Raw genomic sequence first — 57,671 nt, forward strand, 5'->3', positions numbered from 1 at the left:
CAAACAAGAAAACCAATCGCAACAGTGGCCACACCCATGCTCGACTTTACTGGTTTGGGTATTTTGCAAGAAGCTCAATAAAGAAGACATCGCAGAATTAGGGATGAAAGTCGGTGATTGGGTTGATCTGGAAAGCTTGTGTGACGACAAAATTCAGCGTCAGGCAAAACGTTTCATGCTCGTAGAATACAATATCCCACGTGGTTGCCTTGCCGCTTATTTCCCTGAAACTAATAATCTAATACCGTTATCCAGTTTTGCGGACTTCGCTCGGACACCGACTTCTAAATCGATCCCAGTGGTATTGACGCCGCATACAGCTAGTCAAAATTCATCTGAGAGCAAGGCAGTAAGCAAGCCGCAGATGGCATCGGATGCGGTAAGTCACGTTTGATGAGTAATGATTTAAATGATGCTTCGCTCGCTGTTTCTATTGATCTGATCGAAGCCTTATTACTAGAGTTAGCTGCACAGAGCGAGCCAGTGTCACTGGCTCGTTTGAGTAAGCGTCTACGTGTGCGCCAAAGTAGCTTATTGCGTTGTATCGCTTATTTAGGTGACCAGGTCATAGGTACGCAAGCTGGCCCAGGTTTAGTTCAGGTTCAGCAAATCGATGACCGTACTCTCTGCTCTTTGACCGAAAAAGGTCGTATGGCTTGTGCGCAGCAGGAATAAACTAGACATAAAAGTATGAGCCAAGAAATTGAGCATGCCTATCGCGAAATGTCGGTCTTGCGCCATAGCGCAAATCAGAACGATAGTCCTGTGTTACCTACGCCGGACCAGTTGGCAGAGGAAATTCCCATCGCCTTAGTCTTCAACGGCATCTCACATGCGGTGATGATGGCTACACCCTTGGACCTGGAAGACTTTGCTGTCGGTTTCAGCCTGGCCGAACAAATCATTGATCACGCCAGTCAAATTTACGATATCGAATGCATTAATAATGACGCGGTAGGTCAATCGGCAAATACTGTTGGCGTAGAAGTGCGAATTACCATCGCCAGTGAATGCTTTGTCCGTCTTAAAGATAAACGGCGCAGCCTGATTGGCAAGACTGGCTGTGGCGTATGTGGTTTAGAAAGTCTGAATGCGCTCGATCTTAATATACCGACCCTTATACCTGCCATTATGCTTGGCAATGCGTCTGCCAGCAACGGCGATATTCAACCGGAAACTCGTTTAGATAAGCAAGCTTTGCTGAAGGCTTTCGACTCACTAAAAAGTAAGCAACCCATCAATGCCATCACCGGTGCCATGCATGCTGCCGCCTGGGTAGACATGGCGGGGACCATACAAATGGTAAGAGAGGATGTCGGGCGCCACAATGCCTTAGACAAACTGGTTGGCGCATTAGCGATTGATTCCAAATCCAATCTCAGCACTAAAAGTAAGTCGATCCAGCTCCCTGGTTTTGCCATCATGAGTAGTCGTGCCAGTTATGAATTAGTGCAAAAATCTGCACGCGCCAATATCGCTATTCTCGCCACAATTTCTGCTCCAACAGCATTGGCAGTGCGGCTCGCTGAGCAGGCCGGGATGTGTCTTATAGGATTCGTCAGGCAGAAAAATTTTGTCGTGTATTCGCATCCCGAAAGATTGTTACTGATCGATAATGCCGAATAAATAGCAATCACATGGCAGTTTTGACCAAATTTGCGCAGGTTTTTGAGTGTTAAGAACGATATAATAGAGAGAATATTTGTCTAAGGGCATTCTAAAGGCGTTTCGCTGATTGCTCTTAGCACACGCTCTTGGTACATTTTCTGCGACATTCTCAGCTATCCATCAAATTACATTCAAATTCCTCCAACTTAGTCTCTTAAAATCAATTATTTATGCAATACGCCTCAACTCGCGGACATGCCGCAAGCCCCCATTTTTCTGAAATCCTGTTAGGCGGTCTGGCTCCTGATGGCGGTCTATATCTGCCTAAAAGCTATCCGCAAGTCACTAGCGATGAACTCAATGCTTGGCGCGAGTTGTCTTACGCTGATCTGGCATTTGCCGTACTCAAAAAATTTGCCACTGATATTCCAGAGGATGATCTCAAAGCGATTACCGACAAAACGTATACTGCCGATGTTTACCGCAATGTCCGCGACGGCGAAGACGCCAGCCAGATCACACCTTTGCGTGTGTTGGAAGACAAGGTCGGTCGCAAACTACTGTTACAAGCCTTATCAAATGGCCCGACTCTGGCTTTTAAGGACATGGCGATGCAATTGCTGGGCAATTTGTTTGAATACACGCTGACAAAAAAAGAGGCTGAGTTAAATATTTTTGGTGCGACCTCTGGTGACACTGGCAGTGCGGCGGAATACGCGATGCGTGGCAAAAAAGGCATACGGGTTTTTATGTTATCGCCGCATAAAAAAATGAGTGCTTTTCAGACTGCGCAAATGTTCAGCCTGCAAGATCCAAATATTTTTAACATCGCTGTCGAAGGTGTTTTTGATGATTGCCAGGACATGGTTAAGGCAGTTTCTAACGATCTTGAATACAAAGTCCGTCAAAAAATCGGTACCGTCAATTCCATCAATTGGGCGCGTGTTGTTGCCCAGGTGGTGTATTACTTCCGCGGTTATTTGAGCGCCACTAGCAGTAATGATCAAAAGGTGTCGTTCACAGTCCCGTCGGGTAATTTCGGCAATATCTGCGCCGGCCACATCGCCCGTATGATGGGCTTGCCAATTGCCAAATTAGTTGTGGCAACCAATGAAAACGATGTGCTTGATGAGTTCTTCCGCACAGGCATATACCGCGTGCGTAAATCGGCAGAAACCTGGCATACCACTAGCCCGTCAATGGACATTTCCAAAGCCTCCAATTTTGAACGCTTTATTCATGATCTGTTAGACGGCGATAGTGCGCGTTTAGCAGCCTTATTCCGTAAAGTAGAAACACAAGGCGGTTTCGATTTATCCGGCAATCCGGGCAGTGATGGTGATGAATTTAAAAAGATTGCGCGCTTTGGTTTCGAGTCAGGCAAATCCGTTCATGCTGATCGCCTGACTACCATACGTCAGGTAGAAAAAAATTACGGCATCACGGTAGATACACACACCGCAGATGGCATCAAGGTCGCTCTTGAACGTATAGAGCCAGGCATCCCGATGATCGTATTAGAAACCGCCTTGCCAGCGAAGTTTAACGAGACGATACAAGAAGCGTTAGGGCGCGATGCAGAGCGTCCAGCCGGGTTCGAAAATATCGAGGCTTTGCCGCAGCGATTTGAGGTAATGACAACCGATATTGAAAAAATGAAAGCCTATATCGCAGGTCATACAGGTTTGTAGAGCCTGTTGTTTTCATCCATAAAAAATCCAGAGATATTATTCAACATCTCTGGATTTTTTTATGGGTAATTTTTGCATCCTCCAGTATATATGCGGCCTCTGGCACGATATTGGCCTAAGAGCCGCAGAATCATTGGACGATCTAAATTTGGATTTTTATTGATAAATTCTGATTCAGCTCGCAAACAAAACGCGAGTACGCTCTAGCAAACGTGCACCAAATACATTGATCAGCAAGCCACACATCACGATCAGCGCCCCCACAATTTGCAAAGGCCGCAATGCCTCACCAAGCAAAATCCAGGCGGCAGTCAAACCAATAACAGGCACCATTAAGGTCAGCGGCGCCACCATATGCGTGGGCAGACTAGACAATAAGCGCCCCCATAAGGTGTAGCCAATCAGCGTTGCTGCCAGCGCCAGATACACGATCGTCAAAGCAGAAGACAGACTCATATTGCTTAGGCTATGCGCAATCACATCGGGACCTTCAAAAATGAGCGACAGCAAGGCGAAGGGAATAATCGGGATCAAAGCACTCCACGACACCAGACTTAATACCGCGGTCGGGCCAATTTTTTTATTGATCACATTGCCGCTGGCCCAAGAGAAGGCGGCGCAGATCGTCAGCACAAAACCCAACAAACTCACCTGACTGCCAGAACTTGCAATACTAGCGCTACCAAGAAGTATCAACCCCGCACTAGCGATCAACATACCAATCAAATTGCTCGCGCGCAGCTTGTCACCAAACACGATGGCAGACAGACCGACCGTAAAAAATGCCTGCGCCTGTAGCACCAGCGAGGCTAATCCAGCAGGCATGCCAACTGCCATGGCCGAGAACAAAAAAGCAAACTGACCAAGGCTAATGGTCAAAGCGTAAGCCACCAGCAATTTAAACGGCACCTTAGGTCGTGGCAAAAATAAAATCGCAGGAAAGGCCACCAGCATAAAACGCAGTGCGCCCATCAAAAATGGCGGAATCCCTTTCAAACCAATCTTAATCACGACAAAATTCATTCCCCATAAACAGACAACAATCAATGCTGTTATTAAATGACGAGTGGTGAGGACGTTTTTAGACATGAAAATAGATCTGCATGGAGTGAATAGGAAGTCGTCTTGACCAGAGCTTACAATAAAGCCATCGATCAGTTAACGGGTCTGTGTACACGTTCTTGTGAGGCTGGATATTTGGTCAATTTATTCGCTGGTCGGATTGGTCTGGCGACCAGATTACCTCCGCAATTGGGGCAGATATTCTGGTACACCTGATCAGCACAGTTTGCACAAAATGTGCATTCAAAAGTGCAGATACGAGCCTGCTGGGAATCGGGAGGTAAATCACAATCGCAATGCTCGCAGTTAGGACGAAGTTGTAGCATGTTTTTTCTGATGGATGTGTTTATGGTGAAAGTAGAATATCACGCATAGTTCAAAAAAACTGATCATAATACTTGTCCGATCAAGCCCCGTTCATTGAACAAATTACTGAAGACTATGCGCCAGCAAATCCGAGACGAAATTTTGTCTATTTCCCCTTTCGACGCTTTGGAGCGTGATGATATTTCTCGTTGCCTGACATGGATAGACTCCGGCGTTGAATTATGCAGAGCAATAAAACCGGCCACACCTCCAATGCACCTAGTGTCTTATTTTGTCGTAATAGATGATGGGTATGTCCTGCTGGTTGACCATCGGAACGCCAAGCTATGGCTACCGCCAGGCGGCCACGTAGAACAAGGTGAACACCCTCGCGTTACGGTTGGTCGAGAATTAGAGGAGGAGCTAGGTTTTGTCGCGTCGCATCCAATTGAGGCCCCTCTATTTGTGACTATAACTGCGACTGTTGGGCTTACGGCTGGACACATAGATGCCTCGTTATGGTACGTACTTCGTGCCAGCCGGCATCAAAGCATTAAGTTTGATGAACGGGAATTTGAGGACATTTGTTGGTTTCCGTTTAACGAAGTTCCGTTTGAGCGTGCAGACCCGCATATGAAACGATTCCTGGCCAAATTGGCGATTAGCGAGAAAGTTTAGTCAAGGGCTTTCGTGATATCTTCCAATGCCGCAGCTAACCAAAAAATCATCATAAGGTCGGAAAATATTATCAATCTTGTTTGTCCGGCTGGATTGTTTTTGCGTACGCGTGACGCTATGGCTGCTCGGCAAAATTGCCTCCATGTTCCGACTTAGATCGACTGTTTTGTATGCCCATCGTCTATACGTCGCTGTTGTTTGTATTGGTTGAATAGACCGACGGTATCAACCGATACCCTGGCTATGTTTCTTTTCGGTTCCCGGAACATTCTCTCGCTTGTAAAATATCAATAATTAAACCAGAATCTATTCCACATAACCGAAAAAACATAAACCATGTTTTCCCACATCTCCATCGGCATCGCCGACTTCCCAAAAGCATTGGCGTTTTATTCTGCGTTGATGGGTGTACTGGATTTGCAATTGAAATTCTGTGATCACGACAAACCTTGGGCTGGTTGGATGTCTCCGCTTGCTGCTCGTCCTTTGTTGGTAATCGGCCGACCTTTTAATGGTGAAGTTGCTACTCCGGGTAATGGGCAGATGACTGCTTTATTGGCTTCCGACCGTGCTACAGTTGATCGTGCTTATCAAGTCGCTTTGGCGTCTGGCGGTCGTTGTGAAGGTGCTCCTGGCTTGCGGCCTGAATATCATCCCAATTACTACGGTGCCTATTTCCGTGATCCTGACGGCAATAAGCTGTGTGTTTGTTGTCATGAGCCTTTGTAGGTAGTTATAAATTGGCACCGCTCAAACACAAGGCCAGTATTAAGTAATTTCCGACATTGTTGTAGTCCGCTATTGACAGCCACGCGCATCGTCGCCTACATTAGTGGCATGTATTCCGCAAAAACTCATTCTCTACTAGCTTTATCGCACGGCGCTGGCACTCTGCTAGCGCTGCTGCTACTAGCTGCGCTACTACTAAGCGCTGCTCAGTAATTCTCCCTAGCTGTTGTTGTATCCCTCGGTGCTGCTGCACCAAATCCAAACAAAATAGTCCGACGTTGTAGAAAGCTGGCATATGCACTTTAAGTCCATACTCGTAACGCTCATCTCTGGCGATGTCATCGCTGTGATGATCTTTGCGCGTGCGCTAGCTCTGCTACCACTACCGATCGGTTACCTGGCCTAGTGTTCCGTGGCCGTCAGGTAGCCTGGTGCCACAACAGAATTTCCCCCGATTCAAGATTTTTGCTTCACCCAAATTCACCCGCATTGACCAAAATAGGACTCATCATGATGTTGACTAATCCAGCAGCAAAGTACCGCGCTTTCCCACCTGTGCAATTGACTAACCGTACCTGGCCTGACAAGGTCATTACCCATCCGCCGATTTGGATGAGTACAGATTTGCGCGATGGTAATCAGGCTTTGATCGAGCCGATGAGTCCTGAGAAAAAATTGCGATTCTTCGAGATGCTGGTGCAGATCGGTTTGAAAGAAATTGAAGTCGGCTTTCCATCCGCATCACAAACGGATTTTGATTTTGTCCGCAAGCTGATTGATGAAAATCGTATTCCCGATGATGTCACGATCATCGTATTGACCCAGTCACGTGATGAGTTAATCCGTCGTACTGTGGAGTCAGTTATCGGCGCAAAGCAGGCGATTGTGCATTTGTATAATTCCATCGCACCAGCCTTCCGCCGTATCGTTTTTGGTATGTCGCGTGAAGAGATTAAAGCCATCGCCGTCAACGGCACCAAGCTCGTTAAAGAACTGGTCGCACAACATCCAGAGACCAAATGGGGTTTTGAATATTCGCCAGAATCCTTTAGCCTCACTGAACTCGATTTCTCAAAAAATGTGTGCGATGCCGTGTCGGAGGTCTGGCAACCAACACCGTATAACAAAATGATTTTTAACTTGCCATCCACTGTTGAGTCAAGTACGCCCAATGTGTATGCCGATCAGATCGAATGGATGCATCGCAAATTGGCGCGTCGCGATTCCATCATCATCAGTGTGCATCCACACAATGATCGCGGTACGGCAGTTGCCTCGGCCGAGCTGGCTGTGATGGCGGGTGCGGATCGCGTTGAAGGCTGTTTGTTTGGTAATGGCGAGCGTACCGGCAATGTTGATTTGGTGACTTTAGCATTGAACCTTTACACCCAGGGCGTGCATCCAGGTCTCGATTTTTCTGATATTGATATGGTGCGTCAATGCGTTGAAGACTGTAATCAATTGCCGGTGCATCCACGTCATCCTTATGTCGGTGATCTGGTATTTACTGCTTTCTCTGGCTCACATCAGGATGCGATCAAAAAAGGTTTTGCCCAACAAAAACCAGATGCGATTTGGGAAGTGCCGTATTTGCCGATTGACCCTGCGGATTTGGGTCGCAGCTACGATGCAGTGATCCGTGTTAATAGTCAGTCAGGTAAGGGCGGCGTTGCCTATTTGCTGGAGCAAGATTACGGATTGTCTTTGCCACGTCGTTTGCAAATTGAATTTAGCCGCGTCGTACAAGCAGTAACCGACACCAGCGGAAAAGAAATTGTTGCCAGTGATATCTATGCCGTGTTCAAAAAAGAATATCTGGATCAGTTGGCGCCGTATGCTTATGTTGGTCATCGCATGAGCGAAGACACCGCACAAGCCGAATCAGTGCAGATTGAAGTAGACATCACAGAACATGGTAAGAAAAAAACCTTGAAAGGTCATGGCAATGGCCCGATTGATGCCTTTGTAAATGCAATAGGTATCGACATCAAATTGATGGATTATCACGAGCACGCAATTACCTCGGGTGCTGACGCTCAAGCGGCCTGTTATGTGGAGTTACGGGTAGAGCAGGGTGCGACTCAGTTCGGTGTTGCGCTGGACGGCAATATCGTCAGAGCGTCTTTTAAAGCGGTGATTGGTGCGATCAATCGTAGTGTGAACATCAGCAACAAAGTGACAGAAATTGTCGCGGATAAAGATCAGCCCATCGCTATCAGTAAGGCAGCGTAGAGTTGCGTAGGCGTACACGGGATACATAACCGGCATGTAAGCGGTTTTGATCCTCACTGGTCACAGTTTGTGCGCTGCACATCGCTATGATGCAGCGCCAAATGGTGCGGAAGGCTACAATGTTGAGCAAATTACTCAACACTCTTTCGTACTATTCCGCGATGATCGACAAGGCTATGACTGAAAAAAAACCGATGCTCAGCGTCGCCCAAGCGCTTGATTTTTTATTGAGTGCAGCGCGACCTGTGACTGAGACTGAAATTGTCTCCACGCTAGAGGCCAATGGTCGCGTGCTGGCGCAGGCACAAAGTTCCTTACTGCATGTGCCGCCGATGGACAACACCCAAATGGACGGCTATGCCGTGCGCGCTGCCGATTGCGTCGGTGGCACTGCGCAACTGCGCGTGACCCAGCGAATTCCTGCAGGACATATCGGGCAACCGCTGGCTGCCGGGACTGCGGCCAGGATTTTTACAGGGGCGATGATACCTGACGGTGCTGATGCCGTTGTCATGCAAGAGCAATGCAGTCTGGATGGCGACATCGTGACAGTAGCCCATGCGCCTAAGCCAGGTGAATGGATACGTCGGCAAGGCGAGGACATTCAATCCGGCGCCACGATTTTGCCAGCAGGTACTCGCCTGCGCGCGCAAGAACTCGGTTTAGCGGCCTCAGTCGGTCTGGCAACCTTGCCTGTGGTGCGCAAACTCCGGGTAGCGATATTTTTTACTGGCGATGAACTGGCAATGCCAGGCGAAGTCTTAAAGCCCGGCGCGATCTACAATTCCAACCGCTTTACCTTAACGGGCTTACTGCAAAATATGGGCTGTAAGATCACCGATTACGGCATCGTGCCTGATAATTTGCAATCGACCCGCGACACCTTACGGCTGGCCGCACAAACGCATGATCTGATCATTACCTCTGGTGGTGTCTCGGTCGGCGAAGAAGATCATATTAAGCCCGCAGTAGAGGCAGAAGGTCGCCTCAATATGTGGCAGATCGCGGTCAAACCCGGTAAGCCATTGGCTTTTGGTGAAGTTCAATCAGCTTTCTTCTTAGGTTTGCCTGGCAATCCGGTCTCCAGCTTCGTCACGTTTTTATTATTTGTGCGTCCGTTTATTTTGGCGATGCAGGGCGTGACTGATATCGCAACAAATATTGCGCCGCAATCGTATAGGATGCGCGCCGATTTTGAGTGGCCCAAACCGGATCGCCGCAACGAATTTTTACGCGTTAAACTGAATCAGTCAGACGGGCTGGATCTGTTTACCAACCAAAGCTCAGGCGTACTTACCTCGACCGTTTGGGGCGACGGTTTGATCGACGTGGCGGCAGGGCAGGCGATTGCAACAGGCGATTTAGTGCGCTTTATTCCGTTTACCAGTTTGATGTCGTAATACGGTCGGTGGCGCAATTCATAATGCAATGGACGCCGTCGCTTTCAGCGTCAATTTTTTCTCTCGTTAGTCATCCCATAAGTTAAGCAGTTTTAGCTATTTTATGAAAATTCAATTACGTTTTTTTGCCAGCATCCGCGAAGCACTTAATACCTCGGAAGAGACGGTCAATTTACCCGCAGAAGTTAAAACCATCGGCGATGTCCGTCACTGGCTAATCGCTCGCGGTGATGTTTGGGCCGACGCTCTGGCTGAAGGACGTGCCTTGCGCATGGCCTACGACCAGCAGTTGACGGATGCCGATACCTTGATCGAAGACGGTGGCGAGGTCGCGTTTTTCCCCCCTGTGACTGGCGGTTGATCGCAATGCCTATCTTTGTACAAACCGACGATTTTGATGTCAGTACCGAACTGGCCAAACTCCGTTCAGGCAACCCTGCCATCGGTGCCATCGTCAACTTTGTTGGTCTGGTGCGCGATCTGAATGACGGCTTGGATATTCATGCCATGGAGTTGGAGCATTATCCCGGCATGACCGAAAAATCCTTGGAGCAAATTGTTCAGCAAGCCCACGCGCGCTGGCACTTGCTGGACGCTTTGGTGATCCACCGGGTCGGTTCGCTCAAGCCTTTGGATCAGATTGTGTTGGTGGCAGTAGCATCGGCACACCGAGGCGAAGCTTTTGCCGCCTGCGAATTTGTGATGGATTATCTGAAGACGCAGGCACCGTTTTGGAAGAAAGAGCAAACCCCGCAAGGCGTACGCTGGGTCGATGCGCGGGAGACGGATGATAAGGCGCTGGATAAGTGGAAGTAAGAGAGACTTAGCGCCATTAAATTAATACTGGTAATGAGTATATTTTAATCGTCCAGACAATCATTGGACGATAAGGCATATTTAGTAAAAATAATGGGGAGTATATGCTTTTCTCTCCTGCATTCATTCTCACTTACTTTTGTATTCACCTGCTTTAACTCTCACCAACCTTGATTGCTCATAATGATGAACGTCCTCAGTTTTCTCGCAGTCGGTCTGGGTGCTGCCCTTGGTGCCTGGCTGCGCTGGGGCTTGGGCATCTGGCTTAACGCCACGCATCCATCCTTCCCCATCGGCACCTTACTTGCCAATCTCGGCGGTAGTTACATCATCGGATTATCGGTCGCGTTTTTCTCCGCCAATCCCCATCTGTCGCCCGAATGGCGTTTGCTGGTGATTACCGGATTTTTGGGAGGACTGACGACGTTCTCCACTTTCTCGGCAGAGTCCATGGCGCTATTACAGCGAGGCGATTATGCGACTGCCTTATTGCACACCAGCCTGCATTTGTTTGGTTCTATTTTGTTGTGTTTCGCCGGATTTGCCAGCTGGCGTGGATTGACTCATTTATCCTGAAATATGGTATTTATAGGGGAGTATGTTCCAATTTATACCTTTATGTCCAGATAATGATTGGACGATTAAAAATACAACCCCCTAGTATTTATTTTCTATTTAACCTGATTGCACTCACTTATGACTAACTTATCACTGTTCCCACCAATAGAGCCCTACAAAACCGGCAGCTTGCAGGTCGATGAATTGCATACCCTGTATTGGGAAGAATGCGGCAATCCCGACGGGCAGCCAGTCCTGTTTTTGCATGGAGGACCGGGCGGTGGCACCTCGCCTACGCACCGGCGATTTTTTGATCCGGCGCATTACCGCATCGTCCTGTTCGATCAGCGCGGCGCTGGCAAATCGACTCCGTTAGGCGAATATCGCAACAACACGACACCGCTCCTGATCGACGATATTGAAAAAATTCGCGTCATGCTCGGCATCTCCGAATGGCTAGTCTTCGGCGGATCATGGGGCTCCACACTGGCACTGGCTTATGGCGAAGCGCATCCGGAACGCTGCCTCGGTTTCATCCTGCGCGGCATCTTCTTGTGCACCAAGGCGGAAGTCGATTGGTTCGTCAACGGCATGGGCAATTTCTATCCCGAAGTACATCAGCGCTTTTCCGACGCCATCCCCGCCGAAGAGCGCCACGACCTGCTGCAAGCCTATGTAAAGCGCCTGTTTTGCGACGACCCGGCAATCTATATGGAAGCCGCACGCAACTGGAGCCGCTACGAAGGATCATGCCTGTTCCTAGAGCCGCAGACACAAGCGATTGAAGACTTTGAATCCGACGTAGTCAGCCTCGGCATTGGCCGTTTAGAAGCGCACTACATGCTGCACGGCGCCTTCATGGAAGAAGTCCAGTTGATTCAGCAAATCAGCAAAATCCAGCACCTGCCAGCCGTCATCGTGCAAGGTCGCTACGACGTCATCTGCCCACCAATCTCAGCCTACCGCCTGCATCAGGCCTGGCCAGAAGCGGCTTACCACGTGATTGGCGATGCAGGGCATGCTGCGATGGAGCCGGGGATTGCGAGTGCGTTGGTGAAGGCGACGGAGGATTTTAAAACTGGTGGGCGGTTTTTTTAGGGAATTCAATTTTGTGAGCTAGATCGAATTTGCTCCATGGCAATGCGTAACTAGTTGAAGTAAAGCTAATCGGACTGCGTAGCTTCTTGCGCAGGTTCGATCGACCGTAGGGTTTGAAGATATTCCCAATGAATATCCAACCATTCAAATACCGCCGCCAAGCGCAATGAGAAAAGCGCTGAGTTATCGCGTTTCTTTTCTAAAATTATTCCCGCGGGATAAGCGATATCAAAACCATCCGTGGTTGGATTATAGTCGGTAACTTTCTGCAGCAAGCCGCCGCTAATCCCGTGAAGATCAGGAATGTCCGCGTGAGTACGCGCTCCTTGAATCTGGCCGGTTTTTGTTAAGCATGTTGCAATGTGGTATCGCTCGCAAAAATTCTTATATGGAAATGACCGCGCGCTAACGTCCGTGACGGTATAACGCATACCTTCGGATCGGAACTCTCCAAGAATTTTTGCTGTTTTATTAACCGCCTTTGTATTCCTTGAATGGGGGAAGCCAATTGCCTGAAACAATGGTGAGGGAACTGAATTGCCAGCCAGATACTTATCAATCGTTATGAATTTATCCAGAATGCAATCCTTAACAAGCCCTTCTGGGAGAGGGATAGCCGCCAAATCGAGAGGGTCATCATCCCTGCTCGGAAATATTGAGCAGTCTGAAAGAAATGCGGGAAGCCCTCCGACTTCGTAGAACGTTTTCTCGAAATATATGAATGTCTTTTCTCCTTTTAGGCTCTCCATGACGTGTGCAGCAGTTATGAAAAACATTTGGGTACGGTGCATTACAAGTACTGCGCTACCAACGGATTGGTATTTTTTTTTGTCGTTATTATATGAATAGAAAGGTATTACTGAATCGCTGTACATGGGTTTTTCTAATGTTTGAATTAACCGGTCTGCGCGGCTTTTCACGCATGTCCGGTTGAATGATGGGTTATACCTTTGTGTTATCCAGCGGAGGCGGCACAATATCTCTGAAGTATGAAAATTTCGGATTGTAGTTATATGCGTTTTTTACATCTAACGCCACACCATCAGCGCTATCGTAGAGGTTACCTCCCGTTATGTTCATCAATTCTAAACGGGTAAATACATCTGAAGTCGCTGCTTGGTTTATGAATATTTTCGTAAGTATGGGCTTGCCGGGTCTTGTTTCCACACCGTTAAAGAAGGAAGTCTCTACTTTCTTTTCTATGTAGTCTTCAAGGTCTACTAAGCCCATATTCCCATAACAAAGCGTGTCGTAAATAAAGCAACCTAGCTGCCGTTGCATTCGTTTGTTAGAACGTCCAGGGAATGGAATGAATTGTAGACAATTTGTGGGAAATCCGTTCTTGAAGTCTTCAGCCTTGGTATATTGAAATTCATGGATCGCTTTATAGTATTTATCGATGCTGTCCATCGAGTTGTGAATTTCTCTCGCCAATGCTTCTGCGAGTTGCTTAATGTTCAATGCGTAGACCACAGAATATGCCGCTTTTTCCCTTAGCACTCGTGTCCCATTGAACGCAAAAAACAATGCGACGTAAGGAGAGTAGGAAAAATCTAAGCAAGGAGTTGGGACGCCATGATGTCTCCCATGCTCCAGTGCTTCAAATCTGTTCGTGTGATCAAATGAATCGATGCCCAGTTTTTCTAAGCCAACTCTGTACGCTGTGAGCGCTTCATCAATATCAGACTTCCAATCTTCATGAGGGGTTGAACAGTGCCTTTGCCAAGTGTTTACGAGACGGTATGAACTATTTTCATGTCCCCGGAATACGAAAGTATCGTTTGGCTCATGAGCCAGTGCCTCAAGAAATGCAATTGCTCCTTTTGCATTTTGAAAACGTTTTGTGACTATACTTATAATTTTGTCATAAAGGCATAACGTGATTTAATTTTCTTTTTGCAATAATAACCGTCCGAGGAAAAATAGCAAACTTGCTCTAGATATCGTGAAACGCTGATGAACGCTAGATATATTTGGTTGTACTGATTAAATGCACAGTATAACCAAATACACAAAAACACAAAAACATCACACCTACAAAATCACGTTTATCAGTTCAACATCACATCTTTATAGGCAGAAGCCACGTGCATGATTATGTCTAAATACTGATCTGCAACTGAATATAGAGTAAGCAATGTCAGCTTTATACGATCAAAATGCACCCAAAAAAACAACAAACCTGAGCATCAATAGTGATTTTCTCAAACGTGCTGGCGACTTGGATATTAATTTTTTCAGCATCTTAGAAGTGGCGCTGATTAATCAAATGAAGTTGAAACAGGCTGAACTTTGGTTGGCGCAAAAACCGGAATGCTATTACTGCACAAAACGAATCCATAGACAAGGGCGGCGTGTTCAGCGATGGTCTTCGGAGTTTTTGATGTCTCAGTTCATCGTTGATGAAAATAAAAATCCGTAAATTGATTGGCGCTGCTGCCACGGCAATTAATTGATGCAGTGGCAGCGCAATGGCAACATATTGCGGTAAATTTTTAGCGGTTGTTCCGCGACATAAATACCAGACGTTCGAACAGATGTACGTCTTGCTCGTTCTTGAGCAAGGCTCCGTGCAGTGGCGGCACTGCTAGTTTGTTGTCTTTGCTGCGCAGTGCTTCTGCCGGGATGTCTTCTGCCAAAAGCAGTTTGAGCCAGTCGATCAGTTCTGATGTGGATGGTTTCTTTTTCAGACCACTGACTTCGCGGACTTCATAAAAAGTTTGTAGCGCGCTGGCGAGCAGATCGCTTTTTAATTTTGGGAAGTGGACATCGACGATTTTTTGCATCGTCTCTTTTTCCGGGAACTTGATGTAATGGAAAAAGCAACGACGCAGGAAGGCATCGGGCAATTCTTTTTCGTTATTTGATGTGATGATGACCAACGGGCGATGTACGGCGCGCACCATTTCGCGGGTTTCGTAGACATAGAATTCCATGCGGTCTAATTCGCGCAGCAAATCGTTCGGGAATTCAATATCTGCTTTATCGATTTCATCAATCAGCAAGACGACTGGCTGATCGGCGGTAAATGCTTGCCACAAGACGCCTTTGACGATGTAGTTGTGGATGTCTTTAACGCGCTCGTCACCTAATTGCGAATCGCGCAGACGCGATACGGCGTCGTATTCATACAAACCTTGTTGCGCTTTGGTGGTGGATTTAATGTGCCACTGCAGGAGCGGCATATTGAGTGCCGCCGCGACTTCTTCTGCTAGCATGGTTTTGCCGGTGCCGGGCTCACCTTTGATCAGCAATGGGCGTTGCAGGGTGAGGGCGGCATTGACTGCCAGTTTCAAATCATCGGTCGCGACATAATTTTGTGCGCCATCAAAGCGGGTAGGCTGTGTCATGGTCTGGTCGGATTCAGTGGTTTATAGGGAAGTGGTCTAGTTGGAGCAGATTGATCATTAGCTTGTTGTTGTGCAACAGCGATAATTGAGTATAAGCGAGAACGCCATTTGTTGTGAACGACTGTTCTATTTTTGCTGCTGTTGCCTAAGGCTAGATGGTCGCCTGAGCTGCTGTCTGTCGTTTTTATTACGTAAAAACGTTCAGAAATTGGTAGTTTATGTGTGGCAAGCGCGCTATTCATAGGCAAATTGCAAGGTAATCAGCTAAAATGCTGCTTTGGATTAACCCGCCCTTTAGATCATTCACTCCTCGATAATATGAAAAAATTGTTCACACAGTTGTTCGCAATTCTCACCCTGGTGAGTGTCGCCCAGGCTGCTTCTGCGGCAGATGTGGTTGGCAATGCCAAGGCCGCTGAAAATAAAGTCGCTATGTGTATTGGTTGCCACGCTATTGCTGGTTATAAGGCAACTTATCCTGAAGTTTTCCAAGTGCCGATGATTGGTGGTCAATCTGCCAAGTACATCGAAAGCGCTTTGCAAGCGTATCGCAAAGGTGACCGCAAGCATCCAACGATGCGCGGTATTGCTGGCAGCATGTCTGATCAAGATATTGCTGATTTGGCGGCTTATTACTCAATGCAAAAATAAGTATAAAAATAAGAATAGGAGCCATTATGAAAAAATTCACTTTATCGGTTTTGTTGTTGTCCGCTATCTCAGGAACGTCAGCCAGTGCTTTTGCGGGTGGCGATATTGCAGCGGGTAAAGCTGCTACTGAAAAAGCAGCGTGTTTTGCTTGCCACGGTAAGGATTACAATTCGCCAATCGATCCAACTTATCCAAAATTGGCTGGTCAGCATCAGGATTACATCGCTCATGCGTTAAAGGCGTATCAGCATGGTGTCAATGCACCGAATGGTCGTGGCAATGCGATCATGGGTGGACAGGCAAAAGCCTTGTCTAATACCGATATCGAAAACATCTCCGCATATCTGAGCAGCTTGCCCGGTAGCCTGGTGATGAAGAAATAAGTATCGTCTGTTTGCTTGATGCAAAAAAAAAGCCACGGTCGTCGTGGCTTTTTTTGTGTGAGATTGGATCAGCGTGCGCGTTGATTTAAAGCGTCGATATACGCCGCACCGTCGGGCGGCATGCCTGTGCGTTGCGAAGTCCAGATCATTTCGCCCAGACACTCCATGATCTGATGATGGGCGTCATGTTCGGAGTTGGTTTTTTGCGCCAGACGCTGAAATGCGAACCGCACGCCTGCAGGTTGATCTACCGAGATTTGTTCGCTGATCGTTAAGTGCATGGACAAATGCAAAAAGGGATTCGTCTCTCCTTGCATCACGCTGTAATCGGCGGCCAAGGCGGAATCCAGATCACTAAATACCTCGTGGTATTCAGGATGCTGATTGATCCAGTCGGCGGCAATACTTTCGAGCGGGGTTAAAATTTCTCTTGCATGAGATTTGCGGTGAGTCTCGCAAAAAAAGCGGCGTACATCGTCTTGGCTTGGGGTGAACATGGCAGGCAATAAAATCGAGAATGCCCTTATTGTACGATTATTTGAGTTTGTCGAATTGAGGTTTGGTCTGGAGTATCATTCGCCAGCCATAGGACGCTTCAGAAAGCGCTTCGATACCGCAGCCAACACTGGACTGCCCACGTGAGCTTTCGCTGTGCTTTTATCGATCAACAGGAGAAACACCATGCTGACTACCGAACATCTGGATACCTTATTTACCAAAGCCCGCACCCATAATGAATGGCTGGACAAGCCTGTAAGCGACGCTCAATTGCAGCAGATTTATGATTTGATGAAATGGGGCTCGACCTCGGCAAATTGTTCACCCGCACGTGTGATTTTTGTTAAAAGTACAGAAGAAAAAACCAAGCTACTCGCTTGCATGGCACCAGGCAATGTGGAGAAAACCAAGACTGCGCCAGTGTCCGCCATCATCGGTATGGATATGGCGTTTTATGAACAACTGCCAAAGTTATTTCCGCACGCGGATGCACGTTCTTGGTTTGTCGGCAATCAGGGTTTGATTGATGCGACGGCATTTCGCAACTCGTCATTACAAGGCGCTTATCTGATGCTGGCGGCACGGGCAATCGGTTTGGACTGCGGCCCGATGTCGGGTTTTGATCCGGATAAAGTCAATGCGACCTTCTTCGCTGGCACGGAGGTCAAGGCCAATTTCATTTGCAATCTTGGTTATGGCGATATCGCAAAAGTATTTCCACGTTCGCCACGTCTGGATTTTGAGGAAGCTTGCAAGATCGTTTAAAGCGTTATTGACGCGGTCAATATCTCGGCTGTTTTTTTGTGGCGAGAAAAGCGCAAGAAGCACATTTAACAATGTGGTTTCTGCGTTTTTTTGTGGGTTAAATAAAATACCCTTGGGTAGTATATTTATATTGTCCAATTAATCATTGGACAATCAAGGTATTTTTATGAAAATAATAGGGAGTATGTGGAAGCGTATAGCCTTGCGATGGCATCATTGATCGATGTCGTTTCTATCCGCGATCACTTCCTTCCCTGCGGCTTCCGCCTGGTTGAGCTTTAAGCGCCTTTGGGTAACGGTGTCTTATGTTTGTAGTCGCATAAATCAGCAATCATGCAATTCCAGCATTTGGGTGTGCGTGCCAGGCAGGTATAGCGCCCATGCAAAATAAGCCAGTGATGCGCATCGAGTTTGAATTCTGTCGGGACAAATTTGAGTAATTTTTCTTCGACAATATCGACGTTTTTGCCCGGCGCGATGCCAGTACGATTACTCACACGAAAGATGTGCGTATCCACCGCAATGGTTGGCTCACCAAAAGCGGTGTTCATCACGACATTCGCCGTTTTTCTACCGACGCCTGGCAATGCCTCTAATGCAGCACGTTCTTTGGGAACTTCACTGTGATGTTCTTCAATCAAAATGCGGCAGGTGGCGATAACATTTTTAGCTTTGGTGCGAAACAAACCGATGGTCTGAATATAAGGAATTAGACCATCGACATCCAGCGCCAATATTTTTTCTGGCGTATTAGCCACCGGATACAGCTTGCGCATGGCCTTGTTGACAGACACATCGGTGGATTGCGCCGATAGCAATACGGCAATCAAGAGCTCAAACGGACTGGTGTATTCCAGCTCAGTGGTTGGATGCGGATTTTGCTCTTTAAAACGGCTGAAAATAATCTGGCGTTTGGCTGCGTTCATGTCGGGTCTGGATTTGTATTTTGATCTGAGCTTAGGACTTAGTTTGACTCTAGCTTTTTAAGGCGTGCGCGTTCTATCGCAGCAGTGATGATGGCCTTTTTGCGATCACGATCAGCGATTTGTTCCGGAGTTAGCGTGGGTTCATCCATCAAGGCGTTTAACTTAGCCGTTGCTTTGGAGGCGAGTCTGTCGTCATTTTCTTGTTGTTCTTTTTTGAGTCTATCCTGACGGAAGTGATACGCCTTGCGCGACTGATTTGCCTGCTCTGGCGACCATGCGTCCCAGCCAGTCTTGCCCGGCGTAAGCTCGACCATGCTGATGCAGTCAACCGGGCAGGGCGCGACGCACAGATCACATCCAGTGCACAACATCGGCAATACCGTGTGCATCTGTTTGGCCGCGCCCATGATGGCGTCGACCGGGCAAGCCTGGATACAGAGTGTGCATCCAATGCAGTAGGCTTCATCAATTAAGGCAACAGGTCTTGGCCTTTCGTGTCCGTGGCTGACATCCAGGGCAATCACGGGCTTGCCGAGTAAGTTGGCTAAGCGCCGTATGCCTTCCTGGCCGCCGGGTGGGCATTGATTGTAATTGGCGCTGGCATTGGCGATCGCCTCGGCATAAGGGCGGCATGCTGGGTAACCGCACTTAGTACACTGAGTTTGCGGCAATAGATCTTCTATTTGATCGGCAAGATTGAGTATGGGAATCACAAGCTGGAAATGTTTGCATCAACGGAAGCACTCATTATCCGTCTAAATACGATGCACATAAAAAAATAATCAAATAATCAGAATCGATTTTGAAAAGACTAAAAAATCCGGCAAGTATTTGCAGGCTTTTTTCGCCTGCAAATACTTGCCGGATTGATGTTATTACACCTTGCTAATTGGATATAGGCAAATTAAGAGTGTTCTTTAATGAATTCTGCAATCTTCGGTGCGATGACTTCGCGCCAGCGTCGGCCAGCAAAAATACCATAGTGACCGCATCCTGGTGCCACAAAATCTTGTTTCATCTTGGCAGGAATTCCACTACACAAATCATGTGCAGCCTGAGTTTGACCAGCGCCGGAAATATCGTCCAATTCACCCTCAACTGTGAACAGTGCAACGGTTTTGATATCTTGTGGACGAACTAATTTACCTTCCACATCCCAGGTGCCTTTTGGTAAATCAAAATCTTGGAAAACAATTTTAATGGTTTCTAAGTAGTATTCAGCTGGCATGTCCAATACCGCATTGTATTCATCATAAAACTTACGGTGTTGCTCTGCAGACTCGTCATCACCTTTCATCAGATGTTGGAAGAAATCCCAGTGACTTTGTGCATGGCGATCAGGGTTCATTGCAACAAATCCAGCATGCTGCAAAAAGCCGGGGTAAACCTTGCGACCGTAACCAGGATGATTGGCGGGTACGCTATAAATTACGGTATTTTCAAACCAAGAGAATTTCTTTTCCGTTGCCAGATCATTGACTTGGGTCGGCGATTTGCGTGGATCTATCGGACCGCCCATCATGGTCATGGTTTTTGGTAATTTAGGATCTTTGGCTGTTGCCATCAGTGAGATAGCAGCCAGTACAGGCACGGTTGGCTGACACACAGAAACTACATGCACATCAGGTCCTAGCAGACGGATGAAATCTTGTACGTAATAAATATAGTCATGTAAATGGAAAGCACCATCGCTTAAAGGCACCATACGAGCATCAATCCAGTCGGTGATATACACATCATGCTGCGACAGCAGGCCACGCACGGTATCGCGTAGCAAAGTGGAATGATGTCCAGACAGTGGAGCCACCAACAAGACTTTAGGCTGCTTTAACTTTGCCAGTTCTTTTTCAGGTAAATTTTTCTTGAAATGTAATAATTTACAAAATGGTTTTTCTACTTCGGTTAACTGTACAACCTCTATCGTTTTATCTTCGATGATCGTTGAAGTGATATCAAACTGTGGTTTTTCGTAATCTTTACCAAGGCGATAAACCAGCTCATACGCAGCGGCAATACGTTGTGCGTATGGCGAATGTGCAAGAGGTGAAATTGGATTAGAAAAAAGCTTAGAGGACGCTTCTGCCCATTGTGTTATTGGGTTAAGAAACGCACGATTCAATTCATGAAATTGATAAAGCATGATGATCTCTTTCTGCTAGGTGTATCAACTTAGGATTAGAGAAATTACTCTACCTTATTGCAATGCATCATAAACCAGTTTGGAAAATTTGGGGCAAAGCCAAACATTTGACTGTTGTTGTCGTGTAAATTAGTGTTAAATGTTTAATTTAATAACAAGATGATGAGTTCTGCACGATAAATCAAGCACTTATTTCTGTTGAAGCGATTTATCTATTGAAATGCATCAGGTCTTGCGTTGTAAAATTTAATTGAAATATTGCATGTGCACTAGGTATTAAAATCAAAGCAGCCTGTCCATAGCGTATTTTTTTACCCTCATTTTTTGGGGGGAATTAACATGAGGCTACAGAATGAATGATCACACCTCTTCCGTCGAATTTGATTGGCATCAACGTTGTTACGACGCGCTAGATTTTATGCGTGATCGCGCTGATGATGGTCGCGATGTTGCCGCAGAAATTCTATTGCAAGCGGAAGAAAAAGATGACCAGGTCATGCGGCTAAGTGCAGAATTACTGTATGCCTTTGCCAATTTCTTTGATAAAAAAATTGACTTAGCAGAGCCTGAATTTGCTCGTCTGGCAAAGCAATTTGAGATCTTGCATGACTGCGACTGCATGCTGATGGCTTTATTCGGATCGGTCGCCGTTTTATATCGACGTGGCCTGACTCGTGAGGCTTACGACATTTGTCATCAGCGTATTTTGCCGCACCTAGATAGCAAGCCTAGTCGCATCGCTATTTTAGTTTTTAATATTCTTGGCATCCTATCCCAGGCACTGGTTTTTACCGAAGAAGCGATCCGTCATTTTTATACCGCTTTGCGCCACGCACGCGCATTTAATATTTCTAATCGGGTCGCACAAGTCACCGCCAATCTTGGTGAGATATTTTATGTTAGCGGCAATGCTGAGGATGCAGAGACCTTATTATTAGAAGCTCGGGATATTGCTAAAGCATCGTCGGAACGGTGGTTGGCACCTTTTATTTCAACCATGTTGGCATTATGCATGGTCTCGCTGAATAAGCACGAGGAAGCCTATCAGACAATTGCTGAATATATCGACGATATAGAAACAGATGAAAGTCTTGATAAAGCCAATCGCGCATTCTTCTTATCGGTAGCCGCTTATACCTTGGCAATGCGTGGACAACTGGCGGAGGCTGATAAGCTTAGCGACACAGCAGTTCAGATGCTTGATCAATTTGAAGATACGCATTTAAAACCCTATACCTGGTGGGTTTGTGGACATCTGCACCGTCGTCATGCACGTTACGGTGATGCCGTTATTCACTTACGTAAAGCGGTCGAAGATATGGGTGGCTATATCTACATGCCGTTGCGGGCGATGAAAGAACTATCAGAAATTTTTGCTGAAACAGGTGATTGGCAACAAGCATTTGATGAGCAAACCCGTTACCTCGATCTGTTTGCTAAAGCACAGGGACAAGCTAGCCGTGTGCATGTGCAAACACTACATATCCGAAATGAGCTGAGGGAGGCCGAGCTAGCCCGAACCATGGCAGAGGAGGCGATTACTGAACGTAAGCAACTGGACGACGAGCTGAAGCGTATGTTATCCGAGCGCGAAACTATCCTCGAAAATTCTATAGTCGGAATGGTGTTTTTGAATAATCAAGGTCGGGTGCAGTGGGTTAATTCACCTTTATGCCAGATTTTTGGTGTTGACCGTGAAACTGTTTTAGGGTCGTCGTTAGAACCTTTTTATCCTACACGTGAACTGTATTTAGAATCAGGCGCGCATGTAAGCGAGGCAGTTATGCGCGGCGCGGCGTATGAAAGTGAATTGCGCATGCGTCGCAGTGACGGCAGTTTATTTTGGGTACATTTCTCTGGTCGTGCTGTTGATAAAAATAATTTATCTCATGGTACGGTCTGGGTAGTAATGGATATTTCTGCCAGGCGACAGTTAGAGGAAGATTTATATAAATCAGAGCAGCATTACCGCCAATTAATCAATAACGTCACAGAAGGCATACTTGTGGTTCAGGGTGGCGGGATTGTATTTGCTAATCCAAGAGTTGAACGACTTACAGGCTATAACGCGGCGGAACTGAAACAAATTCCTTTTATGACAGCGATTTATCCCGATGACAGGGCGATGGTAATGGATCATCATACCCGACGGTTACGTGGGGAAGATGTTGAGCAGTATTACCAATTCAGAATAGAAAATAGTCAGACCAAAGCAATTCATTGGCTGGAGCTATCTGCCGTATTGATTGATTGGGAAGGTGCGCCAGCGACTTTATCTTTTGTGTCGGACGTTACACAAAGAAAAATATTGGAGGCAAAGCTCAAAGAGAGTATGGCAGAACAAATACGTTTGCAGACCTTGCAAATGCAGACCGAACTTAAAGAATCTGAATTGGCACGTTTGCATGCAGAAGAAACGACCGAAGCTAAATCCATGTTTCTTGCAAACATGAGTCATGAAATTCGCACTCCAATGAATGCCATTATCGGGATGGCGCATCTGGCATTAAGAACAGAACTTAGTCCCAAGCAAAAGGATTATGTTGAAAAAATTCATAAAGCGGGGATTTCTTTGCTGGGCATTATTAATGATATTTTAGATTTTTCTAAAATTGAAGCTGGCAAGCTCGATATTGAGCAAGTCGACTTTAATTTGGATGACGTCTTAAATAATATTTCTGCAGTGACCAGTGATAAGGCCTATGAGAAAGGTCTTGAATACTTATTCCGGGCACCGTCACGTATCCCACGTCATCTTGTAGGTGACCCTTTGCGGCTAGGTCAGGTATTGATCAACTTGATTAATAATGCAATCAAATTTACCGAGCACGGTGAAATCTGTGTCAACTGTGAGCAAGTCGAATCACAAGGTGACAGAATTAAATTAAAATTTATGGTGACCGATACCGGCATTGGGATGACTGAGGCACAATCTGCGAAACTGTTCCGTGCGTTTAGTCAGGCCGATGAATCTACCACTCGTAAATTTGGTGGTACCGGTCTTGGACTGTCAATTTCTAAAGGTATGGTTGAATTGATGGGCGGGGACATTGGATTGCGTAGTGAACCGGGTAAAGGCACGTCAGTATATTTCACGGCCTGGTTTGGCTTAGCAGCTCATGCGGAAGAGCGTTTGGTATTGCCAAATGCCATCAATGGCATGCGTTTGCTCGTTGTGGACGACAATCCTGCTGCGGCTGACATTCTCATAGAAATGCTCTCTGCTTTGCAAATCGAAGTTGATTAAGTGTATAGCGGAGCTGCAGCATTGGCTGCCGTGCGCGCAAATGATAGTCAACATCCGTATGACATTGTATTTGCTGATTTACATATGCCAGAAATGGATGGGCTAGAACTTACTACCTATCTAAAACGCGATGGATCATTGTCATTGGAACCCTTAGTTGTTTTGGTCAGCAATCACGGCTACGAGGAATTTAGTCATAGAGAAGATGTCGCTTCACCAGATGGTTTTTTAACAAAGCCAGTAAACGCATCAACTTTAATTGATTGTTTGATTGAGTTAGTTTCGTCTTGTAAAAAATCTGCACCGGCCAATCATGGTGTAGTGGTGCCGCATTTCTCAGATTTACGGGTACTCTTGGTTGAGGATAATGAAATTAATCAGCAGATCGCTGTTGAATTAATGGAGGCATCCGGGATTAAGGTTGATGTTGCAGGCAATGGACGACTCGCCATCAACGCTTTAATGGCGGTTAATGTCAACCACTACGATATCGTTTTCATGGATGTACAAATGCCGGAAATGGATGGGCATGAGGCAACCAATATCATTAGAAAAGATCCACGCTTTAATAATTTACCTGTCGTCGCCATGACTGCACACGCAATGGTAGAAGAAAAAGAGCGCTGCTTTGCATCAGGTATGGATGCGCATCTGGCAAAACCGATTAATCCTAAAGAGTTATATAACGCGATTTCTCATTGGTGCCCTGGAAAAATAATGTTGAGTCCTCCAGCTATCCAGGCTACTCGGGAAGATCGTGCTGAGAAATTTGACATTGAAGGACTAAATGTTGAGGAAGGTTTAAGCAGAACACTAGGAAACCGGGCTTTTTACTTTGAGTTGCTAACTCGCTTCTGTGATGACCAAAGAGGAGCAATACAAAAAATTCGTGACGTGGTTGCTACCGACGTTGTACACGCAGAGCGCCTGGCACACACCTTAAAAGGGGTTGCAGGTCTAATCGGTGCCAATGATATACAAGCGCTGGCTGAGTTGTTAGAGACGAGGCTTCATAAAAAAGTCGAAATTACAGAATTAGATACATTGCTGACTCAATCTGAGGATAAACTCAATATCGTCATCAATGCGATCCAAACCAAAATAGCTCAGGATGCTGAGCAACAAACGATCCATATAGTCGTGCAGGAAGTGCCGCAAATTGACCGTGAATCCGTACAAGCAATTTTGGAAAGATGTAGTCAGCTTTTACGCGACTATGATGGCGAAGCGGTTGACTTTATCCTTGATTCAAGTGGCGCTCTCAGTTCGGCTTTGGGTACGGATGCATATAAGTTAATCATGCGTTCAATAAGACAATTTGATTTTGATGCTGCCTTATTAGCCCTTGAGTCGGGAGCTACTTCAAACGCTTATAGTCTGACTTGAAACGATATGCTTAGTACCTGCAGAGCGAAATTAATTAGATGAAATTTAGTTTATATTGGGGACGAAAATGAGCGAGATAGCTGAGCAAAATATGAGGCCAGTAGTATTGATTGTCGATGACACCCCAGACAATATTTCTTTATTATCTGCTTTGCTGAAAGATCAATATAAGATCAAAATCGCCACCAATGGACTTAAGGCTCTACAAATAGCGAACGTATTACCGGCTCCCGATTTGATTTTGCTAGACGTGATGATGCCAGAGATGGATGGTTATGAAACCTGTCGCCGTTTAAAACTAGAGACGGTTACTCAGGACATCCCGATCATTTTTTTGACTGCAAAGAGTCAGGTTCAGGATGAGGAGATGGGCTTGCGTCTCGGCGCCGTTGACTACATCAGCAAACCGATCAGCCCGCCTATAGTCCTGGCTCGTGTCGCTACACAGATCAATCTGGTAAAAGCCAGACAGCAATTACAAAATCAAAATAAAAATCTGGAACATCTGGTAGAAGACCGGACTCGCAAGTTAGCTAAGATGCAGGACGCGATTATTATGGCCATGGCTTCTCTTGCTGAAACCCGTGATAACGAAACAGGAAATCACATTCGCCGTACCCAAAATTATGTTGCAGCGCTAGCCAGAAAATTGAAGAGTCATCCACGCTTCAGTGATTTGCTGACCAATGCCAATATTGAATTGCTTTATAAATCTGCTCCTTTGCATGACATCGGTAAAGTGGGGATACCAGATCATATTTTGCTTAAACCCGGAAAATTGACTTCTGATGAATTCGAGATCATGAAGTTACATACTACCTATGGTCGTGAAACAATTTTGTCCGTAGAGGCATATCTTGGTGAGAGCAATGAGTTCTTACGTTTTGCCAGAGAGATTACCTACTCGCATCAAGAAAAATGGGATGGCTCTGGTTATCCAGAAAATTTATCCGGAGACGCAATCCCGATATCAGCCCGATTAATGGCGGTGGCTGACGTTTATGATGCACTGATTTCTAAACGAGTCTATAAGCCCGCATTTACTCATGATGAAGCGATTGATATCATGCAAAAAGGTAATGGCACACATTTTGATCCTGACATACTCAATGCATTCTTGTTGATTACCGAAGAGATTAAAGAAATTGCAGAACAGTTCCGCGAGAGTGAGCATGAGGAGATGATTCTTTAGACGTAAAAAAACCGTAGCTCGCTACGGTTTTTTTATTTTAAGAACGAAGTTGAATCAATGATTAACTACAACAATTTTCAGTCAAAAACTGGTGTTTCAACACCCAGAATTTTGTGTAGTTTAGGCGAGGTTGTGGTGTATTGCATGTGAATTTTCTTGTCAGGGAAAATATATGGTGCTGCGCCAAATGCTGCCAGTGCTGCTTCGTGAAAGCCAGACAAAATCAGTTTCTTTTTGCCTGGATAAGTATTGATATCGCCGACGGCAAAAATACCCGGCACGTTGGTTTCAAATTTCTCTGTATTCACTACTTTGAGCTGTTTGCGTTCAATATCCAGACCCCATTCAGCAATAGGGCCAAGCTTTGGCGACAGTCCGAAGAACACCAGCAAATTATCCACTGGCATGCGACGCGTTACGCCATCTGCACCGGTGATTTTAATCTCTGATAGCAGATCGTCTTTAGTTTCGATACCGGTCACTTGGCCGATCACTAATTGCATCTCGTAGTTATCGCACAATTCTTTCATTTTGGCGACAGATGCGGGTGCTGCGCGGAAGTCGTCACGGCGATGTAACACCACGACAGATTCTGCTTTACCAACCAGATTCAATGCCCAATCTAAGGCAGAGTCACCGCCGCCGCAGATCACTAGATTTTTGCCGTGGAATTTGCTTGGGTCTTTTACGCGGTAAAACACCTGGCTATTCTCAAAAGCTTCAATACCCTCGACTTTTAAGGTGCGCGGCTGGAAAGAACCAACACCAGCTGCGATAAAAATAGTTTTTGTGATGAAGCGCGTGCCGACCGATGTTTCCAGATTGAAGCGACCATCTTCACGACGCTCGACCAGATTTACTTCTTGTCCAAGATGGAAGGTCGGCTCAAATGGTTCAATTTGTTTGAGTAAATTGTCAGTCAATTCTTGGCCTGTACAAACAGGCACAGCCGGAATATCGTAAATCGGTTTGTCTGGGTACAGTTCTACACATTGGCCGCCAACAACGGCGAGTGAATCGATGACATGTGCTTTGATCTCTAATAAGCCGAGTTCAAATACTTGGAACAGACCGACTGGACCAGCGCCGATAATGACGGCATCTGCTTCGATGACGCCGGTTGCTGGATTTGCTTTATTGTTTTCCATACGACTTGGTATTTCCTGATATTGATTGAGACAGTGCTTGCAGCGCTTACAGTATCCGCACTGATAGTCGGTACTGAAGCACGACGGCTAAGAATGCTAATTAGCGCGTCAAAAATTGCAATTTATCTTTGACATCTTTCCAGTCATCTGCATCTGGCAGAGGACTGGTTGTTTTGGTAATTGATGGCCAGGTGCGGATCAGATCTGCATTGATCTTGATGAACTGCTGTTGATCTGCCGGCACGTCTTCTTCTGCATATATCGCGTTAACTGGGCATTCTGCAACGCATACTGCGCAGTCTATGCATTCATCCGGATCAATCACCAGGAAGTTAGGGCCTGCACGGAAGCAGTCTACTGGGCAAACATCAACGCAATCGGTATAGCGGCAGCGGATGCAGGATTCGGTCACAACGTGGGTCATAACAGTCCTTCTTTTCTATTGTGAGGGTGTAAGGCGCAGCCAATAGAGGGCATAGGCTGCAAAGCCTTGCATTTTAAGGCAATTTGAGCTAACTCACAAATTAGGCTTAGATAAATTACGCATAAGCAAATTCGGTATGTGTGATTGGCGATGTGCTTTTTGTAGCCTTTTTTGTGTTTTTTAATTTCATAAAATGGGTAGAGCAACGCTTGCTACGCTGAATTCCAATAACTTTGTACCTCCATCAATTAAAGCACTGTTTTGAATGAAATTTTTTGATCCTACTCAAAAGCAGCATTTTTTGCCATATTCAGCGTTAAACTCATTTTGATATAAATAACCGTTAAGACCGTTAGCTGCTTGTAAGGCCTAAAAATCCGATCGGCCAAATAGCCAAATAGCCAAAAAATTATTAAATTATTCAGGATACGAATGAAACCTTCCATCTTAGTCTCACGAGCAATTTTTCCAGACGTGTTAGAGCAGTTATCTACGTATTTTGAGGTTGAATCAAATCAGGATGATCATATTTTTTCAGCACAGGAATTGGCTGAAAAGTTAAACGGAAAGCAGGGCTTGTTATGTACTGGTAGCGCCAAAATTAACGAAGCCTTATTGACCCAATTGCCTGACTTAAAAATGGTGGCGCAGATGGCAGTTGGTTACGACAATATTGATGTTGCTGCTTGCACGGCACATCGCGTCATGGTGAGTAATACGCCGGATGTATTAAACGAAACTACCGCCGATTTTGGCTGGGCATTGTTGATGGCGACAGCTCGTCGCGTGACAGAGGCAGAGCATTGGCTACGCGCTGGCAAATGGACTAAGTGGCGCTATGATGGCTTTTTGGGCGCTGATGTGCACGGCGCTACTCTGGGAATCATTGGCATGGGCAGAATAGGGCAGGCGATCGCTCGGCGCTCCATGGGGTTTGATATGAAGGTGATTTACCATAATCGTTCGCGTCTGAGCACAGAACAAGAGGCGCATGCAAACAACGCTAGCTATGTCAGTAAAGAGGATTTGTTGAGGACTGCAGATCATGTGATGCTGGTGTTACCTTACTCAGCTGCGTCACATCACACCATCGGTGCCGCCGAGATATCGATGATGAAGCCAACTGCAACGCTAGTCAACCTGGCGCGTGGCGGGATAGTGGATGATGCGGCCTTGATTGCAGCCTTGCGTAACAAGACGATTGCGGCGGCAGGTTTAGACGTGTTTGAGAATGAGCCGAAATTTAATCCCAACTTATTAAATCTGGAGAATGTAGTCCTCACACCGCATATCGCCAGTGCATCAGAGGCCACCAGGAGGGCGATGGCGAATTGTGCGGCGAGTAATTTGGTCGCTGCTTTGAGTAAGCAACGACCACCTAACTTACTGAATCCTGATGCGATTGCTGGAATGCTTGCCTAAATACTATACTGGTCGGGTGTATGATTGTTTTATGTCAGATTGTCCAGATAAAGTCTGGACAATTAAAAATACTCCCCTTATTTATAATATTATTATTTGTCCACTTGTTGGGTGAGATAGAGATTAGGGCGGTTGATTTCCATCAGAATCTCAGGTTTGGCGGGTGCCTGAAATCCAAACTTTTGATACAGCCCGCGCGCATCACTGCTCGCTAGCATAAATCGACGCAAACCTTGAAGCTCGCTATGTTCTATAACGGCTTGAATCAGCAGTTTGCTATACCCTTTGCTGCGCTGTTCTGGCACGACAAATACATCTACCAGGTAGGCAAAAGTAGCGTGGTCAGTCACGACGCGGGCAAAAGCGACTTGTTCACCTTCAAGATAGCCGCCAAAACAAAATGAATGTTGAATCGATCGCTGCACCGTGGCTAGAGGAATCCCCTTGGCCCACGCCGCATGCTGCGACAAAAAATCATGAATCAGGGGAATGTTCAGCGCGGATTTGTCGGTGGAAATATGCATTGTAATGTGGGATGAATGAAGGAGTTTGGTTCGCTTTAAATCGAAGTGACATTTAGAAACGAACTTTAAAACGAACCTTAAAGCGAACCTTAAATTCAGCTTCGGTTTAATCTTTCAGGCCATTGATCAGATCAATATATTGCTGCATCGCGTCTTCTTGTAAGGTGCCTGCCAGTGCTTGCCATGCATCAAATTTGGCACGGCCCACAAAGTCAGTCATACCAGGACGATCACCAGTTGCATCACCTGCGCTGCCTTGTTTGAACAGGCCATAAATTTTTAGCAGCGTCATGTTGTCAGGGCGCTCTGGCAAATTTTTTGAATCGGCTGACGCTTGGAGAAATTGTTCTTGCAGGCTCATTTAGTACTCCGTAATCTTGAATGGAAAGCATCAAAGTAGCATACTTGCCATTCAGTCCATAGTAGTTCACTAGAGTAAATATTCAATCAATTACCTCTTGAAAAATGGTCAAGCTAGCTAGGTCAATGTATCGTCGGTTCAGCGCCACAACAAGCTTTGAACTTTTTACCGCTGCCACAAGGGCAGGGATCATTGCGACCTACTTTCGGACTCTCACGCTTGACTGTCGCCACGCCTGATTTCCGTAATGGTGCCCAGAAGTGGCGGATTTCCGGGATAGCCGCCTCCAGTTCGATGGCGAGCAGGTGACATTTTTGCGGCGTATCCACCAGCTTCACTTCCTCTTCTTCGATCTCTTCTGCGCCGAGTAAATAGATAGGATTGAGCAAGGGCGCGATAGCGGATTCCCAGATTGGCTCCCACTCATCCTCGCGCAATTGCATGCCTTCCCAAAAGCCCCAGGCCCATGTTTCGCCATCAATCAACTCTTTGCCATCTTGCTCCATGACGCAAAACAGGGGTTCAAACTCTTGCGGCGCGACTTCAAATGTGATCTGGATTTCATTCATAAAACGGGCGATCAGCGTGGTGATGCGTTCCATTTCTTTTGGCGTTTTAAACTTTGGTTCTGCTTGGTCGGGCAAGCCCCAGACCAGCGGCAACCATTCGTTCATCGGGATCATTTCTGGTCCGATGGCAATGGCGGTCAGGTAGCCATGCAAGGCATCCATGGTCATGCCGTCGTCGCCTACACGGTCGGACATCAAAAATTTGTCCAGTTCGTTAAATTCTTTGTCGCTGAGGGGTTCGTCGAGGTGCATAAGAGTGCTCTTGATTGTTATTGGGTGAAATACCGGAAGTGTAGCGCTTTGTCTCTCGTTCGTGGAGAGTTTGAACGTACAATGCCAGCCATGAGCACATCAATTTCTCCCAATAATTCAATTACCCCCGATCTGGATGATGATGACGATCGCCAGCCTGATTTTTTGCTGGAAGAGGCATCAGATCACTCCTTATCCTCCGACGCCACCACTCATGCTTTCGCCGGACTCACGCCTGAATGTGCGCTGGACGCTTTACATGCGGCAGGTTTTCAATGCGACGGTCGCTTACTAGCGCTAAACAGCTATGAAAACCGTGTATATCAGTTAGGAATGGAGGACGGGCCGCCCTTGATCGCCAAGTTTTATCGCCCGCAACGCTGGACCGATGCTGCGATTTTGGAGGAGCATCAGTTTGTTCGTGAATTAGCTGCGCAAGAAATCCCGGTCGTACCTGCCTTGGTATCTGCGGATGGCCAAAGCCTGCATCAGTATCAAGAATTTCGGTTTTCGGTTTTCCCTAGGCAAGGAGGGCGAGCGCCGGAGTTGGATCAGCCGCAAACGCTGGAGTGGCTGGGGCGGTTTATCGGACGTATCCATGCGGTAGGTGCGCAGCAGACTTATCAGCACCGACCTGGCTTAAACCTCGATACTTTTGGTCATGTGTCAAGAGCCTATTTATTGGAATATGCCGGCATGCCGCGTGATTTATTGGCGGCCTATACCAGCGTCACGCAATTGGTGTTGGACGGCGTAGCGCAGGCATTTGAGCGGGCAGGGCATGTCAGCCAGATTCGTTTGCACGGCGATTGCCATATCGGTAATGTTTTGTGGACGGATACCGGTCCGCATTTTGTGGATTTTGACGATAGCCGCATGGGGCCGGCGATACAGGATTTGTGGTTATTATTATCAGGCACGCGAGCAGAGATGACGGCTCAGCTAAGTGACATCATATTTGGCTATGAAGATTTTTTTGAATTCCAGCCACGTCAGTTGCATCTGATTGAGGCGCTGCGGAGTTTGCGTATGTTGCACTACTCCGCCTGGCTGGCACAGCGTTGGGATGATCCGGCATTCAAGCAAGCCTTCCCTTGGTTCAATACCCAGCGTTATTGGCAAGACCGGATTTTAGAATTACGAGAGCAAGTTGCCTTGATGGATGAACCGCCGCTGGTAGTTTAATTGCTGCCAACTGATGTGGCAGCTTACTATGGCAACTTGAAATTCGTTGCCATAAGGGCGCGAGCAAATATCTAACGCAAAGCGCTAAGACCGAATTCTTGCAAACCGTCTGGAGCGTTTTTGCAGATGCCGTGTTGGCGATGCCGGGCTATCCGTTAAAATGCTGCCATTCCTTCACTTTTGAAATGCGCATCATGACTCAGGACGAACTTAAACAAGCCGTAGCCCAAGCCGCTATTCAGTACGTTGTAGAAGATAGTATTGTCGGTGTCGGTACTGGCTCTACTGCCAATTTTTTCATTGATGAATTGGCTAAGATCAAACATAAAATCAAGGGCGCAGTCGCCTCGTCAGAAGCAACCGCAGCCCGTTTACGCAGTCATGGGATTAGCGTATTTGATTTGAATAATGTCACCTCCATGCCGGTATATATTGATGGTGCGGATGAAATTACACCCCAAGGTGCAATGATCAAGGGTGGCGGTGCGGCTCTGACTCGCGAAAAAATTGTTGCTTCAGTTGCGGACAAATTTATCTGTATCGCCGATGGTTCTAAGCTGGTCGATTTGCTGGGTAAATTTCCACTACCAATCGAAGTGATCCCTATGGCGCAAGCCGTCGTTGTTCGCAAGCTTAATGCCCTCGGTGGCGAAGCGCGGCTACGCTTAAAAGATGGCGTGCCTTTGCTAACGGATAACGGCAATATCATCATCGACGTGCATGGCTTGCAAATTGCCGATCCGGTAGCGATGGAGGCGGCTATGAATAATATCGTCGGTGTGGTGACAGTCGGTTTGTTTGCGCAACAAGGCGCGAATGTCTGCTTGTTGGGTACGGCTGAAGGTGTTAAAACGCTGAATTTTTAATTTAGCGCAGGCTGTTTCCTCACATTGCAGGTGAGTTTTGCTAGTGTAAAGTTTTGCCGTTTTTATATACTCCCATTATGTATATTTAAGTTGTCCAGAAGTTTGTTGGGCAGTAGCTTAATTTTTTAAAAAATAATGGGGAGTATATTAATCTTAGGTAGACTGAACTTAGTAGATTGAAGAGTATAAGCAGCGAAAATACTGAGGACGATCAAACAAGATCCGCAGTTTTTTCGCTGTACTTATATCGTAATAGTATTTCCTGAGGTTATACCTTTGCTATTACTTCGCATTAATAGTGATAGGGATCGCTACTTTTGCAGTACGTCCGGCAGAATCAACAACGGACACGCTCAAACTATAACTGCCTGTTACCGGACTCGCCCAAGCGGCGATCACGTTCATTCCGCTCATAGAAAAACTCATTCCCATCGGTGCACCAGAGATCGTGATGGATAACGACGTCGCACCAGGATCTGTGATTCCTATCGTTCCGGAAAGCGCTTTACCCGCGACGCCTACCATGGTTGGCACTGTGATTACCGGACCGCTTACGCTAGTCGTGCTAATTGTTACGGTGAAAATACCTTGACCGCTCAATCCGGTTTTGCTGTCTTTTGCAATCACAGTCACAGCATAGTTGCCTGTTATCGGCGTTGCCCAGCTCACGATGCCAGCTACACTAATAGTCATCCCGGCGGGTGCGCCAGTCATTGTGTAAGTCACTGGATTGGACGCAGTGACCGACACGCTAAACGACAATGCCGTGCCCGCTTTGCCCAAAATAGTCGTTGCATTGACTACGGGCGCTTGAGTCGTTGTCGCGGCAGTGATTGTGATGGTATAGATCGCTTGGCCGCTTAGTCCAGTTTTAGAATCTTTTACTGTGACTAATACTGAGTAGGTACCAAGTACTGGCGTCGCCCACGTCACCGCACCGGTATTGCTGATCGTCATCCCGGATGGGGCACCACTTAAACTGTATGTCAATGGGTTGGCGGAAGTAGCAGATACCGTGAACGATAATGCCGTGCCGACTTTGCCAGCAATGCTCGCAGGCGTCACTACCGGCGCAGTCACTGGCATACTTGCGCCAGACAAACTAGTTAATAAGTTGCTGATATTCGGTGTGCCTAAACCAGACAATGAGTCATATCCGATTTTGGCACTACAAGTGGCGCAAGTACCGTCAGAACCTTTGGTGATATCCGCAAACGCACTGGCATAAGCGCCGGGTACAGTTGAGATTTGTCCATATAAAACTGCATGCGGCCCACCTAATGCAGATTTCGCAGTCAGAGCGCGTGAGGCGTTGGCGATCGCGATAATGCCAGCCCACTGCGGGGTAGATAAACTGGTACCACCAGCACTGACCCAACTCGCAGCAGAACTGCCTGAAGGAATAATCGCTACATATTGTCCGGTAGAGGGATCTGCATTGAACGACACATCGGCAACTGTACGACGTGCCACCGTTCCCATCCCTGGCACCGCGTTGGACTGATAAGCTGGTGTGGCTATATAAGCACTGGTGCCACCACCTGTGCCAGACCAACTCACCTCACTGCGCGTACCAGTGCCGGAAAAACTTAAGCTTGTACCGCCAACCGCCAACACATTTGGCGAAACGGAAGGCCATTCAACGGCAGCGCCAGAATCACCTGTCGCAGCAAGATATGTCATATTCGCGGCAGCAAATGCGGCATCAACAGAGCCGGTCCAATTACCTTCTGTCGCACCAAAGCTCATTGAGACCACGCCCGGCCCCATTGCATTGGCTAATTTCACGCCACCGATCAAACTGTTGAGTGAAGCATCAACAGCTTCGATCAAAATAATCCGTGCCAGCGGTGCTGTCGCATGCGCCCACTGCACGTCGAGAGCGATTTCTGTCGCCCAGCCAGAATCATAAGCAGGTGCTGTCGCCGTTAAGGTGCCGCTGGCCGTGTTGTAGACCACTGCAAATTCGCAGCTACTGGCCGATGCTGTCGCAAGCGGGAGTGCCGTTGTGGCAGAGATCGTTTTAGTCGTACAAGCGGGCAAGCCAAATTTTTGATTAAATGTTGTCAGTTCCGCGGCGACATTAGGGTCGTGCATTGCGTCAACGATATAAATGGTTTGTCCCGCACCGAGTTGGGCAGCTTGCGCCGGAGTCAGCGCATTTGTGGTCGCTGGTATGGCTGGCAAACCATAGGCTGCGCGAATTTGCGCTGGTGTATAGGTTGATACCGCAGTTGTCGCAGCAGCCGGGCTAACTGTGCTGCTATCCACTGTAGACTGAAGCTGTGATTGCGTTTGAGTTTCCATGTTCCGATTATGCAAATCTCTAACAATCTCCATTGCAGACACGGTCAAGCGACGTGTTGAAAGATTTTTAAATTCTGTTGGTATCGCTTGTGTATGAGGCGCTAACAATGCAGATACAGCACTGTCCTCAAACTCAGGCGTGTTAAGCAGCACTGGCGCCAGATGAAACGCTGGCTGCGCAATTTGCATTGCTGCTGCGTCAGGTAAATTGGGCACATCGACTTGTAAAGTTGTAGTGCCAGTAGCAACCAAAGGACCGATTTGTATAGAGCTTTGGGCACTGGTGGGCGCATTGGTCGATGCGCTGTCGTTCGCACCACCGCAAGCAGTGAGCAGGCTTGCTACGCACGTGACAAGCAAGCTCCCAATCGTCAGTAGCGAACTATTTTTTGTATTAGATTTTAGTTTAAAGGATGATCTTTTCATGGCTGCAACGCTCCGATATAAAAAATATAGGCGAGGGCCAAAAGTGACAACGATCAGTTTATTTACAGTAGATGTAATTTACGTCTCGTTGGCAACCCCGCTACCATGGCGCTTTCGCGCTGTAGGCCGGTGGCTTTGCGTCCTCGTTTTTCAACAAGTTTGCCCTCAGTGATTCATACTAATTTGTCGTGCTTTTAGTGTCATACAACTATTAGCACTATATAACTTGCTTAATATTATCTATTCCATGGGTAAACTGTACTAGAAAGTAGATCCTAAAAGTTAAATTTTGTTGCGCCACCTCAACTTTTTATAGATTGAGGCAATGAATATACGGTTTCTGATATGGAATAAATAATTAATTTCCAAAAAAATATGCAGTTATTGAAAAAAACGAATATTGTTTATAAAAATATTTCAGAATTAATGATCTGCTAACAGGTGTAACAGAATTGATCAGAATTATTCTAAAAAATTCTCAACAATTTCTTATTTCTCTCTGGCTATTCGCTGACGTTTGATAGGCAGCATATTAGCTGAGCTTATTGCGCACCATTCCATAATATGTTTCTCAAGAAAGTAGCACACCCATGTTTGCCGAATCACTTGGTGATTCATTCCCTGATTTTGTGCGCCTTAGCATTGCGCATCAAATCAACATTGTTGAAGACTTAGTCAAACAAGGCTGGTCACAACAAAACATTTTTTTGTCTGAAAATTTAACTCTGGCGTTGGCGGCGGAATGTCAAGCATTGGCAGATATTGGCGCGTTAAAATTAGCCAATGTCGGTCGTGGTGCTGCGCAAGTGATCAGGCCAGAGATTCGCGGTGATCAAATCCAATGGCTAAAAGCAGGTCAGTCGCTAGCGTGTGACCGCTATCTGCAAATTATGGAAACAGTGCGGCTTGCTTTAAACCAAGCATTGTATTTGGGGCTGGATGATTATGAGAGCCACTTTGCTTTTTATGCGCCAGGGGCGTCTTACCTCAAACATCTGGACCGGTTTCGTGACGATGATCGCCGGATTGTATCCGTGGTAATTTATCTGAACTATCGTTGGTTGCCGGAGCAGGGCGGTGCTTTACGACTGCATCCCATCGATAAGTGCACAGAGGACATTTCGCCACTCGGCAGCCGCATGGTGCTATTTTTATCGGCTGATATGCAACACGAAGTGCTACCCGCAACGCGTGACCGGCTATCTCTCGCGGGTTGGTTTAGACGACGCGCTTGATCTTTAACGTGATCTGAAAACTAAGGTATTTGGGACAAACTTGCCATAAAAAATGCGCAACACCATTTCTATCGCTTAAATGGGTATTATGCATCTTAAAAAAACCAAAAAATCTCGGTGTAAACAAAGCGCTACATCAAGCCTTGCTCAAAAATGAGCTGGAAAATTGCTCCAGCATATTTCCCAACTCACCAAAATCAGAGGTGGCTACTTCACCGTTGGGCGTAAGCTTATCTACCAGACCGGGCAACATTTCCGCCAAATGTACCGCTGCACCGTCGTGCGATAAACCTGCTGCTTCTGCCAATTGCGCTAGCTGGCCATTGCCGAGCGCACTTTTGATTTGGTCTGCAGAGATCGGCAAATTATGACCATTGCTTATCCATGAGCTGACGATATTGCCGAGGCCGGCGTTTTCAAATGCGCTAACTAAACCAGATAAGCCCGACGAGCCAGTTTGATCACTTTGACCATTTTGTCCGTTAGCAGATTGATTATTGGTAAGCATACCAAGCGCAGCTTGTAGCAACATCGCTTTGGGATCATTACCTTGATCCGAGTTGCCGCCCAACATGCCTAATGCTGAATCCAGAAGTCCCATACGATCCCTTTCTGAGGTGGTTGATGAATTACATTACAACGTAAACGACAATCATATTAATACTAAAAAGTTAATCTGATTGTGAACTTTGTATGAATAGTTTCCGGAGGTATTTGTCATCCAAGGTTATTGCTCGCCGAGAGACTATTTTGCAACGCTGTCAGTGGCGCTGCGATTGTGCGCTCTGCTATATTTGCCGCATGAAAAAAATAAAAACAATCGCTTCAAAAATAGGGTTTAGTTTGATTGCTGTGTTATTTGGGGTGAGCTTCACTGCTGCTGGTATTGGAGCAGGTGCGATCCCTTTGGCTAAGCAGATAATTGGTTTGTGGAAAGCACAAAATCTGGTGGCAGTACAGGCGCAGATTGAAAAACTATCCCTGGAAGAGCACGACGGTGAGACCAGAACTTACCAGGTAAAGGCTGAATTTAGTTACAGCTATCAAGCCTTAGGTCACCGCAGCAAGCGCATTAACATCGGCGGCGACAGCAACGATAATATTGGCGACTACCAACGTGATATTTATCGAGAATTGCAACGCGCCAAAGACCAGGAGCAGTCCGTCACGCTCTGGGTCGATCCCGACGATCCTGAGTTTGCCGTCTATGACCGCGCAATTCGCTGGATGCGGTTATTGTTTCTGTTGCCGTTTGCATCGCTGTTCCCTGCTGTGGGGATTGGCGCTTGCTGGGCACTCTGGAAAATCTGGCGGCCTTCGGCTGAACCTGTCATTCCTGTTGTTACAGTAGAATTCGCTCAACAACATCAAGTACCACTTTCTAGCCTGATCATTGCCCCAGAACAAAGCGGTGCGTTGCCAATGGGTGTCTTTGCCGTGTTCTGGAACTTGCTCTCCTGGCCAATCGCTGGGGTGGCATTGTTCTCATCTCATATTGGCAATAATCCACTGATCCTCATCGCCGCTATCTTCCCTCTGGTTGGTATTGGGATGATTCTTTTTGCAGTGAAATTATGGTTTGTCAGAAGCTGCATTGGTCAGCCAGTTTTAGTGACCACCAGAGCGCCGGAAATAGGGTTGAATGAATGGAAAGCGAGCATACGTTTTATACCACCGCTCGGTGAAAGTTTGGGTATGTTACGCACACCGCAAGCAAGTTATCCGGTCAGGATTGAATGCCAGTGTCTTTATGAAGACAGCAGTGGTGAAGATACCAGCACTAAAACCTTGTGGTCACTCGTCGTGGATGAGGTGCAGCTTGCGCATGGAACTTCGCAGACGAGTTTCATGGTCGATTTTCCAGCACAATTGCCAGCCTCAGGTGCTGCGGATGGTAAGAACAAAAAAATTATTTGGAAATTAGTAGTCAGAGTATTTGATGGTGATTTAGTTTTTCCTTTGTTGGTTGGTTTTGCATTGAACGAGTCTTCAAAGATCCACTGGCAATGCCTGCTGCACAAATCAAAACCGCTAGATCAGCTAGATTTGACAAAGCTAGCGGAGGCTGCGTCTTTGCGTAATGCCGCTGATCGCATGAATCCTTGGTTAGGGCGCATCTTTTTATTATTTTTTGTCGCGGTTGCTGGATGGAGTTTGATCAACTTTTTGTTATCGGTGTTTGGTCCTGCTCGTGACGAGGCGCATTCAGAAATGGCGCCTGTACAAACCGAGACATATACACAATTACAGGCAAAGCTTGCTGAGGGTGCTGATCCAAATCGGCGTGACAACGATGGACTAACCAGCTTGATGCAGGCTGCGCAAGAAAAAGATTTGGCCAAAGTGCAATTATTATTATCGAGTGGCGCACGTGTTGACAATGTGACGCCAGTTGTCATTAGCGCTGCAGGTTACCGAATGGGAAACCGCAGCGCCTTATTTGATGCGATTAGTAGCGACGCGGTTGAAGTGGTCGGTGTTTTACTTGACGCTGGTGCCGACATGCGATTAGCCAGCAATCAGGTCTGGACGCCCATGCATTACGCTGCCTATGTCGGTGCTGTGCGCAGTATGCGTGTATTGCGAGAATATGGCGCTGAGATTGATGTGCCGTTTAGCGAAGCGCGCGGTTCTACCCCATTAATGGTTGCTGCGCAATATGATCAGTTGCAGTCAATCCAATTTTTACTGGAATCTGGTGCCGATAAAACGAAATTAGATTTGTACGGAGAAAATGCATGCGGCTATGCGCGTTATTTTAAAAAAACAGCTGCTGCAAAAGCGCTTGACTGCGATTAACCTGAGAGATTAGTTCAAGAGAGTAAGTTCAAACAATCATTTCAAACAAAAAATAATCGCAGCACCGCAGTACTTTACATCCCTCCCCACGCCGCATTTAATGTCGCAATCGCCGCCAGACCTGCGGTTTCTGTACGTAAGATGCGTGGCCCCATACTCAGGGTCAAGACACCTTGTCTGATCGCCAGCATTTCTTCATCATCAGAAAATCCACCCTCAGGACCGATCATCAGGCTGACTGATTGCGCGGGGTGATGACGTGCCCAGTCGGCAAGCGATTGATCTGCTCTGGGCGATAACAAAATGCGTTTATGCATATCTTGCTGTGCCAGCCATTTAGGCAAATCCATAACTGGAGACAAATGAGCCAGGCGATTACGCCCACATTGCTCCGCCGCAGCGACGATAATGCCTTGCCAGTGAGCGAGCTTTTTTTCAGCACGCTCTGCCGATAATCTCACCACACAACGTTGGGATGACAATGGCTGTATGGTCGTCACGCCAAGTTCAATCGCTTTTTCAATAATCCAATCCATCTTGGATGCTTCCGGCAAAGCCTGCGCCAAAGTCAGGGCAAATGGTAGTTCGCATTCTTCCGGTAAAAATACTTTGACTTCTGCGGTGACACTTTTTTTTGTAACGGACACCAAGGTGGCGACATAACTGCCGCCTTCGCCATTAAACAGAGAAATGTTCTCGCCAGCAGAAAGTCGTAAAACAAATATATGGTGAGCGACATCTGTAGGCAGATCAATCGAGGCGCCGATGGTAAGCGGTAAAGGGCAAAAGAAGCGAGGCATGTTCTATTTGTATAAAAGAGTATTCGTGTGACGGTATCGAAAAACGCCATATCATGGAAAAAGATTATACGGCAGGCTTTACTAATTTCGATTTGTGCAAGGAGTGATACTGGGAAGCTGACGGTGCAAATTTCTTATAAAGGAAGATTTTGCGGATAGGCCGCTCCAAGGGTCGCGGCTAAGCACTATATGGATTGCTGCTAAATCATTGCTGTTCGCGCTTTGTTTGTTTTCTTATTGGATTTAAATTTATACTCCCAATTAGTATATTTAAGTGTCCATATATTCATTGGGTATTAAGGCATTTTTTATAAAATCATGGGGGAGTATATTTTTTTTAAACCATCTAAAGCTGGACTGATCGTTTGAAAAAGATCAAATTACCTTATCGCAACGAGTTAAAGATGCGCCTGTATATTCGTTCAACTTGGGCTGATGTTGATGATTTTATAAACTCATATCAAAACTCCCTGATAATAAAATTGCCTTAATGGCATCAACTGTAAAAATTGATAGGAATAAATTGCGAGAGGTGAATATGACAGTTCGCATAGTTCTCCACTCCCGCTCTGTTAAAATAACGGACTTCGCAGAATCTGTTGCATATTTCTAGCCTGTTCGTCGTAGTTTTTCGCTCAGTATTTTCTGCTGGTCGTGTTCAAAGCATGACTCAACAAAGCATTACCTAAGTATTTAAAGCTATAAAGATTTTCCCAGACACTCTTAGCCCAATCTAATCGCCATGACCACATCTATACAGCCAGCTATGCTTACTAAAATGGCCAACGCCATCCGCGCTTTGTCTATGGACGCCGTACAAAAGGCCAATTCTGGCCATCCTGGTATGCCTATGGGGATGGCAGATATTGCCGTGGCACTGTGGAGTGGTCACTATCGCCATAATCCATCCAATCCACAATGGATCAACCGTGATCGCTTTTTGCTGTCGAACGGCCATGGTTCTATGTTGCATTATTCTTTACTGCATTTGACTGGCTATGATCTCAGCATGGACGAGATCAAAAATTTTCGTCAATTGCATTCTAAAACTGCGGGGCATCCAGAAGTCCACATCACACCTGGTGTAGAGACAACCACCGGTCCGCTAGGACAAGGGATTACCAATGGCGTTGGTATGGCCTTGGCTGAGAAATTGCTGGCGGCGGAATTTAATGAGCCTGGCCTAAACATCGTCGATCACCACACGTATGTATTTATGGGAGATGGCTGTTTGATGGAAGGTATTTCTCACGAGGCCTGTTCCTTAGCGGGCACCTTGCGTCTGAACAAACTGATTGCTTTTTGGGATGACAACGGTATTTCTATCGATGGTCATGTCGAGGGCTGGTTCACCGATGACACGCCTAAACGGTTTGAAGCGTATGGCTGGAATGTTGTAAGAGCAGTCGATGGTCACAATCCCGCTGCCGTGTCTGCCGCAATTGTTGCTGCCAAGGCCTCTGATAAACCAACACTGATTTGCTGCAAAACGGTGATCGGTAAGGGCTCTCCGAACATGGAAGGCACGCATAACGTCCACGGTGCTGCCTTGGGCGATAAAGAAATCGCTGCAGTTCGCGCCAATATCGATTGGCCATATCCACCATTTGAGGTACCTGCTGACATCTACGCAGCCTGGGACGCAAAAGCCAGTGGTAATAAAATGGAAGGCGAGTGGAATGCGCAATTTGCTGCCTACACAGAGCAGTTTCCGCACAAAGCGGCTGAACTGACTCGCCGCATGAAGGGTGAATTGCCAGCCAATTTTGACGAAGTCGTCGCCAGTGCCATTAATTCTTGCGTAGAGAAAAAAGAAAACATCGCTACCCGTAAAGCCAGCCAAAACGCGATTCAGGCCTTTGCGCCTTCATTGCCAGAATTCCTTGGTGGTTCTGCTGATTTGACGGGTTCTAACCTGACAAACTGGAAAGAATGTGTTGCGGTACGCGGTAATCAAGCCGGTAATCACATTAACTACGGCGTGCGTGAATTTGGTATGAGCGCGATGATGAATGGTATCGCTTTGCACGGCGGTTACATTCCTTTTGGCGCCACCTTCCTGACTTTCTCTGATTACAGCCGTAATGCGATCCGCATGGCGGCGCTGATGAAAATCCGTACCTTATTTGTCTTTACACATGACTCTATCGGTTTGGGTGAAGATGGTCCTACGCATCAATCAGTTGAGCACATTTCTAGTATGCGTTTGATCCCTAATCTGGATAACTGGCGTCCATGCGACACAGTGGAATCTGCAGCGGCCTGGGCTTTTGCAGTGAAGCGCCACGATGGTCCATCGACGCTGATTTTCTCGCGCCAAAACTTACCCTACCAAGAACGTAGCGCACAGCAAATTGCCGATGTTTCTCGCGGTGGTTATGTATTACAAGATGTTGCCGATGCTAAAGCCGTGCTGATTGCCACTGGTTCAGAAATTGAACTCGCGGTGAAATCAGCCGCCGAGCTGGCAAAGCAAGGCATACCTGTACGCGTCGTGTCTATGCCATCAACCGATGTCTTTGATCGTCAGGACTCAGCGTATAAAGCGAGCGTTCTCGGCAAAGGTTTGCCACGGATTGCAATCGAAGCTGGTGTAACTGACTTCTGGTACAAATATGTCGGCTTGGAAGGTGCTGTTGTCGGCATCGATACTTTTGGTGAATCAGCGCCTGCCAGCGTCTTGTTTAAATACTTCGGTTTTACAGTAGAAAACGTAGTTGCTAAAGTGAAAGCGACTTTAGCGTGAGTAAGCAAAGTATGAGCGATGCCAGCATCATTAAAGAAATCAGCTTGCGTCGTGCGACAGTCGCCGATGCGCAAGCGATTGCCGCTGTACGTATAGAAAGCTGGCGTGCTACTTATCGCGGTGTCATGCCTGATGAATATCTCGATGAAATGAAGCTTGATGACAGTACCGCAATCTGGACTCGTATTCTTAACACATCGGCTGATGAGCTACGTTGCGTATTCGTTGCCATTGCGGATGACGAGATTATTGGGTTCGCCTCCGGGATTCTGTTGAAGGAAGAAAAGCAGGGAATGCATGCAGAGTTAGCTGCGATTTATCTGCGCCCGGCTTATCAAGGTTTAGGTATCGGTCAACGGATGCTGCAAAAAGTCTCGCGTACTTTGCAAGCCATGGGTGCAAAGAATATGTTGGTCTGGGTCTTGACTGGTAACAAGGCAGCACGCCAGTTCTATGAAACTTTTGGCGGTCAATTTTTGATCGAGCAAAACTTCATCTGGGATGAGCTGGAGCTGCAAGAGGTTGCCTATGGCTGGCCAGATTTGAACGAGTTAACTGAATTGCATTTGACCTCGGCAGAGGTTGCGCCGACTTTGCACTGATCGCCAATTTAAGGCCATAGAACCTTAAATTTAAGTAAAAAAGTGTTCTTGGTTTTTATGAAGGCTTCATACCAGTTTTGTAGTAAACCCCTGAAGTAAACCTTAAACTTATAAAAATTTACACAGATTTATAAAGATTTTTCACTGTTTTTATTGGAGATAAAACCATGACGATTCGCGTCGCAATCAACGGCTATGGCCGTATCGGTCGTAACATTCTGCGTGCCCACTACGAAGGTGGCAAATTCAAAAATGAGATTCAGATCGTAGCGATCAATGACCTCGGCAATGCAGAATCTAATGCTCACTTGACTCGTTACGACACTGCCCACGGCAAGTTCCCTGGCACAGTCACTGTCGAAGGCGATACCATGATCGTCAATGGCGACAAGATCAAGGTATTCGCTGAGCGTAATCCAGCGAATATCCCTTGGGGTGAGTTGAATGTCGATGTCGTGCTGGAATGCACCGGCTTCTTCACGACAAAAGAAAAAGCTTCTGCACATTTGGCCGGCGGCGCGAAAAAAGTCATCATCTCTGCACCTGGTGGCAAAGATGTTGACGCAACGATTGTGTATGGTGTGAACCACGGCGTATTGAAGGCAACCGATACCGTTATTTCTAACGCCTCTTGCACCACAAATTGCTTAGCACCTTTGGCGAAGCCTTTGAATGATGCGATCGGTATCGTCAACGGTTTGATGACGACCATCCATGCCTACACCAATGATCAGGTGTTGACTGATGTCATGCACGAAGACTTACGCCGCGCGCGCTCTGCCACGATGAGCATGATCCCGACTAAAACTGGCGCAGCAGCGGCAGTTGGACTGGTGTTGCCAGAGTTGAACGGCAAACTGGATGGTTACGCAATGCGCGTACCAACCATCAATGTATCTGTTGTCGATCTGACATTTGTTGCTGCCCGCGACACATCGGTAGAAGAAATCAATTCCGTATTAAAGGCAGCGTCCGAAGGTGCCTTAAAAGGTATTTTGGATTACAACACAGCGCCATTGGTTTCAGTCGATTTCAACCACAATCCAGCATCTAGTACTTATGACGAAACATTGACTAAAGTATCTGGTCGTTTAGTCAAAGTGTCTAGCTGGTATGACAACGAATGGGGTTTCTCTAACCGCATGTTGGATACAACGGTTGCCTTGATGAACGCGAAATAATTTCAGTTTTTACGATTAAAAAAAAAGCCCCGAACTTTCGGGGCTTTTTTTTGTCTATTGAGTTCAACTGTGTTCAACTATATTCCGCTGTGTTTTGCTATATGTAGCTGCCTTGATTGATCTAACTGGAGATGTCCGACGATGTTTAATCCCAAAAAACTAATGGCCGACAATAAAGGCTTCATCCTGTTCATGCTCGGCATGGTGCTGGTGCGCAGTGCGATGGCAGATTTCTATCTGGTGCCTTCCAGTTCTATGTACCCAACGCTGGTAGAGGGTGACCGAGTAATTTGCAATCGCCTGGCCTACGACGTTAAGTTGCCGTTTACCGATGTCGTACTCAAGCAAGTTGCCGATCCGCAGCGCGGTGATATCGTTACTTTTATCTCACCGCAAGATGGTGTGAGATTAGTCAAACGCCTGATCGCAGTGCCTGGAGATACAGTTGAAATGCATGATGAACAGTTAGTCATCAATGGGGTGCCAGCCAATTACAAAGAAGCATTCGATAGTGCTGAAAATCATCTGACACCAGCTCGTGAATATTCCGGTAAACAGCTGGTGTATCAGGAGACGGTAGGAGATAAACAGCACGGCATTATCATCATGCCAGAGCGCCAAGCTATGCGATCTTTTGGTCCTGTCAAAGTGCCTGAGGGTCAATATCTGATGTTGGGCGACAATCGCGATAATAGCAAAGATTCGCGTTATATCGGTTTTGTGAAGCGGGAATTGATCACTGGGCGTGTCAGTCGCTTATTGTTTTCACTCGACGGTGATAATTATTATTTGCCGAGATTAGAGCGGGTTGCAGCGAGGACTTAAGCTGTCATTGCGCGGATGTTATTTGATGTTTATTTCAGGCTATAGGGCAAAATTCAAAAGCTAATCCAATATTGAGACGTTGGATTAGCTTTTTGGTTTAATGATGGTTGTCAGTAAAATAATCGGCACTCGCACTCTGAATATCATCATATAAAGTTTCTTCTGAAGTAAAACTTGTTTTGCCAGGCAGATGCGGTTCTTGTACAAAATAATTACACAATATGGCTCCGGCTATTGGTATCAGCCAGACCAGTCCTAACTGAATGTATTTTTGTGTTAATTCTAAATTCTTACTCCGCCAAATGCGAATGCTTACAAAAATATTCAGACACAACAGTGCAGCTATCGCTAATGTAAAGATTATTTCCAGACTATTCATTGATTTTGACGTTCTTTTTTTACGAAGTCAGACTGATGTAGCAACATAACCCAGTGTCTCTGAAATCTGCTCTGCGGTAGAGATCAGATCGCCTAGCCATTCTTCTTGCAAGCGGTCTGCTGGTGCGGAAATCGAGAGACCCGCAATCATCTTGCCACTATCATCGCGTATGCCTGCTGCCATGCAGCGTACTCCTAGCTCTAGCTCTTCATTGTCGCGTGCATAGCCATTTTCGCGCACGTCACTAAGTTCTTTTTCTAGCTTGTGTAAATCAGTGATGGAGTTTTTGTTGTGTCCTGCGAGGCCTGTGCGGGTAGCGTAAGCGCGGATTGCTTTTGGCTCGTCCAGGGATAAAAATAATTTGCCCGTAGAGGTCAAATGCAGGGGTGCTCTGCCGCCGATTGCGCGTACCACCTGCATGCCGGAGCGCTCTGAAAAGGCGCGGTCGATGTACACAATCTGATCGCCTTGGCGCACAGATAAGTTGACTGTCTGGTGCGTCTGACGATGTAGTGTACGCATAAATTCCAGCGCTGCCTCACGCACGTTTAAACGACTTTTGACTATATTGCCTAGCTCTAACAGACGCATGCCCAGTCGATAAGAACCGGCTTCAGCTCGGTCTACAAAACGCGTCGTGACCAGATCATTCAAAATCCGGTGTGCGGTGGAGGGGTGCAGACCAGTGACAATGGCAAGTTCTTTTAAACTTACCGGGTCTTGGTAGCGAGACAAGGCATCTAGTAGTGAGACTAGACGTTCTATTACTTGAATGGCAGTTTTTTCTGAGCCGAGCGTATCGTTTTTCATATTATGGTTGGTGCATTGCAATAGCTCTTTATACCATAATGTGAAAAGCAAGTCAGCTAATTGGTGACCTAAGTCGAGGCAAATTGACAACGATTTTTGGAGTTCTCTGATCTGTTCGCAGGCGAATAATCACCAATTGCAACCAACATCAGTAACGGTACTCAAGGCAATTGGAATCACCGCAAGCAAACCCGCCCCTGCAAAGGCATTGCGACAATCTTTCCGCACGGTTTTTTTTACTTTTTCACCAAACTGTTTTTCTACACTTTGATCACGCGCAAAACCTAGCTGCATCTTTTCTATTTCGCTGTGCTTGCCACGGCGATATTCTTCTTTGGCAGTTTGTCTGATATTTTCTAAATCCAAATGTGTGTCATGCGTATCATTAGTTGACGTAGTTATTTTGTCCCCCGAAGTAAGCTCGGCTAGTGGTGTGATGGCTGCAGTAGTCTGTGGCTTGCGCATATCTTCTGTCGCCGGCTTTGGAGGATTGCTGGTATTTGCTAGTTTAGTGTTAGTGACTTTGCTCGCTATGACTGGCGACGTTGTTTTAGCTGGTGTCTTAGGTTTTATCTGAACGAAATTCAGATCGATATAAGTGACTGCGGCTTGCTCCATATCTCTTTGCAATGGCGCTCGCCCCAATTCAAATCGCATCAGCAGTATCAGGGCTGCATGCGCTGCCAGGATAAGGGCGATGGTGGTCAGGTGCTGCGGAATTTTATGTGCAATCGCCATGTTTTGGTTTGGGATGGTGAAGGATGCTTAGAGTTTATTTTAAGCTTTGCTGCTATTTGAGCATCTCATTTGAGATTGGTTCTCACAAGGCTAAAAGAATTTTCATTTTATCAAGTCTGCGCGGCAAACATTTACATCATGTACGAAATACTTGTCGCAATGTACTGTTAAAATCGGCGCGACTATTGTTTTCTGTGTAATCCATAAACTTTCACCCATAACGCCCCGTTGCCATTTCAGGAATTATTCATGAGCGATCAAGAACAAGCCGTTAGCGAATTTAAAAGTAAGAGCGGTCTTAAACGTATTTTCTCCGCATTTTTTTATTCGATTGATGGATTTAAATCGGCCTGGAAAAATGAGCATGCATTCCGACAGGAGCTGGTCTTGGTAGTCATCGGTATTGTCGTCGCACTGGCGCTGCCGGTGTCATCGTTTGAGAAACTGATGATGATTGCCAGCTTGCTGTTGATCTTGGTGGTGGAGTTGATTAATTCAGCCATCGAGGCAGTGGTGGACAGGGTATCGCTAGAGCGTCATACCTTGTCTAAAAACGCGAAAGACTTTGGCAGCGCTGCTGTGCTGCTGACTTTTTTAATCTCGGTGGGCACTTGGGGTGTGGTTTTATTTAACCGCTTTTACTATTGATTACTACTAGACCAACACGCTTATATTTAGCAGATATTTGGACTCAATAACTGTGTGTAGTGGTACAAATATCATATACTCCCCTCAATTTTATTAAAATTGTGCCTATCGTCCAAATATTATATGGACAATGAAAATATACTATATGGGAGTATATAATTTACTTATGAGAAAAAAGTCTAGTTTTTTCTATTTTTACTTATCTATTTAGTTGCTTAACTCGCCAATTAGCCAAATTTTCAGAACCTGAGTTCAACACGCCGGGTTGCTTCAGGCAGATTCAGAATCACCTATCTTTAACCAGCTTGCCTACTTATCGCGACTGTCTACCATGACCCATATTCCTCACATAACTTCAACTCACGATCTCGCTTTATCTGACGCATTGACTACTTGCATCAACAATAAAACCAAGCCTTTGGGCAGTCTTGGTATGTTGGAGCGGCTCGCCAGGCAAATCGGATTGATTCAGCAAACTACTCAACCTGTGCTGACTCAGGCGGCGATTATTGTATTTGCGGGTGATCATGGTGTGGTGGCGGAAGGTATCTCCGCGTTTCCGCAAGATGTCACCTGGCAGATGGTAGAAAACTTTTTGGCAGAGGGTGCGGCGATCAATGTGTTTGCCCGACAAAACGCGATTGCGCTGCATATTGTGGATGCCGGTGTCAAGCATGACTTTGGCGTGCGTACGGGTTTGCTGGATCGTAAAATCGCTGGCAGCACGCGTAATTTTGCCAAAGAAGCTGCGATGTCGGCAGAACAGTGTTTGGTGGCGCTGAAGAACGGCCAAGAGATCGTCGCTGCTTTGCCTGGTAACGTGCTTGGTTTTGGCGAAATGGGTATAGGCAACACCACGTCCGCCGCTGCTTTAATGCATCAACTGACGGGCATCCCTGTTGCTGATTGTGTAGGTGCTGGTACTGGGTTGGATGCAGCAGGTATCCGCCGCAAGCAACAAGTGATTGAAGATGCGGTTAAATTGCATGGCAAACAGAGTGATCCTTTGGCAGTATTGGCCTGCTTTGGTGGATTCGAAATTGCAACGATGGTCGGTGCCATGCTGGCTGCGGCAGAGCGTCGCATGGTGTTACTGATTGATGGTTTTATTGTGACCAGCGCATTATTGGTCGCGGCCAGATTGCAGCCAGCTATTCTCGATTATTGCGTCTTCGCCCATTGCTCGGACGAGAGCGGACATGCCAAGATGCTGGCCGCATTAGAGGCGCGTCCTTTGCTGCAATTGGATTTGCGTTTAGGTGAGGGTACGGGTGCCGCCTTGGTGTATCCGTTAGTGCAAGCGGCAGTTAATTTTATGAATCAGATGGCGACGTTTGAATCAGCCCAAGTCAGCGAAAAATCCTGATATTAGCCACGCTACTCTAAAACAATGATGCATCAAATTCGCCTCTTTTTTATTGCCTTGCAATTTTTTACGCGTATCCCGATTCCGTCTTGGGTCGGGTTTGAGGCGGCGTGGTTACATCAGGCATCGCGTTATTTTCCGGCAGTTGGGTGGGTGGTCGGCTTGGTCACTGCGACGGTGTTTGGTTTGGCATCTCTGGTATTGCCACAGACGGTGGCGGTTATTTTGTCGACCGTGGCGGGCATTATGTTGACAGGCGCTTTTCACGAAGATGGTTTTGCCGATGTTTGCGATGGTTTTGGGGGAGGCATGACACCAGAGCGCGTATTAGACATCATGAAGGACTCACGTGTTGGAGCATATGGCGCGATTGGTATTGGCATGCTGCTGCTAACCAAAGTGAGTGTACTTGCCAGCATGCCTGCGTCGTATGTGATCCCTGCATTATTGGTCGCCCATCCCTTATCACGGTTGGCATCTTGCAGCCTGATTTTTTTGATGGACTATGCGCGGCTGGAAGGGAAAGCAAAGCCCTTAGCGCAGCATATGTCGGGGTTGGAATTAGTAGTCGCTTGCGCCACCGTTTTTTTACCGGCCCTAGCTTTATTTTATGTGCAGTTGCTGCCGTTAAAAAATCTTATGCTAGGCGTCATTTTGTTGTGTCTGGCAAGTTGGTGGCTGGCACGTCTGTTCAAGCGCAGGATTGCGGGTTACACCGGTGATTGTCTGGGCGCGGTGCAGCAATTGTCCGAAGTCGCGTTTTATCTCGGTCTATGCAGCTTTATCTGATCCGTCACCCCAAGCCCGAGATCGTATCCGGTATTTGTTACGGGCGCTCTGACATCCTTAGTTCAGAGGTTGAATGTGAATTGGTATTGCCTGCATTAAGAGCCGCATTACCTGCGGATATTCCAGTCTATTCCAGCCCTTTACAACGATGCGCGCTGCTGGCAAATTATTTGCATCCTGCGCCTGTTTTCGACCCACGTTTGATGGAGATGGATTTTGGTGATTGGGAATTAAAGAGCTGGGATCAGATTCCGCGCGCAGAGATTGATGCCTGGGCTGCTGATGTCAGTAATTACCGGCCTGGTGGTGCAGAAAACGTAACAGAGATGGCAGCACGCGTGATACATTTTCTGCAAGATGCAAAAAACATAATGATGAATGCAGGACAACAGCATCTTGCAGTAGTATGTCACGCAGGTACGATGCGTTTAATGTTGGCATATCAGCCTGCAATCGATCTTATTGCTTTAGCAAAACGGGTAGAGAGCTATCCACAAACGATAGGTTTTGGTGAATGCAAACAATTGCAACTAGGCGAATGTAACATTTAGGTCCAATGTTAAAATTGGTGAAATCACACCAATTGAATTGTTAATGCTGAAGTATGCCAGCTCAGCAAGGAATGTATTAATGATAGAACTACGTAAAAGTCCCAGGGTGAATGTCACCTGGCGAGCCGTAATCAAGCTGGCAAACGGGCAATTGATGCCTGCAAAAATCGTGAATATTTCGACGGGTGGCGTATTGCTACAGTGCCCAGAAAAGTTGGAAGTCAATGCCGAATACCAAATCATGATGGAAGTACCTAGCATCGATTTCGCCAAGAAAGAACAATTTAAAGTTCCTTGCAAAGCCCACATACAACATATCATTTTGACTGGCGATTTTTATCGGGTCGGGGTGAAGTTTAGCGAACTGTCCGATTTGCATCAGCGCTTGCTCGATGCCTGGATTTCCAAATCCACTGTAAGCGATCAATCTAATTAGCCCACTGTAAAGTGGGTCGATTGCTGCGTCGATTCGCCGCGAAGCGATATTTTTCCGGTCCTTACGGCGGCTAGTTACCACGTCGAACCGAGTCTTTCGCTTGCCGCCAAACCGCTATCGCCTTAGAATGGCGAAGTTTTGGTGCTCGCAGACATATCCATGTCTGCGGTTAAACGGGAAACACAATGCAAAGTTTGATTTTTGCAAGCGTGTGCTGCCCCCGCAACGGTGAATAAGCGCTGTATCGAGATTGACTCAATCATGTCAATGAACAGATCAATGATCTGATCAATACAGCCAGCCTTTCGCATATACCACTATGTCGTCGTTCAGGCATGGGAAGGTCGGAAGGTGATGCTTGTCAGCCCGGATACCGGCCAGAATAAGTGAAGCGTCATCCGTAATCAAGTTCATTGATGTTGATGAGCGTTGGTGAATGCCGATGATGCTTTGTATTCATGCAGCCTGCGGGGACGTTGGCTGCTTGCCCCTTTTCAATTGTGATCATGACCTCTGCATTTAAACCGCTCGCCATCAGCTTTGCTGTGGCCGCTGCTTTTTCCTCTTCTTCTGTGTTTGCTCAATCGGCTGTTCAGCCCAATGCGAGTCAACAGAATTCCGATAACACTAACAACGCCGCAAATGTTGTTATCACTGCTGGCCGTCAGGTGCAGGCAGCTAAAGACGTATTGGCTGATAACGTAGTAATTACTGCTGCTGATATCGCCAAGTCGGGCGCGGCCTCTGTTGCCGAATTACTGCAACAACAACGTGGTGTAGAAATCACGACAAACGGCGGCGCAGGTACCAATGCTTCTGTGTATATCCGTGGTGCAGGCAATGCTCAAAACGTCGTGTTAGTAGACGGCATACGAATCGGTTCTTCCACTACTGGTGGCGCTACCTGGGCGACAATTCCTTTGGCGCAAATTGAGCGTATCGAAATTGTGTACGGCCCTTTAAGCAGTCTGTACGGCGCTGATGCAATGGGTGGCGTGATACAGATTTTCACTAAAAAAGGTGGCTCTGTTATTACCCCGACAGTGTCAGCAGGATTGGGTAGCTACGGTTTGAAGAAATTGGCCGCTGGTGTTTCTGGTGCGACCGACAATCATTTCAGTTTTGCCCTGAACGCTGCTCATGATGAGGCTGATGGTTTCTCGGCAACCAAGCCAGGCGCAGGTCCATACTCCTACAACGCAGACAAAGATGGCTACACCTTAGACAGCGTCAGTGGTCGTTTAGGTTATGAAGTGATGAAGGGGCATGAGTTGGGTCTGACTTTCTTGCAAAGTCGTTTGAGTGCCCAGTTTGATGCAGGTCCTGGCTACGATGACCGCAGCATCCAAAAGTTGGAAACCTTAGCAGTGTTTAGCAAAAACCGTATCGCGCCTAACTGGCTCAGCACTGTGCAACTGGCACAGACAGCAGATAAAAGTTTTACCGATGCCTCCTATGGTCAAAGCCAGATTGACACGACCCAGACTAGCTTTAACTGGCAAAATGACATCATGCTTGGCAAGGATGTTTTACAATTAGTTTATGAGCACCGCGAAGAAAAAGTGAACGGTACTACAGTAGAAGTCGAGGGCAAACGTAAGACCAATTCGGTAGCTGGTTCTTATGTGTTTAAGCAAGATGCTCATCTGGCCAGCGCCAGCGTACGTTACGATGACAGTTCACAGTACGGTTCTAAAGCGACTGGCAGTATCGCTTACGGCTATCGCTTAACCAATGCATTGCGTGTGAATGCAAGTTACGGTACCAGCTTCCGTGCACCGACGTTTAATGAACTGTATTACCCAAGTTATGGCATTGCGACTAACAAACCAGAACAGGCAAAAAATGCCGAGATCGGGATGTTCTACGAAGATGATATGACGCAGTTCAGCGCCGTGTATTACTCCAATAAAGTGACAGATTTACTGGCGTATGCCAATGTTTGTCCGGTCCAACAATCGACACATCAGTATGGTTGCGCCTATAACGTCAACAAGGCAACTTTGTCTGGTTTAACTTTAGGCGGCTCTACTCATCTGGGTGATCTGACATTGCGCGGATCATTGGATTTGCAAGATCCAAAAGATGATACAACTGGTTTGCGTCTGGCGCGCCGTGCTAAGCAACACGGTAGTCTGGCAGCTGAATACGCATTGGGTAAAACCAAATTGGGCGTAGAAACGCTATTCTCTGGCCAGCGTTTTGATGATGTAGCGAACAAAAAAGTGTTAGCCGGTTATAGCTTGCTAAACCTGTACGCCACTTATGATGTCGCTACCAACTGGTCTGTGATTGGTCGCTGGAACAACGCGCTGAACAAAGATTATGAACTCGCTAAAAATTATGCAACAGCCGGTTCTAATGTATTTGTTGGCGTGAATTACGGTTTTAAGTAAATCTACATTCAGCTCAAATTAAGTTAAATTTAAGCGTGGAATAAATTGATTTTCCCTTGCCCATTTTTTGCTAGCAGAAGATCGGCAAGGAGTTTAAATAGGGTGTGCAGCTTGATGTACAGCTCGATATGCAACTTATGCCAACACGGCAAATTGTGACAGATTTTTCCTGTCGATTTCTTCCATAAGGCTGACCGTGACTCTTGCTACTTCTTCCGGCTCCGGCATTGTTTCCTCAGCGATTACCAACAAACAGCCTAATTCCTGGCGCGCCTCACGCATCATTGGTATTTTAATTTTTTTGTCGCTCACCAGCATCGCTATAGCTTGTGTGACTGGCTCAGTCTCACTGTCTTTTTCAGAATTATTCCATGGCTTGCTAGAACTATTGAACCGCAAGCCTTCAACCCTTGCAGCGACTTTATTAGAGCTGCGTTTAAGCCGTGCGATGCTCGGGTTTGTTACCGGCGCGACCTTGGCTTTGGCCGGTGTATTGATGCAAGCCCTGCTGCGTAACCCTCTAGCTGATCCTTACGTACTGGGTATTTCTGGTGGCGCATCGGTTGGCGCATTGACTGTTATGTTGTTGATCGGTATGAGCTGGCTAGTCGATTTGGCCGCGTTTGGTGGTGCGATTGCTGTCGCGGCTTTGCTGTTTCTTTTAGCGTATCGTGATCTGCGCGGCAGTGGCAGTTCTGACGGTAGTGCGCCATTGTTATTACTGACGGGAGTGATCGTTCAGGCTGGTTGTGGTGCCGTGATTACCTTGATGCTGTCCATCGCGCCAGATAGCCGTTTGCGCGGTATGGTGTTTTGGATGATCGGCGATTTGTCCAATGCCGACGCACGCGTTTTCCCCTGGGTGATCTGGATTGTCGTCTTATTATTTGCCTTGCGTATGGCAAGGGCAATCAATGTCGCCGCCATGCATGCAGATAACGCCATGACCTTGGGTATCAATATCGGAAAATTACGCCAGGCCTTATTTTTCTGTGCGGCTTTGTTAACCGCCAGCGCAGTCAGCAGCGCCGGTAGTATTGGATTTGTCGGATTGATTATTCCGCATGCCTGCCGCTTTGCCTGGGGCGCAGATCATCGCTTATTGATTCCCGCTGCGAGTCTGGCGGGCGGTAGTTTTTTAGTCTTGGCTGATACCTTGGCACGTACAGTCGTCGCGCCCCAGCAATTACCAGTTGGCGTGATCACGGCCATGATTGGCGTGCCGCTATTTTTGCTGCAACTGCATCAGTTAAGAAAGCAGGTGCGCTGATGAATGCAGCTCTCCAAATAGTACAAACATTATTAAGTACAACCGATTTGCATCTGTCTGTCGGCAAACGCACGCTGGTAACGGAGTTGCAATGGCAAGTCAATACTGGTGAATGCTGGTGCATCATCGGACGTAACGGCGCCGGCAAAAGTACCTTGCTGCGTACCTTGGCAGGTATGCGTGCCATCGAGCAGGGTAATGTCGCAATTAAAAATAAAAAAATCCAGCAATGGTCGCTCACAGACTTAGCAAAAGAACGTTCCTTTCTGCCACAGGGCAGGATAGATGCCTTTGGTTATAGCGCTATCGAAACCGTATTGAGTGCCCGCCATCCATATCATGATGCGCATTATTGGGAGTCAACTAGCGATTTGGAATTGGCGCATCAAGCCTTACAGGCACTCGATGTTGCCGACATGGCAGAGCGCGATGTACGCAGCTTGTCCGGTGGCGAGCGGCAACGTGTGGCGATCGCTGCTTTACTGGCGCAAGATGCCAATTTAATGCTGTTAGATGAACCCGCTAATGCGCTGGATTTGGCGCATCAGGTCAGCGTGATGCAATTATTTTCTCGCTTATGTCAGGAGCAAAATAAGGCGGTCGTGATGGTCAGCCATGATCTTAATCTGGCACATCGGGTCGCCACTCACGCATTATTGTTGATGGGTGACGGACGCTGGCTGGCTGGTGCCGTCGATGATGTTATGACCGCCGACAAACTCAGTCTTTGTCTGGGTCATCCGCTGGAATTAGTACAGCATGGTGAGCAGACTATTTTTTTACCCGGACACTAAATCATGAATCAAGAAAATAACACGCCGGAAGACAATATCAACACCCGTCATCTGCGCCGCATGCAGCGTAAAAAAGAGTTGATGGATCAAAAGATCGACGCCGCACAGCGTAAGACTGGCGTCGTAGTGATTAATGCCGGGAATGGCAAGGGCAAAAGTTCTAGCGGTTTTGGCATGGTGATGCGGGCGATGGGGCATGGTATGCAAGTCGGCGTGGTGCAATTTATTAAAGGCGCGATGTCGACTGGCGAAGAGATTTTCTTACGCCGTTTTCCAGAGGAAGTCAGCTTCCATGCCATGGGAGAAGGCTATACCTGGGAGACCCAAAACCGCGAGCGTGATATTGAAAAAGCCCAGCTTGCCTGGAAAAAAGCCCAGGAGTTTTTGCGTGATCCCGCAATTGATATGGTCTTGTTAGATGAGTTGAATATTGCACTCAAATACCATTATCTAGACGTGCAACAAGTGATTGCCGACCTCGATGCTCGTCCAGAAATGCAGCACGTGATCATCACCGGGCGCGGTGCTTTGCCGGAGTTAATTGAAGTCGCCGATACCGTGACCGAGATGCAAGTCGTCAAGCATGCCTTTAAAGATGGCATCGTCGCGCAAGCCGGGATTGAGTGGTAAAAATCATATACTCCCCATCTATTTTGATATAAATGGCCAGATGTCCAGTAATTACTTGGACAATAAAATATACTGGATATGAGTATATTTATCTACGTTAATTCTGATCTACATAAATTCCATGACTAAACACACCACTTTCGCTCGCGTTGTCCTCATCTCCGCTATCGCTTCTGGTCAAGGCAAAACCACGGTAACAGCGGCATTGGCACGTAAGTTGGTGAAACTGGGGCAGCGGGTGAGAGTGTTTAAAACCGGTCCAGATTTTATCGATCCCATGATGTTGCAACGTGCCAGCGGTGCGCCAGTGTTATCGCTGGATTTATGGATGGTCGGCTTGGATGCGTCGCAAGCCATGCTGGCAAAAGCAGCGGCTGAGGTAGATGTGATTTTGATTGAAGGCGTGATGGGTTTATATGATGGCAATCCCTCTTCAACCGATTTGGCACGCGCATTTGGTGTGCCGGTACTGGCGG

56 protein-coding genes, 3 pseudogenes and 2 riboswitches (1 of these 61 running past the window's edge) are annotated in these 57,671 nt (G+C 46.8%); of the genes and pseudogenes, 39 read left to right on the forward strand and 20 right to left on the reverse strand.

The genetic code is table 11. From position 1 onward, the window contains the following. The 4 genes and pseudogenes from QN395_RS10465 to thrC all read left to right on the forward strand — a co-directional run. Positions 1-394, forward strand: a pseudogene (locus QN395_RS10465) (hypothetical protein); the annotation flags it as partial. Continuing rightward, the gene (locus tag QN395_RS10470) at positions 394-675 is read left to right on the forward strand and encodes a hypothetical protein (protein ID WP_323492010.1); all 282 of its coding nucleotides are present in this window, start codon (positions 394-396) and stop codon (positions 673-675) included. The pseudogene QN395_RS10465 and the gene QN395_RS10470, both read left to right, overlap by 1 nt. A gap of 15 nt (positions 676-690) precedes the next feature. Further along, entirely contained in the window at positions 691-1,626 is a 936-nt protein-coding gene (gene fdhD / locus QN395_RS10475) for a formate dehydrogenase accessory sulfurtransferase FdhD (RefSeq protein WP_323492009.1), read from the forward strand. 212 nt (positions 1,627-1,838) lie between these two features. Beyond that, positions 1,839-3,299 (forward strand): threonine synthase, encoded by a 1,461-nt coding sequence (thrC, locus tag QN395_RS10480; protein ID WP_323492008.1) that lies wholly within the window; start codon positions 1,839-1,841, stop codon positions 3,297-3,299. 174 nt (positions 3,300-3,473) lie between these two features. Here the strand turns inward: thrC and QN395_RS10485 are convergent, their stop codons facing one another. Beyond that, on the reverse strand, positions 3,474-4,388 hold the full coding sequence (locus QN395_RS10485; protein WP_322118800.1) for an EamA family transporter: 915 nt from the start codon (positions 4,386-4,388) through the stop codon (positions 3,474-3,476). A gap of 65 nt (positions 4,389-4,453) precedes the next feature. Beyond that, the gene (locus tag QN395_RS10490; protein ID WP_323492007.1) at positions 4,454-4,687 is read right to left on the reverse strand and encodes a DUF1272 domain-containing protein; all 234 of its coding nucleotides are present in this window, start codon (positions 4,685-4,687) and stop codon (positions 4,454-4,456) included. A gap of 115 nt (positions 4,688-4,802) precedes the next feature. Here QN395_RS10490 and QN395_RS10495 point away from each other — a divergent pair, with 115 nt between their 5' ends. From QN395_RS10495 to pip, 8 genes are all read left to right on the forward strand, one after another. Beyond that, a complete protein-coding gene (locus tag QN395_RS10495) occupies positions 4,803-5,345 on the forward strand; it encodes an NUDIX hydrolase (protein WP_323493104.1) in 543 nt (180 codons plus the stop codon). A 336-nt stretch (positions 5,346-5,681) separates the two neighbouring features. Continuing rightward, positions 5,682-6,074, forward strand: coding sequence for a VOC family protein (locus tag QN395_RS10500; RefSeq protein WP_323492005.1), 393 nt, complete (start codon positions 5,682-5,684; stop codon positions 6,072-6,074). 510 nt (positions 6,075-6,584) lie between these two features. Further along, positions 6,585-8,306 (forward strand): 2-isopropylmalate synthase, encoded by a 1,722-nt coding sequence (gene leuA, locus QN395_RS10505; RefSeq protein ID WP_323492004.1) that lies wholly within the window; start codon positions 6,585-6,587, stop codon positions 8,304-8,306. Between the two features lie 176 nt (positions 8,307-8,482). After that, complete coding sequence (glp, locus tag QN395_RS10510; RefSeq protein ID WP_323492003.1) at positions 8,483-9,706, forward strand: gephyrin-like molybdotransferase Glp; 1,224 nt, start codon at positions 8,483-8,485, stop codon at positions 9,704-9,706. Between the two features lie 103 nt (positions 9,707-9,809). Beyond that, positions 9,810-10,067, forward strand: coding sequence for a molybdopterin converting factor subunit 1 (moaD, locus tag QN395_RS10515; protein WP_323492002.1), 258 nt, complete (start codon positions 9,810-9,812; stop codon positions 10,065-10,067). A gap of 5 nt (positions 10,068-10,072) precedes the next feature. After that, positions 10,073-10,522 (forward strand): molybdopterin synthase catalytic subunit MoaE, encoded by a 450-nt coding sequence (gene moaE, locus QN395_RS10520; RefSeq protein WP_323492001.1) that lies wholly within the window; start codon positions 10,073-10,075, stop codon positions 10,520-10,522. A 183-nt stretch (positions 10,523-10,705) separates the two neighbouring features. After that, positions 10,706-11,098: a fluoride efflux transporter CrcB gene (gene crcB / locus QN395_RS10525; protein WP_323492000.1), complete on the forward strand. Its 393-nt coding sequence runs from the start codon at positions 10,706-10,708 to the stop codon at positions 11,096-11,098. A 120-nt stretch (positions 11,099-11,218) separates the two neighbouring features. Further along, positions 11,219-12,178 (forward strand): prolyl aminopeptidase, encoded by a 960-nt coding sequence (gene pip, locus QN395_RS10530; protein ID WP_323491999.1) that lies wholly within the window; start codon positions 11,219-11,221, stop codon positions 12,176-12,178. Between the two features lie 65 nt (positions 12,179-12,243). Here the strand turns inward: pip and QN395_RS10535 are convergent, their stop codons facing one another. The 3 genes and pseudogenes from QN395_RS10535 to QN395_RS21620 form a co-directional block, all read right to left on the reverse strand. Next, the gene (locus QN395_RS10535; protein ID WP_323491998.1) at positions 12,244-13,098 is read right to left on the reverse strand and encodes a hypothetical protein; all 855 of its coding nucleotides are present in this window, start codon (positions 13,096-13,098) and stop codon (positions 12,244-12,246) included. A 22-nt stretch (positions 13,099-13,120) separates the two neighbouring features. Continuing rightward, complete coding sequence (locus QN395_RS10540; protein WP_323491996.1) at positions 13,121-13,678, reverse strand: hypothetical protein; 558 nt, start codon at positions 13,676-13,678, stop codon at positions 13,121-13,123. 15 nt (positions 13,679-13,693) lie between these two features. Continuing rightward, positions 13,694-14,062, reverse strand: a pseudogene (locus tag QN395_RS21620) (FRG domain-containing protein); the annotation flags it as partial. 253 nt (positions 14,063-14,315) lie between these two features. On the opposite strand from QN395_RS21620, the pseudogene QN395_RS21625 reads away from it, so the two are divergent. Next, positions 14,316-14,465 (forward strand): annotated as a pseudogene (locus QN395_RS21625) (type II toxin-antitoxin system CcdA family antitoxin); the annotation flags it as partial. 31 nt (positions 14,466-14,496) lie between these two features. Further along, positions 14,497-14,562 carry a hypothetical protein gene (locus QN395_RS21630; RefSeq protein ID WP_369124344.1) on the forward strand — a complete coding sequence of 22 codons (66 nt, stop codon included), beginning with the start codon at positions 14,497-14,499 and terminating at the stop codon, positions 14,560-14,562. Positions 14,563-14,673: 111 nt separating this feature from the next. On the opposite strand, the gene QN395_RS10550 is transcribed toward QN395_RS21630, so the two are convergent. Further along, positions 14,674-15,528 (reverse strand): MoxR family ATPase, encoded by an 855-nt coding sequence (locus QN395_RS10550; RefSeq protein WP_322118813.1) that lies wholly within the window; start codon positions 15,526-15,528, stop codon positions 14,674-14,676. Positions 15,529-15,846: 318 nt separating this feature from the next. Between QN395_RS10550 and QN395_RS10555 the strand changes: the two genes are divergently transcribed. Continuing rightward, positions 15,847-16,179, forward strand: a complete 333-nt coding sequence (locus QN395_RS10555) for a c-type cytochrome (protein WP_322118814.1) — start codon at positions 15,847-15,849, stop codon at positions 16,177-16,179. Between the two features lie 26 nt (positions 16,180-16,205). After that, complete coding sequence (locus QN395_RS10560) at positions 16,206-16,562, forward strand: cytochrome c (protein ID WP_322118815.1); 357 nt, start codon at positions 16,206-16,208, stop codon at positions 16,560-16,562. A 68-nt stretch (positions 16,563-16,630) separates the two neighbouring features. Here QN395_RS10560 and QN395_RS10565 read toward each other — a convergent pair whose 3' ends face one another. Continuing rightward, positions 16,631-17,059, reverse strand: a complete 429-nt coding sequence (locus QN395_RS10565) for a DUF1841 family protein (protein ID WP_322118816.1) — start codon at positions 17,057-17,059, stop codon at positions 16,631-16,633. 184 nt (positions 17,060-17,243) lie between these two features. On the opposite strand from QN395_RS10565, the gene QN395_RS10570 reads away from it, so the two are divergent. Beyond that, complete coding sequence (locus QN395_RS10570) at positions 17,244-17,825, forward strand: malonic semialdehyde reductase (RefSeq protein ID WP_322118817.1); 582 nt, start codon at positions 17,244-17,246, stop codon at positions 17,823-17,825. Between the two features lie 278 nt (positions 17,826-18,103). Here QN395_RS10570 and nth read toward each other — a convergent pair whose 3' ends face one another. From nth to QN395_RS10585, 3 genes are all read right to left on the reverse strand, one after another. Further along, complete coding sequence (gene nth, locus QN395_RS10575) at positions 18,104-18,751, reverse strand: endonuclease III (RefSeq protein WP_322118818.1); 648 nt, start codon at positions 18,749-18,751, stop codon at positions 18,104-18,106. Positions 18,752-18,789: 38 nt separating this feature from the next. Continuing rightward, positions 18,790-19,464: an electron transport complex subunit RsxB gene (rsxB, locus tag QN395_RS10580; RefSeq protein WP_322118819.1), complete on the reverse strand. Its 675-nt coding sequence runs from the start codon at positions 19,462-19,464 to the stop codon at positions 18,790-18,792. A gap of 191 nt (positions 19,465-19,655) precedes the next feature. After that, positions 19,656-20,891 carry a polyhydroxyalkanoate depolymerase gene (locus tag QN395_RS10585; protein WP_322118820.1) on the reverse strand — a complete coding sequence of 412 codons (1,236 nt, stop codon included), beginning with the start codon at positions 20,889-20,891 and terminating at the stop codon, positions 19,656-19,658. A gap of 352 nt (positions 20,892-21,243) precedes the next feature. On the opposite strand from QN395_RS10585, the gene QN395_RS10590 reads away from it, so the two are divergent. From QN395_RS10590 to QN395_RS10600, 3 genes are all read left to right on the forward strand, one after another. After that, entirely contained in the window at positions 21,244-24,138 is a 2,895-nt protein-coding gene (locus tag QN395_RS10590; protein WP_323491995.1) for a PAS domain S-box protein, read from the forward strand. After that, positions 24,139-25,524 (forward strand): response regulator, encoded by a 1,386-nt coding sequence (locus tag QN395_RS10595; RefSeq protein WP_323491994.1) that lies wholly within the window; start codon positions 24,139-24,141, stop codon positions 25,522-25,524. It begins immediately after the preceding gene. 67 nt (positions 25,525-25,591) lie between these two features. Further along, positions 25,592-26,716, forward strand: a complete 1,125-nt coding sequence (locus QN395_RS10600; RefSeq protein WP_322118822.1) for a two-component system response regulator — start codon at positions 25,592-25,594, stop codon at positions 26,714-26,716. Between the two features lie 77 nt (positions 26,717-26,793). Here the strand turns inward: QN395_RS10600 and QN395_RS10605 are convergent, their stop codons facing one another. Together QN395_RS10605 and fdxA are read right to left on the reverse strand one after the other, a co-directional pair. Beyond that, entirely contained in the window at positions 26,794-27,864 is a 1,071-nt protein-coding gene (locus QN395_RS10605; RefSeq protein ID WP_322118823.1) for an NAD(P)/FAD-dependent oxidoreductase, read from the reverse strand. Between the two features lie 100 nt (positions 27,865-27,964). Beyond that, a complete protein-coding gene (fdxA, locus tag QN395_RS10610) occupies positions 27,965-28,288 on the reverse strand; it encodes a ferredoxin FdxA (protein ID WP_322118824.1) in 324 nt (107 codons plus the stop codon). Between the two features lie 432 nt (positions 28,289-28,720). Here fdxA and QN395_RS10615 point away from each other — a divergent pair, with 432 nt between their 5' ends. Continuing rightward, on the forward strand, positions 28,721-29,710 hold the full coding sequence (locus QN395_RS10615; protein WP_323491993.1) for a D-glycerate dehydrogenase: 990 nt from the start codon (positions 28,721-28,723) through the stop codon (positions 29,708-29,710). Between the two features lie 92 nt (positions 29,711-29,802). Here QN395_RS10615 and QN395_RS10620 read toward each other — a convergent pair whose 3' ends face one another. From QN395_RS10620 to QN395_RS10630, 3 genes are all read right to left on the reverse strand, one after another. Continuing rightward, positions 29,803-30,234: a GNAT family N-acetyltransferase gene (locus QN395_RS10620; RefSeq protein ID WP_322118826.1), complete on the reverse strand. Its 432-nt coding sequence runs from the start codon at positions 30,232-30,234 to the stop codon at positions 29,803-29,805. A 106-nt stretch (positions 30,235-30,340) separates the two neighbouring features. Further along, positions 30,341-30,595 carry an acyl-CoA-binding protein gene (locus tag QN395_RS10625; protein WP_322118827.1) on the reverse strand — a complete coding sequence of 85 codons (255 nt, stop codon included), beginning with the start codon at positions 30,593-30,595 and terminating at the stop codon, positions 30,341-30,343. A 122-nt stretch (positions 30,596-30,717) separates the two neighbouring features. Then, the gene (locus QN395_RS10630) at positions 30,718-31,416 is read right to left on the reverse strand and encodes a UPF0149 family protein (protein ID WP_323491992.1); all 699 of its coding nucleotides are present in this window, start codon (positions 31,414-31,416) and stop codon (positions 30,718-30,720) included. 90 nt (positions 31,417-31,506) lie between these two features. Between QN395_RS10630 and QN395_RS10635 the strand changes: the two genes are divergently transcribed. Together QN395_RS10635 and rpiA are read left to right on the forward strand one after the other, a co-directional pair. Beyond that, a complete protein-coding gene (locus tag QN395_RS10635) occupies positions 31,507-32,601 on the forward strand; it encodes a serine/threonine protein kinase (RefSeq protein WP_323491991.1) in 1,095 nt (364 codons plus the stop codon). Between the two features lie 194 nt (positions 32,602-32,795). Beyond that, positions 32,796-33,467: a ribose-5-phosphate isomerase RpiA gene (gene rpiA, locus QN395_RS10640; RefSeq protein ID WP_322121566.1), complete on the forward strand. Its 672-nt coding sequence runs from the start codon at positions 32,796-32,798 to the stop codon at positions 33,465-33,467. A 282-nt stretch (positions 33,468-33,749) separates the two neighbouring features. Here the strand turns inward: rpiA and QN395_RS10645 are convergent, their stop codons facing one another. After that, a complete protein-coding gene (locus tag QN395_RS10645) occupies positions 33,750-36,200 on the reverse strand; it encodes a S53 family peptidase (protein WP_323491990.1) in 2,451 nt (816 codons plus the stop codon). An 87-nt stretch (positions 36,201-36,287) separates the two neighbouring features. Further along, positions 36,288-36,374, reverse strand: a riboswitch (cyclic di-GMP riboswitch). A gap of 416 nt (positions 36,375-36,790) precedes the next feature. Between QN395_RS10645 and QN395_RS10650 the strand changes: the two genes are divergently transcribed. Next, positions 36,791-37,435 (forward strand): 2OG-Fe(II) oxygenase, encoded by a 645-nt coding sequence (locus QN395_RS10650; protein WP_322118831.1) that lies wholly within the window; start codon positions 36,791-36,793, stop codon positions 37,433-37,435. 136 nt (positions 37,436-37,571) lie between these two features. Here the strand turns inward: QN395_RS10650 and QN395_RS10655 are convergent, their stop codons facing one another. Then, a complete protein-coding gene (locus tag QN395_RS10655) occupies positions 37,572-38,036 on the reverse strand; it encodes a YidB family protein (RefSeq protein WP_323491989.1) in 465 nt (154 codons plus the stop codon). Between the two features lie 200 nt (positions 38,037-38,236). Here QN395_RS10655 and QN395_RS10660 point away from each other — a divergent pair, with 200 nt between their 5' ends. Continuing rightward, complete coding sequence (locus QN395_RS10660) at positions 38,237-40,234, forward strand: ankyrin repeat domain-containing protein (protein WP_323491988.1); 1,998 nt, start codon at positions 38,237-38,239, stop codon at positions 40,232-40,234. Between the two features lie 74 nt (positions 40,235-40,308). On the opposite strand, the gene QN395_RS10665 is transcribed toward QN395_RS10660, so the two are convergent. Next, positions 40,309-41,034, reverse strand: a complete 726-nt coding sequence (locus tag QN395_RS10665; protein WP_323491987.1) for a 16S rRNA (uracil(1498)-N(3))-methyltransferase — start codon at positions 41,032-41,034, stop codon at positions 40,309-40,311. Positions 41,035-41,776: 742 nt separating this feature from the next. On the opposite strand from QN395_RS10665, the gene tkt reads away from it, so the two are divergent. The 4 genes from tkt (at position 41,777) to lepB (ending at position 46,388) form a co-directional block, all read left to right on the forward strand. Further along, complete coding sequence (tkt, locus tag QN395_RS10670; RefSeq protein ID WP_322118835.1) at positions 41,777-43,780, forward strand: transketolase; 2,004 nt, start codon at positions 41,777-41,779, stop codon at positions 43,778-43,780. Beyond that, entirely contained in the window at positions 43,777-44,382 is a 606-nt protein-coding gene (locus QN395_RS10675) for a GNAT family N-acetyltransferase (protein ID WP_322118836.1), read from the forward strand. The genes tkt and QN395_RS10675 overlap by 4 nt, the downstream gene beginning before the upstream one ends. 167 nt (positions 44,383-44,549) lie before the next feature. Further along, the gene (gene gap, locus QN395_RS10680) at positions 44,550-45,563 is read left to right on the forward strand and encodes a type I glyceraldehyde-3-phosphate dehydrogenase (protein WP_322118837.1); all 1,014 of its coding nucleotides are present in this window, start codon (positions 44,550-44,552) and stop codon (positions 45,561-45,563) included. Positions 45,564-45,704: 141 nt separating this feature from the next. Beyond that, positions 45,705-46,388, forward strand: coding sequence for a signal peptidase I (lepB, locus tag QN395_RS10685; protein ID WP_322118838.1), 684 nt, complete (start codon positions 45,705-45,707; stop codon positions 46,386-46,388). Between the two features lie 406 nt (positions 46,389-46,794). Here the strand turns inward: lepB and QN395_RS10690 are convergent, their stop codons facing one another. Continuing rightward, complete coding sequence (locus QN395_RS10690; RefSeq protein ID WP_322118840.1) at positions 46,795-47,577, reverse strand: IclR family transcriptional regulator; 783 nt, start codon at positions 47,575-47,577, stop codon at positions 46,795-46,797. A 129-nt stretch (positions 47,578-47,706) separates the two neighbouring features. Continuing rightward, a complete protein-coding gene (locus tag QN395_RS10695; RefSeq protein WP_322118841.1) occupies positions 47,707-48,315 on the reverse strand; it encodes a hypothetical protein in 609 nt (202 codons plus the stop codon). Between the two features lie 249 nt (positions 48,316-48,564). Here QN395_RS10695 and QN395_RS10700 point away from each other — a divergent pair, with 249 nt between their 5' ends. From QN395_RS10700 to QN395_RS10745, 10 genes are all read left to right on the forward strand, one after another. Then, a complete protein-coding gene (locus QN395_RS10700; RefSeq protein WP_322118842.1) occupies positions 48,565-48,963 on the forward strand; it encodes a diacylglycerol kinase in 399 nt (132 codons plus the stop codon). A 331-nt stretch (positions 48,964-49,294) separates the two neighbouring features. Further along, positions 49,295-50,329, forward strand: a complete 1,035-nt coding sequence (gene cobT, locus QN395_RS10705) for a nicotinate-nucleotide--dimethylbenzimidazole phosphoribosyltransferase (RefSeq protein WP_322118843.1) — start codon at positions 49,295-49,297, stop codon at positions 50,327-50,329. Between the two features lie 27 nt (positions 50,330-50,356). Then, positions 50,357-51,118, forward strand: a complete 762-nt coding sequence (locus tag QN395_RS10710) for an adenosylcobinamide-GDP ribazoletransferase (protein ID WP_322118844.1) — start codon at positions 50,357-50,359, stop codon at positions 51,116-51,118. Beyond that, the gene (locus tag QN395_RS10715; protein ID WP_322118845.1) at positions 51,103-51,669 is read left to right on the forward strand and encodes a histidine phosphatase family protein; all 567 of its coding nucleotides are present in this window, start codon (positions 51,103-51,105) and stop codon (positions 51,667-51,669) included. The genes QN395_RS10710 and QN395_RS10715 overlap by 16 nt, the downstream gene beginning before the upstream one ends. Before the next feature lie 79 nt (positions 51,670-51,748). Further along, positions 51,749-52,105, forward strand: a complete 357-nt coding sequence (locus QN395_RS10720) for a PilZ domain-containing protein (RefSeq protein ID WP_322118846.1) — start codon at positions 51,749-51,751, stop codon at positions 52,103-52,105. Between the two features lie 122 nt (positions 52,106-52,227). Next, positions 52,228-52,502, forward strand: a riboswitch (cobalamin riboswitch). Between the two features lie 109 nt (positions 52,503-52,611). Next, entirely contained in the window at positions 52,612-54,501 is a 1,890-nt protein-coding gene (locus QN395_RS10725) for a TonB-dependent receptor domain-containing protein (RefSeq protein WP_323491986.1), read from the forward strand. A 241-nt stretch (positions 54,502-54,742) separates the two neighbouring features. Next, positions 54,743-55,771, forward strand: coding sequence for an iron ABC transporter permease (locus QN395_RS10730; RefSeq protein WP_323492012.1), 1,029 nt, complete (start codon positions 54,743-54,745; stop codon positions 55,769-55,771). Next, positions 55,771-56,565: an ABC transporter ATP-binding protein gene (locus QN395_RS10735; RefSeq protein WP_323491985.1), complete on the forward strand. Its 795-nt coding sequence runs from the start codon at positions 55,771-55,773 to the stop codon at positions 56,563-56,565. The genes QN395_RS10730 and QN395_RS10735 overlap by 1 nt, the downstream gene beginning before the upstream one ends. A gap of 3 nt (positions 56,566-56,568) precedes the next feature. Continuing rightward, positions 56,569-57,195, forward strand: a complete 627-nt coding sequence (gene cobO, locus QN395_RS10740; protein ID WP_323491984.1) for a cob(I)yrinic acid a,c-diamide adenosyltransferase — start codon at positions 56,569-56,571, stop codon at positions 57,193-57,195. Positions 57,196-57,316: 121 nt separating this feature from the next. Beyond that, positions 57,317-57,671, forward strand: the start of a protein-coding gene (locus QN395_RS10745; RefSeq protein WP_323491983.1) for a cobyrinate a,c-diamide synthase. It continues 1,016 nt past the right edge of the window; only the first 355 of its 1,371 coding nucleotides appear in the window; it begins with the start codon at positions 57,317-57,319; its stop codon lies off the right edge, out of view.

This window comes from Undibacterium sp. RTI2.2, from assembly GCF_035018705.1.
Taxonomy (GTDB): Bacteria; Pseudomonadota; Gammaproteobacteria; order Burkholderiales; family Burkholderiaceae_D; genus Undibacterium.

Bases quoted from the DNA above. Each gene is read 5' to 3' on its own strand.
- QN395_RS10470 (WP_323492010.1), top strand. From the start codon at position 394: ATGAGTAATGATTTAAATGATGCTTCGCTCGCTGTTTCTATTGATCTG.
- fdhD (WP_323492009.1), top strand. From the start codon at position 691: ATGAGCCAAGAAATTGAGCATGCCTATCGCGAAATGTCGGTCTTGCGC.
- thrC (WP_323492008.1), top strand. From the start codon at position 1,839: ATGCAATACGCCTCAACTCGCGGACATGCCGCAAGCCCCCATTTTTCT.
- QN395_RS10485 (WP_322118800.1), bottom strand. From the start codon at position 4,388: ATGTCTAAAAACGTCCTCACCACTCGTCATTTAATAACAGCATTGATT.
- QN395_RS10490 (WP_323492007.1), bottom strand. From the start codon at position 4,687: ATGCTACAACTTCGTCCTAACTGCGAGCATTGCGATTGTGATTTACCT.
- QN395_RS10495 (WP_323493104.1), top strand. From the start codon at position 4,803: ATGCGCCAGCAAATCCGAGACGAAATTTTGTCTATTTCCCCTTTCGAC.
- QN395_RS10500 (WP_323492005.1), top strand. From the start codon at position 5,682: ATGTTTTCCCACATCTCCATCGGCATCGCCGACTTCCCAAAAGCATTG.
- leuA (WP_323492004.1), top strand. From the start codon at position 6,585: ATGATGTTGACTAATCCAGCAGCAAAGTACCGCGCTTTCCCACCTGTG.
- glp (WP_323492003.1), top strand. From the start codon at position 8,483: ATGACTGAAAAAAAACCGATGCTCAGCGTCGCCCAAGCGCTTGATTTT.
- moaD (WP_323492002.1), top strand. From the start codon at position 9,810: ATGAAAATTCAATTACGTTTTTTTGCCAGCATCCGCGAAGCACTTAAT.
- moaE (WP_323492001.1), top strand. From the start codon at position 10,073: ATGCCTATCTTTGTACAAACCGACGATTTTGATGTCAGTACCGAACTG.
- crcB (WP_323492000.1), top strand. From the start codon at position 10,706: ATGATGAACGTCCTCAGTTTTCTCGCAGTCGGTCTGGGTGCTGCCCTT.
- pip (WP_323491999.1), top strand. From the start codon at position 11,219: ATGACTAACTTATCACTGTTCCCACCAATAGAGCCCTACAAAACCGGC.
- QN395_RS10550 (WP_322118813.1), bottom strand. From the start codon at position 15,528: ATGACACAGCCTACCCGCTTTGATGGCGCACAAAATTATGTCGCGACC.
- QN395_RS10555 (WP_322118814.1), top strand. From the start codon at position 15,847: ATGAAAAAATTGTTCACACAGTTGTTCGCAATTCTCACCCTGGTGAGT.
- QN395_RS10560 (WP_322118815.1), top strand. From the start codon at position 16,206: ATGAAAAAATTCACTTTATCGGTTTTGTTGTTGTCCGCTATCTCAGGA.
- QN395_RS10565 (WP_322118816.1), bottom strand. From the start codon at position 17,059: ATGTTCACCCCAAGCCAAGACGATGTACGCCGCTTTTTTTGCGAGACT.
- QN395_RS10570 (WP_322118817.1), top strand. From the start codon at position 17,244: ATGCTGACTACCGAACATCTGGATACCTTATTTACCAAAGCCCGCACC.
- nth (WP_322118818.1), bottom strand. From the start codon at position 18,751: ATGAACGCAGCCAAACGCCAGATTATTTTCAGCCGTTTTAAAGAGCAA.
- QN395_RS10585 (WP_322118820.1), bottom strand. From the start codon at position 20,891: ATGCTTTATCAATTTCATGAATTGAATCGTGCGTTTCTTAACCCAATA.
- QN395_RS10590 (WP_323491995.1), top strand. From the start codon at position 21,244: ATGAATGATCACACCTCTTCCGTCGAATTTGATTGGCATCAACGTTGT.
- QN395_RS10600 (WP_322118822.1), top strand. From the start codon at position 25,592: ATGAGCGAGATAGCTGAGCAAAATATGAGGCCAGTAGTATTGATTGTC.
- QN395_RS10605 (WP_322118823.1), bottom strand. From the start codon at position 27,864: ATGGAAAACAATAAAGCAAATCCAGCAACCGGCGTCATCGAAGCAGAT.
- fdxA (WP_322118824.1), bottom strand. From the start codon at position 28,288: ATGACCCACGTTGTGACCGAATCCTGCATCCGCTGCCGCTATACCGAT.
- QN395_RS10615 (WP_323491993.1), top strand. From the start codon at position 28,721: ATGAAACCTTCCATCTTAGTCTCACGAGCAATTTTTCCAGACGTGTTA.
- QN395_RS10620 (WP_322118826.1), bottom strand. From the start codon at position 30,234: ATGCATATTTCCACCGACAAATCCGCGCTGAACATTCCCCTGATTCAT.
- QN395_RS10625 (WP_322118827.1), bottom strand. From the start codon at position 30,595: ATGAGCCTGCAAGAACAATTTCTCCAAGCGTCAGCCGATTCAAAAAAT.
- QN395_RS10630 (WP_323491992.1), bottom strand. From the start codon at position 31,416: ATGCACCTCGACGAACCCCTCAGCGACAAAGAATTTAACGAACTGGAC.
- QN395_RS10635 (WP_323491991.1), top strand. From the start codon at position 31,507: ATGAGCACATCAATTTCTCCCAATAATTCAATTACCCCCGATCTGGAT.
- rpiA (WP_322121566.1), top strand. From the start codon at position 32,796: ATGACTCAGGACGAACTTAAACAAGCCGTAGCCCAAGCCGCTATTCAG.
- QN395_RS10645 (WP_323491990.1), bottom strand. From the start codon at position 36,200: ATGAAAAGATCATCCTTTAAACTAAAATCTAATACAAAAAATAGTTCG.
- QN395_RS10650 (WP_322118831.1), top strand. From the start codon at position 36,791: ATGTTTGCCGAATCACTTGGTGATTCATTCCCTGATTTTGTGCGCCTT.
- QN395_RS10655 (WP_323491989.1), bottom strand. From the start codon at position 38,036: ATGGGACTTCTGGATTCAGCATTAGGCATGTTGGGCGGCAACTCGGAT.
- QN395_RS10660 (WP_323491988.1), top strand. From the start codon at position 38,237: ATGAAAAAAATAAAAACAATCGCTTCAAAAATAGGGTTTAGTTTGATT.
- QN395_RS10665 (WP_323491987.1), bottom strand. From the start codon at position 41,034: ATGCCTCGCTTCTTTTGCCCTTTACCGCTTACCATCGGCGCCTCGATT.
- tkt (WP_322118835.1), top strand. From the start codon at position 41,777: ATGACCACATCTATACAGCCAGCTATGCTTACTAAAATGGCCAACGCC.
- gap (WP_322118837.1), top strand. From the start codon at position 44,550: ATGACGATTCGCGTCGCAATCAACGGCTATGGCCGTATCGGTCGTAAC.
- lepB (WP_322118838.1), top strand. From the start codon at position 45,705: ATGTTTAATCCCAAAAAACTAATGGCCGACAATAAAGGCTTCATCCTG.
- QN395_RS10690 (WP_322118840.1), bottom strand. From the start codon at position 47,577: ATGAAAAACGATACGCTCGGCTCAGAAAAAACTGCCATTCAAGTAATA.
- QN395_RS10695 (WP_322118841.1), bottom strand. From the start codon at position 48,315: ATGGCGATTGCACATAAAATTCCGCAGCACCTGACCACCATCGCCCTT.
- QN395_RS10700 (WP_322118842.1), top strand. From the start codon at position 48,565: ATGAGCGATCAAGAACAAGCCGTTAGCGAATTTAAAAGTAAGAGCGGT.
- cobT (WP_322118843.1), top strand. From the start codon at position 49,295: ATGACCCATATTCCTCACATAACTTCAACTCACGATCTCGCTTTATCT.
- QN395_RS10710 (WP_322118844.1), top strand. From the start codon at position 50,357: ATGCATCAAATTCGCCTCTTTTTTATTGCCTTGCAATTTTTTACGCGT.
- QN395_RS10715 (WP_322118845.1), top strand. From the start codon at position 51,103: ATGCAGCTTTATCTGATCCGTCACCCCAAGCCCGAGATCGTATCCGGT.
- QN395_RS10720 (WP_322118846.1), top strand. From the start codon at position 51,749: ATGATAGAACTACGTAAAAGTCCCAGGGTGAATGTCACCTGGCGAGCC.
- QN395_RS10725 (WP_323491986.1), top strand. From the start codon at position 52,612: ATGACCTCTGCATTTAAACCGCTCGCCATCAGCTTTGCTGTGGCCGCT.
- QN395_RS10735 (WP_323491985.1), top strand. From the start codon at position 55,771: ATGAATGCAGCTCTCCAAATAGTACAAACATTATTAAGTACAACCGAT.
- cobO (WP_323491984.1), top strand. From the start codon at position 56,569: ATGAATCAAGAAAATAACACGCCGGAAGACAATATCAACACCCGTCAT.